47 protein-coding genes and 2 pseudogenes (2 of these 49 cut by a window edge) are annotated in these 57,671 nt (G+C 57.8%); 35 read left to right on the forward strand and 14 right to left on the reverse strand.

Going from position 1 to position 57,671, the window contains the following annotated elements; all coding sequences use genetic code 11:
- Both KHO30_RS11265 and KHO30_RS11270 read right to left on the reverse strand, forming a co-directional pair.
- Window positions 1-184, reverse strand: partial view of an acetyl-CoA acetyltransferase gene (locus KHO30_RS11265; protein ID WP_211701067.1) — the start only. Its footprint begins 965 nt before the window's first position; the window shows 184 of its 1,149 coding nt (coding positions 1-184); the start codon lies at window positions 182-184; its stop codon lies beyond the left edge, outside the window.
- Window positions 181-1,173 (reverse strand): SDR family oxidoreductase, encoded by a 993-nt coding sequence (locus tag KHO30_RS11270; RefSeq protein WP_211701068.1) that lies wholly within the window; start codon window positions 1,171-1,173, stop codon window positions 181-183. The genes KHO30_RS11265 and KHO30_RS11270 overlap by 4 nt, the downstream gene beginning before the upstream one ends.
- Before the next feature lie 183 nt (window positions 1,174-1,356).
- On the opposite strand from KHO30_RS11270, the gene KHO30_RS11275 reads away from it, so the two are divergent.
- From KHO30_RS11275 to KHO30_RS11350, 16 genes are all read left to right on the forward strand, one after another.
- Window positions 1,357-2,826 (forward strand): aldehyde dehydrogenase, encoded by a 1,470-nt coding sequence (locus KHO30_RS11275; RefSeq protein WP_211701069.1) that lies wholly within the window; start codon window positions 1,357-1,359, stop codon window positions 2,824-2,826.
- Between the two features lie 35 nt (window positions 2,827-2,861).
- Window positions 2,862-4,520 carry a hydantoinase B/oxoprolinase family protein gene (locus KHO30_RS11280; protein WP_211701070.1) on the forward strand — a complete coding sequence of 553 codons (1,659 nt, stop codon included), beginning with the start codon at window positions 2,862-2,864 and terminating at the stop codon, window positions 4,518-4,520.
- 11 nt (window positions 4,521-4,531) lie between these two features.
- Window positions 4,532-6,703, forward strand: coding sequence for a hydantoinase/oxoprolinase family protein (locus tag KHO30_RS11285; RefSeq protein ID WP_211701071.1), 2,172 nt, complete (start codon window positions 4,532-4,534; stop codon window positions 6,701-6,703).
- Window positions 6,687-8,300, forward strand: coding sequence for a thiamine pyrophosphate-binding protein (locus KHO30_RS11290; protein ID WP_211701072.1), 1,614 nt, complete (start codon window positions 6,687-6,689; stop codon window positions 8,298-8,300). Before KHO30_RS11285 ends, KHO30_RS11290 begins: the two co-directional genes overlap by 17 nt.
- 305 nt (window positions 8,301-8,605) lie before the next feature.
- Window positions 8,606-10,246, forward strand: coding sequence for an amino acid ABC transporter permease/ATP-binding protein (locus KHO30_RS39535; RefSeq protein ID WP_211701073.1), 1,641 nt, complete (start codon window positions 8,606-8,608; stop codon window positions 10,244-10,246).
- Between the two features lie 83 nt (window positions 10,247-10,329).
- Window positions 10,330-11,517 (forward strand): NAD(P)/FAD-dependent oxidoreductase, encoded by a 1,188-nt coding sequence (locus KHO30_RS11300; protein ID WP_211701074.1) that lies wholly within the window; start codon window positions 10,330-10,332, stop codon window positions 11,515-11,517.
- Window positions 11,518-11,519: 2 nt separating this feature from the next.
- The gene (locus KHO30_RS11305) at window positions 11,520-12,341 is read left to right on the forward strand and encodes a sugar phosphate isomerase/epimerase family protein (RefSeq protein ID WP_211701075.1); all 822 of its coding nucleotides are present in this window, start codon (window positions 11,520-11,522) and stop codon (window positions 12,339-12,341) included.
- Between the two features lie 25 nt (window positions 12,342-12,366).
- Window positions 12,367-12,828 carry a MaoC family dehydratase gene (locus KHO30_RS11310; protein WP_211701076.1) on the forward strand — a complete coding sequence of 154 codons (462 nt, stop codon included), beginning with the start codon at window positions 12,367-12,369 and terminating at the stop codon, window positions 12,826-12,828.
- Window positions 12,829-13,076: 248 nt separating this feature from the next.
- Window positions 13,077-13,919, forward strand: coding sequence for a transporter substrate-binding domain-containing protein (locus KHO30_RS11315; protein ID WP_211701077.1), 843 nt, complete (start codon window positions 13,077-13,079; stop codon window positions 13,917-13,919).
- Window positions 13,920-14,003: 84 nt separating this feature from the next.
- Entirely contained in the window at window positions 14,004-14,930 is a 927-nt protein-coding gene (locus KHO30_RS11320) for an SMP-30/gluconolactonase/LRE family protein (protein ID WP_244864013.1), read from the forward strand.
- Window positions 14,931-14,995: 65 nt separating this feature from the next.
- A complete protein-coding gene (locus KHO30_RS11325) occupies window positions 14,996-15,838 on the forward strand; it encodes a transporter substrate-binding domain-containing protein (protein WP_211701079.1) in 843 nt (280 codons plus the stop codon).
- 59 nt (window positions 15,839-15,897) lie between these two features.
- Window positions 15,898-16,674 carry an enoyl-CoA hydratase/isomerase family protein gene (locus tag KHO30_RS11330; protein WP_211701080.1) on the forward strand — a complete coding sequence of 259 codons (777 nt, stop codon included), beginning with the start codon at window positions 15,898-15,900 and terminating at the stop codon, window positions 16,672-16,674.
- Window positions 16,675-17,434: 760 nt separating this feature from the next.
- Window positions 17,435-18,607 carry a porin gene (locus tag KHO30_RS11335; RefSeq protein ID WP_211701081.1) on the forward strand — a complete coding sequence of 391 codons (1,173 nt, stop codon included), beginning with the start codon at window positions 17,435-17,437 and terminating at the stop codon, window positions 18,605-18,607.
- Between the two features lie 878 nt (window positions 18,608-19,485).
- On the forward strand, window positions 19,486-20,691 hold the full coding sequence (locus tag KHO30_RS11340) for an acyl-CoA dehydrogenase family protein (RefSeq protein ID WP_211701082.1): 1,206 nt from the start codon (window positions 19,486-19,488) through the stop codon (window positions 20,689-20,691).
- Between the two features lie 9 nt (window positions 20,692-20,700).
- On the forward strand, window positions 20,701-21,831 hold the full coding sequence (locus KHO30_RS11345) for an acyl-CoA dehydrogenase family protein (protein ID WP_211701083.1): 1,131 nt from the start codon (window positions 20,701-20,703) through the stop codon (window positions 21,829-21,831).
- A gap of 192 nt (window positions 21,832-22,023) precedes the next feature.
- The gene (locus KHO30_RS11350) at window positions 22,024-22,947 is read left to right on the forward strand and encodes a transporter substrate-binding domain-containing protein (RefSeq protein WP_211701084.1); all 924 of its coding nucleotides are present in this window, start codon (window positions 22,024-22,026) and stop codon (window positions 22,945-22,947) included.
- Window positions 22,948-23,508: 561 nt separating this feature from the next.
- Here the strand turns inward: KHO30_RS11350 and KHO30_RS11355 are convergent.
- A pseudogene (locus KHO30_RS11355) lies at window positions 23,509-23,659 on the reverse strand (transposase zinc-binding domain-containing protein); the annotation flags it as partial.
- A 948-nt stretch (window positions 23,660-24,607) separates the two neighbouring features.
- Between KHO30_RS11355 and KHO30_RS11360 the strand changes: the two are divergent.
- The 3 genes from KHO30_RS11360 to KHO30_RS11370 are packed head-to-tail and all read left to right on the forward strand — an operon-like array spanning window position 24,608 to window position 26,171.
- Window positions 24,608-25,072, forward strand: coding sequence for a hypothetical protein (locus KHO30_RS11360; protein WP_211701085.1), 465 nt, complete (start codon window positions 24,608-24,610; stop codon window positions 25,070-25,072).
- Between the two features lie 9 nt (window positions 25,073-25,081).
- Window positions 25,082-25,774, forward strand: coding sequence for a nucleotide-binding protein (locus KHO30_RS11365; protein ID WP_211701086.1), 693 nt, complete (start codon window positions 25,082-25,084; stop codon window positions 25,772-25,774).
- On the forward strand, window positions 25,767-26,171 hold the full coding sequence (locus KHO30_RS11370; protein ID WP_342345961.1) for a hypothetical protein: 405 nt from the start codon (window positions 25,767-25,769) through the stop codon (window positions 26,169-26,171). Before KHO30_RS11365 ends, KHO30_RS11370 begins: the two co-directional genes overlap by 8 nt.
- Before the next feature lie 267 nt (window positions 26,172-26,438).
- Here KHO30_RS11370 and KHO30_RS11375 read toward each other — a convergent pair whose 3' ends face one another.
- Window positions 26,439-26,666 (reverse strand): hypothetical protein, encoded by a 228-nt coding sequence (locus KHO30_RS11375; RefSeq protein WP_211701087.1) that lies wholly within the window; start codon window positions 26,664-26,666, stop codon window positions 26,439-26,441.
- A 71-nt stretch (window positions 26,667-26,737) separates the two neighbouring features.
- A complete protein-coding gene (locus KHO30_RS11380; RefSeq protein WP_211701088.1) occupies window positions 26,738-28,057 on the reverse strand; it encodes a hypothetical protein in 1,320 nt (439 codons plus the stop codon).
- Between the two features lie 1,282 nt (window positions 28,058-29,339).
- On the opposite strand from KHO30_RS11380, the gene KHO30_RS11385 reads away from it, so the two are divergent.
- Complete coding sequence (locus KHO30_RS11385) at window positions 29,340-30,101, forward strand: cysteine hydrolase family protein (protein ID WP_211701089.1); 762 nt, start codon at window positions 29,340-29,342, stop codon at window positions 30,099-30,101.
- 68 nt (window positions 30,102-30,169) lie between these two features.
- Here KHO30_RS11385 and KHO30_RS11390 read toward each other — a convergent pair whose 3' ends face one another.
- From KHO30_RS11390 to KHO30_RS11410, 5 genes are all read right to left on the reverse strand, one after another.
- A complete protein-coding gene (locus KHO30_RS11390) occupies window positions 30,170-31,045 on the reverse strand; it encodes a lipid A biosynthesis lauroyl acyltransferase (RefSeq protein ID WP_211701090.1) in 876 nt (291 codons plus the stop codon).
- Between the two features lie 14 nt (window positions 31,046-31,059).
- A complete protein-coding gene (locus KHO30_RS11395; protein WP_093633631.1) occupies window positions 31,060-31,401 on the reverse strand; it encodes a hypothetical protein in 342 nt (113 codons plus the stop codon).
- A 106-nt stretch (window positions 31,402-31,507) separates the two neighbouring features.
- Complete coding sequence (locus KHO30_RS11400; protein WP_211701091.1) at window positions 31,508-32,233, reverse strand: MlaA family lipoprotein; 726 nt, start codon at window positions 32,231-32,233, stop codon at window positions 31,508-31,510.
- Window positions 32,234-32,608: 375 nt separating this feature from the next.
- A complete protein-coding gene (locus KHO30_RS11405; protein WP_211701092.1) occupies window positions 32,609-33,964 on the reverse strand; it encodes a sensor histidine kinase in 1,356 nt (451 codons plus the stop codon).
- Window positions 33,951-34,634, reverse strand: coding sequence for a response regulator transcription factor (locus KHO30_RS11410; protein ID WP_093633662.1), 684 nt, complete (start codon window positions 34,632-34,634; stop codon window positions 33,951-33,953). The genes KHO30_RS11405 and KHO30_RS11410 overlap by 14 nt, the downstream gene beginning before the upstream one ends.
- A 160-nt stretch (window positions 34,635-34,794) precedes the next feature.
- Between KHO30_RS11410 and KHO30_RS11415 the strand changes: the two genes are divergently transcribed.
- The 6 genes from KHO30_RS11415 to KHO30_RS11440 all read left to right on the forward strand — a co-directional run bounded on the left by KHO30_RS11415 (window position 34,795) and on the right by KHO30_RS11440 (window position 43,270).
- Window positions 34,795-35,472, forward strand: coding sequence for a response regulator transcription factor (locus tag KHO30_RS11415; protein WP_211701093.1), 678 nt, complete (start codon window positions 34,795-34,797; stop codon window positions 35,470-35,472).
- A gap of 151 nt (window positions 35,473-35,623) precedes the next feature.
- Window positions 35,624-37,102 carry an efflux transporter outer membrane subunit gene (locus KHO30_RS11420; RefSeq protein ID WP_211701094.1) on the forward strand — a complete coding sequence of 493 codons (1,479 nt, stop codon included), beginning with the start codon at window positions 35,624-35,626 and terminating at the stop codon, window positions 37,100-37,102.
- Complete coding sequence (locus KHO30_RS11425; RefSeq protein ID WP_211701095.1) at window positions 37,099-38,310, forward strand: efflux RND transporter periplasmic adaptor subunit; 1,212 nt, start codon at window positions 37,099-37,101, stop codon at window positions 38,308-38,310. Before KHO30_RS11420 ends, KHO30_RS11425 begins: the two co-directional genes overlap by 4 nt.
- On the forward strand, window positions 38,307-41,420 hold the full coding sequence (locus KHO30_RS11430) for an efflux RND transporter permease subunit (protein WP_211701096.1): 3,114 nt from the start codon (window positions 38,307-38,309) through the stop codon (window positions 41,418-41,420). The genes KHO30_RS11425 and KHO30_RS11430 overlap by 4 nt, the downstream gene beginning before the upstream one ends.
- Window positions 41,421-41,698: 278 nt before the next feature.
- Entirely contained in the window at window positions 41,699-41,848 is a 150-nt protein-coding gene (locus KHO30_RS11435) for a hypothetical protein (protein ID WP_167378331.1), read from the forward strand.
- A gap of 333 nt (window positions 41,849-42,181) precedes the next feature.
- Complete coding sequence (locus KHO30_RS11440) at window positions 42,182-43,270, forward strand: hypothetical protein (protein WP_211701097.1); 1,089 nt, start codon at window positions 42,182-42,184, stop codon at window positions 43,268-43,270.
- A gap of 139 nt (window positions 43,271-43,409) precedes the next feature.
- On the opposite strand, the gene KHO30_RS11445 is transcribed toward KHO30_RS11440, so the two are convergent.
- From KHO30_RS11445 to KHO30_RS11460, 4 genes are all read right to left on the reverse strand, one after another.
- Complete coding sequence (locus tag KHO30_RS11445; RefSeq protein WP_211701098.1) at window positions 43,410-44,969, reverse strand: class I SAM-dependent methyltransferase; 1,560 nt, start codon at window positions 44,967-44,969, stop codon at window positions 43,410-43,412.
- Window positions 44,970-45,939: 970 nt separating this feature from the next.
- Entirely contained in the window at window positions 45,940-46,989 is a 1,050-nt protein-coding gene (locus KHO30_RS11450; RefSeq protein WP_372450110.1) for a diguanylate cyclase domain-containing protein, read from the reverse strand.
- A gap of 274 nt (window positions 46,990-47,263) precedes the next feature.
- Window positions 47,264-48,091 (reverse strand): SDR family oxidoreductase, encoded by an 828-nt coding sequence (locus KHO30_RS11455; protein ID WP_211701099.1) that lies wholly within the window; start codon window positions 48,089-48,091, stop codon window positions 47,264-47,266.
- A 353-nt stretch (window positions 48,092-48,444) separates the two neighbouring features.
- Complete coding sequence (locus tag KHO30_RS11460; RefSeq protein WP_093633616.1) at window positions 48,445-49,074, reverse strand: TetR/AcrR family transcriptional regulator C-terminal domain-containing protein; 630 nt, start codon at window positions 49,072-49,074, stop codon at window positions 48,445-48,447.
- Between the two features lie 278 nt (window positions 49,075-49,352).
- Between KHO30_RS11460 and KHO30_RS11465 the strand changes: the two genes are divergently transcribed.
- The 9 genes and pseudogenes from KHO30_RS11465 to KHO30_RS11500 form a co-directional block, all read left to right on the forward strand.
- Window positions 49,353-50,825 (forward strand): FAD-dependent monooxygenase, encoded by a 1,473-nt coding sequence (locus tag KHO30_RS11465; RefSeq protein WP_211701100.1) that lies wholly within the window; start codon window positions 49,353-49,355, stop codon window positions 50,823-50,825.
- 72 nt (window positions 50,826-50,897) lie between these two features.
- The gene (locus tag KHO30_RS11470) at window positions 50,898-51,572 is read left to right on the forward strand and encodes a Crp/Fnr family transcriptional regulator (RefSeq protein ID WP_143131660.1); all 675 of its coding nucleotides are present in this window, start codon (window positions 50,898-50,900) and stop codon (window positions 51,570-51,572) included.
- A 100-nt stretch (window positions 51,573-51,672) separates the two neighbouring features.
- Window positions 51,673-52,086, forward strand: coding sequence for a RidA family protein (locus KHO30_RS11475; protein WP_200622300.1), 414 nt, complete (start codon window positions 51,673-51,675; stop codon window positions 52,084-52,086).
- Window positions 52,087-52,136: 50 nt separating this feature from the next.
- Complete coding sequence (hppD, locus tag KHO30_RS11480; protein WP_244864014.1) at window positions 52,137-53,213, forward strand: 4-hydroxyphenylpyruvate dioxygenase; 1,077 nt, start codon at window positions 52,137-52,139, stop codon at window positions 53,211-53,213.
- A 71-nt stretch (window positions 53,214-53,284) separates the two neighbouring features.
- Window positions 53,285-53,677: a YybH family protein gene (locus tag KHO30_RS11485; protein WP_211701101.1), complete on the forward strand. Its 393-nt coding sequence runs from the start codon at window positions 53,285-53,287 to the stop codon at window positions 53,675-53,677.
- A gap of 480 nt (window positions 53,678-54,157) precedes the next feature.
- The gene (locus KHO30_RS11490) at window positions 54,158-55,702 is read left to right on the forward strand and encodes a DUF6351 family protein (protein ID WP_211701102.1); all 1,545 of its coding nucleotides are present in this window, start codon (window positions 54,158-54,160) and stop codon (window positions 55,700-55,702) included.
- A gap of 53 nt (window positions 55,703-55,755) precedes the next feature.
- A pseudogene (locus KHO30_RS39230) lies at window positions 55,756-55,878 on the forward strand (ABC transporter substrate-binding protein); the annotation flags it as partial.
- A 287-nt stretch (window positions 55,879-56,165) separates the two neighbouring features.
- Window positions 56,166-56,654: a MarR family winged helix-turn-helix transcriptional regulator gene (locus tag KHO30_RS11495; protein WP_167378328.1), complete on the forward strand. Its 489-nt coding sequence runs from the start codon at window positions 56,166-56,168 to the stop codon at window positions 56,652-56,654.
- 12 nt (window positions 56,655-56,666) lie between these two features.
- Window positions 56,667-57,671 carry the 5' portion of an FAD-dependent oxidoreductase gene (locus KHO30_RS11500; protein WP_211701103.1) on the forward strand. It continues 669 nt past the right edge of the window, so the window shows 1,005 of its 1,674 coding nt (coding positions 1-1,005); the start codon lies at window positions 56,667-56,669; its stop codon lies off the right edge, out of view.

The following is a 57,671-nucleotide window of genomic DNA, read 5'->3' on the forward strand; positions in this document are numbered from 1 at the left end:
CGACCTCCGTAGTGCGGAATCCCGCGGTGAAGAGTCCGTCGACATCGCGCAGGGTGAGGCCTGCATCATCCAGCGCGTTCAATGCGGCTTCACTGAGCAACTGCATCGAAGTCTTGCCCGGAACATGTCCGATTTCGTCGCTTTCCGCGACGCCCACCACTGCCGCGTATCCATTAGGCTTCATCGATTTTTCTCCGTCTTGATCCAGTAGCGTTTGCCGTCGCCAGTTTCCGTCCAGTCGCTGTCGGCGAGGCTGTCGACGTCACGGCCGAAAGGCATGGCTGCGCGTGGCGGTACATCCGCGGCCATATGTCTTTCGAAGGCGTCAGCCAATGCGTCGGGGGTCCACGGCGTGTTGCCCTCAAGGCGAGCAAGCGTGCGAGGTTGGTCGACGAGGGTGTAGCCGAATCCATAGGAGTGGAAAACCTGGCCGTTGACCGCTGCGGCGCGCTCGGACGCAAGAAACGATACCAGCGGTGCGACGTTGTCAGGATCTTTGGGGGTGCCTTTTGCGTGCTCGCTTGGCCACTTCCCGGTTTCCTCGAAGATGGCTCGCGACTCCGGCTTCGAATCGATCATCCGCGTCGTTCCGGTGGGAAGAACGACATTCGAGGTCACGTTGTATTTGGCCATGGCGTTGGCCGTCGAGTAGCTCAGTCCGATGATGCCGGCTTTGGCGGCAGCATAGTTCGGTTGGCCGGCGTCGCCATAGGCTGAACCCGATGCGAGCGAAATGATGCGGCCGTATTTCTGCTGACGCATCCACGCCGTGGCGGGGCGGAGAACATTGAACAGGCCCTTGAGGTGAACGGCGACCACGGTGTCCCATTCTTCCTCGGTCATATTGAAGATCATGCGGTCTCTGAGCACGCCCGCCGCGTGGACGACGATATCCAGTCCTCCAAACGTGTCGCGGGCCTGATCGATCATGCCTTGCGCATCGGCGTAGCTTGCGACCGAGCCGCCGTTGATGACGGCCTCGCCGCCAAGCGCCTTCACCGCGGCAAGCACTTCTTCTGCAGGTGCGGCATCCGTCCCTTCACCGCCGAGACCGGCGCCGAGATCGTTAATGACCACTCGTGCGCCACAGGCGGCGAGCGACAGCACGATTCCGCGTCCGATGCCGCGACCGCCGCCGGTCACCAGCGCGACTTTCCCTTCTAGCAATTTCATCTGCTCTCCTTCTGTCCGACCAAAAATAGGCAAATAGTATTCTATATAAGTCAAAACTCGGTGACCTGCAAAGTGTCCTGATCGGGGCAAAAATTTTTTCAGGTCCCCTTCCTTGACCCACTGTTTCTTGCGTCATACACTGATAATAGTATACCTATTTTAGAGGCGGAGAAAGGGGTGGTCATGACTGATACGCAGAGAGCGCCGTTGCCGATGTTTGTTGCAGGAGAGTGGGTCCTGGGAAGCGGGCCGACGATCCGGACGATTAATCCGGCTGACGGTTCTTACATAGCAGATATATCGACTGCAACGAAGATCGAGATCGATGCGGCGGTTGCATCGGCAAAGGCGGCGGTTCGTAGTGCTGGCTGGCGGCAGATGAAGGCGCACCACCGGGCAGCTTTCCTTTACAGGATGTCCGAGCTGATTGAGCAGGATAGCGAACGACTGGCCCGCGTGCAGATGAACGACAACGGCAAAACACTAGCTGAATGTCGGCGGCAGATCGCGAGCGCCGCCGGGACGTTCCGCTACTACGCCGCAGCGTGTGAAACCAGGGAGGGCAGCCTCCCTGCGCGCCGCAGTGATGCGGTCGCCATGGCGATCGCGGAACCGATCGGGGTGGTTGCGGCCATCACGCCATGGAACTCCCCGACGACCCTCGAAGCGCAAAAGCTCGCACCCATTCTCGCGGCGGGCAATGCCGTGGTGCTGAAGCCGTCAGAAGTTACGCCGCTGATGGCTTTGGAATATGCGCGCATCGGCGAGAAAGCTGGCTTGCCGAAGGGTGTGCTGAATGTCGTCGTGGGCACGGGCGCGGTCGGCGGTGTGCTGGTAGAGCACCCTGACGTCAACATGGTCAGCTTCACCGGTGGGTCCGCTACCGGAAGCAAAATCGCCGCTGCCTGCGGTGCTTTATTGAAACCCGTTTTGCTCGAGCTGGGAGGCAAGTCGCCGAACATTGTTTTCGCCGATGCCGACATGCGCGCGGCATTGGCGGGTGTCAGCGAAGGTATCTTCTCCGGCGCTGGCCAGTCGTGCGTGGCGGGGTCGCGAATCTTCGTCGAGAAATCAATCTACAAAGAGTTCGTGTCTTCTCTTGTCGAGATCGCCAAAAACTACCGCATCGGATTACCCCACCACGAGACAACGCAACTCGGTCCCCTCGTCAATTTCGAACATCGCGACAAGGTCGCCGCATATGTCGAATTAGGTCGACAGGAAGGCGGCAGGGTGTTGGTGGGCGGCGGCATCCCCACCAACCCCGATCTAAGCCATGGCGCCTACTTCGAACCGACGTTGCTGGAAGGCTTGTCGCCAAAGGCCCGGGTTTGCCAGGAAGAAATCTTCGGACCCGTTGGCGTGATCCTCCCGTTCGAAAGCGAGGATGAACTGATCGCGTTGGCTAATGACTCCGAGTTTGGACTCGCAGCCGGTCTCTGGACGTCCGACTACAAACGCGCGTGGCGCGTCGGCGAGCGCTTGGACGCGGGCACGGTCTGGCTCAACACCTACAAGGATCTCTCCATTTCCACCCCCTTCGGTGGTTACAAAAAGAGCGGCTTGGGTCAGGAAAAGGGGCTGCAGGGCCTTGATATGTACTCGCGGACCAAAAGTCTGCATTGGGCACTAGACAAGCCAAATTTGTCGTGAAACAGTGATACCAGTATCCTTAAATGAGGCATGACGTGATCAAAAAATCCGCGACCGTATTCGATCCCATCTCACTGGAGATCTATTGGAATCGTCTCATTTCGATCGCTGACGAATCGGCCGCAGCTTTGCTGCGGACGTCGTTTTCCACGATTGTTCGGGAATCCAACGATTTCGCCACAGCATTGATGGACGCGCGGGGCAATGCGCTTGCAGAAAACTCCGCGGGAATTCCGTCTTTCGTAGGAACACTACCGCGCACGCTGAGGCATTTCCTCGAGAAGTTTCCCGCCGACAGTTGGAAGCCGGGTGATTGTGTAATCACCAACGATCCCTGGATGGGCACCGGGCATTTGCCGGACGTCACCATGGTGATGCCGATCTATTACAGGGGCCAACTGGTGGCTTTCTCCGGGACCGTTGCGCATCTGCCGGATATTGGCGGTTCGCTTTGGGCGTCGGACTGTAAAGACCTTTTCGAAGAAGGCTTGCAGATCCCGCCGGTTAAATACTACGAAGCGGGCCGGCCGAACGAACTGGTCCTCGAGTTCATCGCCGGCAATGTGCGCGTACCGACCCAGGTGCTTGGCGATCTCGAAGCGCAGGTCATCGCGAACTCGCTGGCCGCGCGACGCGTGGCAGAGTTTCTCGATGACACTGGCGTGGACAATCTGGAAGGGTTGTCGGACGCGCTTCAGGATCGTGCCGAGCAGGCAATGCGCCGCGCGATCGAGAGAGTGCCTGATGGCACGTACCGCTCAGTCGTAATGGCCGATGGATTCGATGCTGACGAAACGCGAATCGAATGCGCGATCACGATCAATGGATCGAATCTGCACGTCGACTATGCAGGAACGTCGAAGCAGATCGATCGCGGCCTGAACTCCGTGATGAACTACACCTATGCCTATACGGTGTACCCGATCAAATGCGCGTTAGATGCGCTCACCCCGCGCAACGAAGGGTCATATCGATCGTTGTCGGTCGATGCACCGGTAGGTTCGATTCTGAACCCGCGCTATCCGGCCCCTTGCAGTGCCCGTCAACTGACAGGGCACCTGCTTGCAGGTGCTGTCTTCGGCGCACTCAGCCAGGCGATCCCCAACGCAGTAGTGGCGGAGTCCGGAAGCGCCCCTACGCTGCGCTCTGTTTATAGCGGGCTCGATCGCAAAGGCAATCGTTTCTCGCAGGTGTTCTTCGCCGCAGGTGGGATGGGCGCGAGCGCCGTACAGGATGGCCATCATTGCACTTCGTTCCCCACCAATACGGGTTCGGGCAGCATCGAGGCTTTCGAAGCAATCGCTCCGTTGATCGTTCGTCGGAAAGAGTTTGTGCCCAATTCGGGGGGCATCGGCAAATTCCGGGGCGGCTTGGGTCAGGAGGTCGAGATCGAGGTGGTATCGCCTGAAACGCTCCGCCTGTCTCTCCTGTCCGATCGGCAGAAGTATCCGCCGCAGGGTCTTTTTGGAGGTGGTAACGGCGCTCCGGTCCAGATCGTCACCGGTAGCGGTCGCAAGCCTCATCCTAAGTCCCGTACTTCGATTGATCCTGGTGAGCGCCTCATTCTCACCTTTGCAGGTGGCGCTGGATATGGCTCTCCTGGCGAGCGCGACCGCGAAGCAATCGAAAAAGATCTGAAGAATGGGTATGTCACGGCTGACGCAGTTCGCCGCGACTACGGCATTGAAATCTAACGAGGAGCACCATGTCGGACAATAAGCAATCCTCAAAGCTAGAGAAGAGCGCGGGTCGTGTGCGAATTGGTGTTGATGTAGGCGGAACTTTCACCGACTTTGTTCTCATCGATGACGAACGGAATTTCATCCATACCGGCAAACGTCTGACCACGCCCGGCGATCCTAGCCGCGCCATCATTGAAGGCGTAGAAAGACTGGTGACGGAAACCGAGACAGCCCTGGCGGCGGTCGATGCAGTGGTCCACGGCACAACCCTGGTCACGAATACGGTGATTGAGCGCAAGGGCGCGAAGGTGGGGCTGCTCACGACCAAAGGTTTCCGCGACAGTCTCGAAATGGGTAAGGAGACTCGCTACGATCTCTATGACCTTTTCTTCGAAAAGCCGGAGCCGTTGGTCCCGCGCTATTTGCGCGAAGAGGTGCGCGAGCGCCTGAACTCTGACGGCGAAGTACTGGAGCCACTGACAATCGAAGACGTCAAGGCGGCCGGTGAGCGTCTCCTCGCCGAAGGTTGCGAAGCGTTTGCGATCTGCTTCCTTCACTCGTACCGCAACGACATCCACGAGCAGCAGGCTCGAGACGTCCTGCGGACGATCGTCGGAGATCGGCCAATCTGCACTTCGGCGGAAGTGGCGCCGGAGATACGCGAGTTCGAACGCGGCAATACAGCATGCGCGAATGCTTATGTTCAACCGCTCATGCAAAGTTATCTCGAGCGACTGGAGCAGCAGTTGCGCGAGCGCGGGCTCAAAGGCTCGTTGCACGTCATGCTGTCTGGTGGCGGATTGACGACGATTCGCGCGGCCAGTGAATTCCCAATCAGACTCATCGAATCCGGTCCTGCAGCCGGTGCGATGGCCGCGACTTTCTACAGTGCGATCACCGGAGTCAAGGATCTGATCTCCTTTGACATGGGTGGTACGACGGCGAAGATGTGCATCATCGAAAATGGGCAGCCCGAGCACGCTCACGAGTTCGAAGCAGCACGCGTGCGTCGCTTCCGCAAAGGGTCGGGCTTGCCCCTGAAGGTGCCAGTGGTCGATCTGATTGAGATTGGTGCGGGCGGTGGCTCCATTGCCCGTGTCGATCAGATGGGTCTTCTCAAAGTGGGGCCGGACAGCGCCAGTTCGGAACCGGGTCCGGTCTGTTATCGCCGAGGCGGCACCGAGCCGACTGTGACCGATGCCGATCTTCTGCTCGGGTATCTCTCGCCGGATTACTTCCTGGGCGGAGAAATGACTCTGGATATCGAGCACGTTCGCAACGCATTGCGGGAGAAGGTCGCCGCGCAGTTGAACATGGATGTGGAAACGGCGGCGGCAGGCATCCACAGCATCGTCAATGAAAACATGGCTTCGGCGACCCGTATGTACATTGCGGAGAAGGGCAAGGACCCGCGTCGTTACAGCATGATTGCGTTTGGTGGTGCAGGTCCGGTCCACGCGTATGAACTCGCCCGTCTATTGAAACTGAAAAAACTGATTGTGCCGCTCGGCGCAGGTGTCATGTCCGCGCTCGGTTTCCTAGTCGCGCCGTTTGGGATTGACTACGTTCGCAGCTATATCTCGCGAGTGGATCAAATCGACTGGAACCATCTCAACCGCCTCTTTGCTGAAATGGAGCATGACGCTCGTGCATTGCTCGTTGAGGCGGGTGCCAAAGAATGCACGATTGTTCGGCAGGCCGATATGCGGTGCGTGGGCCAGGGTTTTGAAATCAAGGTCGATCTACCAGCCTGTACGCTAAGTGCAGACAACCTGCCACAGATCCGCGAAGCGTTCTACAACACCTACGAGCAACTGTTCGGTCGACGACCGGAAGACGTCCCAATCGAGGCATTGAGCTGGCGCCTGGCGGCAGTAGGCGAGGCGCCAAAAATCCGCCTTCGCTTTGACGGAATCCGCACAGGCGATGCGAAGATCGTCAAAGGGACGAGAAAGGCGCATTTCGCGGGTCATGGATACGTGAACTGCAATGTCTACGATCGCTATGCGCTGCGTCCTGGCACGAAGTTCGACGGGCCCGCAATCGTGGAAGAACGGGAGTCGACCGTGATCGTAGGGCCGGATGGTCAGGTGAGCGTGGACGAGCATCTGAATCTCATCGTGAATATCAATTACAACGACGTGGAAGAAGCCACGTCCGAACAAGGGAGCCTTCAGAATGGCAACGACCGTTGAAGTACTAGTCGAAGCTTTCCGCGACGCCGGTACGCCGTTTATCGTTGGCCATCCAGGGGGCGAGTCGGTGGAAATGATGCAGGCGGCCCGGGAACGCGACATGCGCTTCATTCTGATGAAGCAGGAAGTCGCGGGTGCCATGCTCGCCTCGACGTGGGGCGAAATCACTGGCTCGCCGGGAGTTTGCCTCTCTACTCGCGGTCCGGGTGCGACGAACATGGTCAACGGTGTGGCGTACGCCTATCTCGATCGCGCGCCGCTGATTGCAATCACCGACCAGTATTCGTCTCCGACTTACGAAACCGGGTTGCGTCAGCGAATCAATCATCAGGCCATTTATGCGCCAATTACGAAGTGGCAGACGTCGATCCAGGCGAAGACAGTCCGCCATCAGGTTCGACGCGCAATGCGCACTGTGTCGGGTCCGCCGCCTGGGCCTGTTCAGTTCGACATGCCGCAAAGCGAGACAACGAGAGAAGCGGGAACGTACGTCGCAGAGGCCGCGCTTCAACCCAACGTCAGTCACTTTCGCCCCGAGAAGGCGGATCTGAAAGACGCTCTGTCGATGCTTCGGGGAGCGCGAAAGCCGATTCTCCTGGTCGGTATGGGCGTCCTGTGGTCGCGGGCTTCGTCGCAGTTGGTGTCGCTTGCCGAGCGTCTCGGCGCGCCAGTTTTGACCACAGGAAAGTGCAAAGGCGTGATCCCTGAGGATCACGCTTTGCGGGCGGGTTGCATCATCGGTGGCCTGATCGAGCGTAAGCTCATCCAGCAATCGGATCTCATTATTACAGTGGGTTTGGACGCAGTAGAATTGCAACCCAAAGCTTGGCCATACACGATTCCAATTCTCAGCATCGCGGGAACGCCCGACTTTGATGCGTTGGTTCCGTCCACGCTGGAAGTCATCGGTGACTTGAAGCTGTTGCTGCAGTCATTCGCTGAGTGGGTGGAAGGCGGGAGTGACTGGGGAGTGAGCGCAGCGCGTATTTTCCGCGACGATGTCGTGAATGCCCTGAACACACCGGCGAAAGGTCTGTCTCCCCAGCGCGCCATGGAAGTTGCTCGTGCGGTTTTGCCACGTGACACGATTGCGACCTGTGACGCCGGCGCAAGCCGCCTACTGGTGGTTCAGAAGTGGGAGTCCTATGGTCCGCGCGAGTTTTTGACTTCGAACGGTCTCGGTTCCATGGGTTACGCGGTTCCTGGTGCACTGGGGGCACGCCTCGCTCATCCGTATCGGCCCATCGTGGCGTTCTCCGGCGATGGCGGTTTTCTGATGGCGGTCGCGGAACTGCAAACGTCGGTGCGCGAAAAGCTGCCAATTATTGTGATCGTGCTCGATGACGAGCAGATCGGTCTGATCCGGGTCAAACAGGAAATTAAGGGCTTGCCAGCATACGGCGTGCACACCGGGGGGATGAACTGGGAAAAGCTTGCGCAAGGCTTTGGTGCTGATGGCGTCGTGGTCGACAACGAGCGTGCGTTGGCCGATGCAATCTCCTTTGCTTTGAAACAGCCCGACAAAACCACATTGATTGCCGCCCGTATCGACCCGTCTGGTTATGTTGCGCAATTCAACGCGCTACGAGAACTGTAACTGTTGTTGGGTCTGTGTCGCACAGGCGCCCGCTGGGTAGGGTGCCTGATGTGTTATCAGATCAGGAGTATGGCGCGGGGATTTTGTCGATAGATTCTCTTGCTCAGTTGCTTCCTCAGGCGCCGCAAAGAGCGCTCGTTCGTCGTTCGAACGAATTCTTACTGGGACATAAGTTTCTTTTTTGAAACATAGAAGAGGCGATTAGAAATGTTTGACCTCACATACGGCTGTTGCTCGGAAATAGCCTTGACGTTCCCCCATTCTTTTAAGTGTGGCGATGCACGATTCACACAGAGAGGGGTAGCATGACTGAGATTTTCGGCTACGCATTCAACTCCTTCCTGCTTCAAGGAGCGTGGATCGCCATCAAAATTACGTTCTTCGCAATGGTGCTGGGTCTTGTTCTAGGACTTGTGCTCGCCCTCATGCGATTGTCCCGGTTCAAAGCTGTCAGCGGGATCGCGTGGTTCTACATCTGGCTGATGCGAGGTACGCCTATTCTGTTGCAGTTGGTGTTCGTCTTCGACGCATTGCCTCGCATGGGCATCAAGTTCGATCCCTTCACGACGGCTGTCATCGGTTTCACGCTGAACGAAGCGGCGTTCGCAGCGGAATATATGCGCGGCGGCATTCAGGCTGTTAACAGGAACCAGTCCGTCGCTGCGGCGTCGCTCGGCATGGGTTCTTTCCTAACGCTTCGCAGAATCATTCTTCCTCAAGCGATGAGGGCGATATTGCCCCAGATGAGCAACGCAACGATATCCATGCTGAAGGGGACCTCGCTTGCTTCTGTCATCTTCGTCAACGAGTTGACTTTCCGTGCGCAGCAGATCATCGCCACGAATTTTGACTTCTTCACCGTCTTTATCGCCGCAGCGATTTTGTATCTGGTGATGACGACGTTAGTTGCAGTCGTGCAAATCTTCCTCGAACGTCGGTTCAATCTGGATTTGCGTTCGGTGGGTGGTCAGACATCGGGTTTCGCCAGGTTGTTCGGGGGTTGGGTGTCGGCTCCTGCCGCGAGCAGTGAGGCGCCGGCGACCGCTGAGGCAGTGCAGGCCGAGAAAGAGCGGGCACCTAATGCTCCCGCTGTGGCGACGCCGATTCCCCTTGCCAAAATGCTCAAACCCATTGAGCCCAGGACGAAGAGCGACCCGACAGATCAACAGCCCTTCGTGGTTTGCCGGGATGTCTGTAAATCGTATGTGCAGCGCGGTCACCCCAGGCGCGAGGTTCTTCGCGGCGTAAATTTCGATGTTAAACGCGGCGAAGTGGTGACTTTGATGGGTGCCAGCGGTTCTGGGAAGTCCACCCTGTTGCGCCTGATCAATCACCTTGACGTACTCGACAGCGGTGAAATCACCGTCGAAGGAAAGCTCGTTGGTTACGAACGCAAGAATGGCGAGCTCCGGCCCGTTTCGAACCTGGCAGGAGCACGGGCGGCCGCACGGATCGGTATGGTATTCCAGCACTTCAATCTCTTCGACCACATGACGGCTTTACAGAACGTGATGGAAGCTCCGGTCAAGGTGTATGGCGTGGCGCCGGCTGTTGCGCGGCAACGGGCGATGGAGTTGTTGAGTAGTGTCGGTCTAGAGAATCATGCTCACCATTTTCCGCATCGCTTGTCTGGAGGGCAGCAGCAACGAGTCGCTATTGCCAGAGCCTTGGCGATTAATCCCAGCTTGATGCTCTTCGACGAGCCTACGTCGGCGCTGGATCCTGAACTCGTGGGCGAGGTGTTGTCGGTACTTCGGAAATTGGCCGAAGGTGGCATGACAATGATTGTCGTGACGCACGAGATGCGGTTTGCTCGTGAAGTTGCTGACCGTGTGGTGTTCATGGATGAGGGAGTGATCGTCGAGCAGGGAACACCCGATGAAGTCTTCGAGCGTCCCCAGAAGCGTCGAACTCAGCAATTCCTGCGGATGGTGGGCAATCACTAGTGTGTAACGCAGCAACGAGTGACTGCGAGTAGCGCAAGAGCTTCACTACCCTACAAAGGGGCCGCTTTGCGGCTGTTACGGAAATGAAGGCGAAAACCGATACGGCGGATGTAATCATCATCGGTGGTGGGATTGTGGGCTGCTCAACCGCTTACAATCTCGCCCGACGCGGTGCACGCGTGGTCGTACTTGAGAAGGAAGATGTTGCGCAGGAAGCCTCGGGCCGCAACAGAGGCAATGTCCGGTTGCAGCTTCGTAGTCGACTCGAACTTCCCATTGCAATGGAAGCGGTGAGACTTTGGGAAAGCGCGGACGAGGAGCTGGGTTTGCCAACTGAGTTCCGGAAGGTCGGCAATCTGCTCGTGACTTACCACGACAACATCGCCGAGGGCTTCGGCAAAGAGGCGGAACGTCATCGAGATCTTGGCCTGGATGCTCATGTGCTTTCGCTCGATCAGATCAGGGAACTGGTGCCGGGCATCTCGCAGGATATCGTCAGCGGGTTTCTGACAACGGATGACGGCCACGTCAATCCCCAGAAAGCAACGTGGGCGTTTGCAACAGCGGCGCGCCGACTCGGTGCCGACTTCCGGACCGGGACGCGGGCGAACGAACTGCTGGTCGAAAACGGCCATATCGTGGGTGTGAGGACCGAGGGGGGCGACATCAGTGCGCCCGTGGTTCTTAACGCCGGTGGCGTGCGTGCGCCGGAGCTGATGAAGCCGCTGGGCATCGACCTGCCGATCTCGCCGGCGAAGCATCAGATCCTTGTTACTGCGAGGATGCCACTTGTCACCAAACCCTATCTGCGTTGCGCCGGTCCGCGGGTTAGCTTTGGGCAAACAGCGGATGGCACGCTGTTGCTGGGTATGGGGCCTGCCCAGAGTGTCGGCTTCGATACGAGTATTTCACGCGCGCATATCGCAAACATCATGCGCGAGACGATCAGACTTGTGCCTCCTTTGGCAGCCGCGCGTGTTGTTCGAGCCTGGACCGGCTGGTTCGAGATGACACCAGATGATCATCCGATCATTGAGCCTGTAGAGTCGGTGCCGGGCCTGTATGTATCAGCTGGGTTCTCCGGCCATGGATTCGCACTCGGGCCCGCCATTGGACGCCTCATGGCCAGCCTTATCCTTGACGGCACGCCGACTCACCCGATTGACGGGTTCGCGCTGTCGCGCTTCCAGGGCGAGAAGGCGAAGGTCGAGCACGAGCCTGATAGTCTCGTTGCGCGTCTGGGCCGGCTAACTGCAGAAGGACTGCACTGAAGATGAAAATATCCGTCTCTACAGTCGCATTTCCAGGCGCGGAGCTCGCTCAATTGCCGAAGCTCGCAGCGAAGGCCGGGGCGGAAGGCATCGCGATCAGTTGTTCTGATCAGGGTCCGCTTCGATTGGACGCGTCTGACTCCGAGTTGCACGAGTTCAGGGCGCGCTGCGAAGATGCTGGCATTGCCGTCTCGGCCGTGTACGGGTATGCAGGCCGGGGCATTCTGGCTGATGAGGCCGCTACTCTGGCAAAGGATATTGACGTCGCTACACGCTGCATCGACATCGCCGTTCAGTTGAATTGTAGGGTGTCGCGACTGTTCGCATGGAAAGGTAGACCGTCGAGCGATCTGATAGATCGATTCGTTGAGAGGGCCCAGCCCATTGCTCACCACGCGTTGACAGCAGGCGTAAGTCTTGGAATCCCAACCCATCATGACCTGGCATTCGATCCAGAGTCGTGCCGAAGGCTGATCGAGGGGTTCGGCAGAAATAGCGCTGCAATCATCTTCAACGGTCAGAGTATGGAGATGGATGGAATCGACCCAGTCGCGGCGCTCAGAAAGATGAGTGACATCGTCAGTCAATCAGAAATCAAAGATTGGCGAAGAGACGGCGACCAGATTGTTCCGGTTGTAATGGGAACGGGTGATGCCACGGTGTTTCCCATTGTCGAGGAACTTCTTGCTCTCAATTGCGGAGACTGGCTGACTCTCCACCATCTTCGGCAACATCACCCGGAACTACCCCCGCTCGACTCTGGGATGAGCGCTGCAATTCGAAAGACGATAAGAGAGTTCAACGCGAAGGCGACTCATGTCTAACCGCACGCATGATGGAACAGAACACATGAAAGTCACATCAGTTGAACAGCTCGAGGAATGGGTGGGCAAGGATCTCGGCGTTGGCCAATGGCTGACAATGACGCAGGAACGAATCAATGCCTTCGCCGACGCGACGGGGGATCATCAGTGGATTCATACGGACCCTGAGCGCTGTCGGGCCGAGGGGCGTCGAACTACGATCGCCCACGGCTACCTGACACTGTCCTTGATTACGTTGCTTCGCGAGGGAATGGACGGTGTGGAAATAGCGATTGATGCAAAGATGGGGATTAACTACGGATCAGACCGTCTTCGATTTATCAATCCAGTTTATGAAGGCGACAAGATTCGACTGAAAACCTCGCTCACAGCGTTGGATAAAGTCGGCGAGAATGTTTGGCAAGTCAAATACAAACACGTAGTAGAAATTGACGGCGAGGACAAACCGGCTCTAATTACGGAAGCATTGAACCGGATTTACTTCTAGTCAGTGTTGGGGCGAGGACCTCAGAAATCGAGCGACGATGGCTGTTGTCAGGCAGTTCCTATCAAGTAGTACCGCCGGTCGGGTCGTAGCAGCGGACTTCGGGGCGCAAATCGCCTGGTGATTATGGGTTTCCTCTAAAGCGGCATGGAAGGTCTGGAAATTCGGTGGGATAGTCGGCGCGGTGATTTATATGGTTAGGTATACAGATCAAATGCGGAAATTAATTGTTGCTACGGAGAATGGAATTGATGCGCACTTATCTGATGATCCTGTTCTCGATATTGGTCGCCTCGGCCACCGCCAATGCCCGCGCTACTCAATGCGAGCCCGGAAAAGTCGCAGAAAAGTACCCAGAGTATGCGGGTAAGATCGTGAAGATCGCGGCGTCACCAGCTCAACCGCCATTTGCCTACTCCGATCCTGACAACCTGGAGCGAATGACCGGGCTGGAGGTCGAGATGATCGAGAGTGCCATGTCGTGCGCGGGATTGAAGTACGAATTCTTTAAGGGAGTGTGGTCGGCCTTGCTCCCGGCGCTCTATGCCAACCAAGCGGATGTGATGATTGGCGCGGTCAACTACCGGCCTGAGCGGGCAGCGCACGCAGACTTCATCCTGTATATGCGTGCCGGGCAAAGTATCGTGGTTCGGCAAGGCAACCCCAAAAACCTAAGCGGGATGACCGGCCTTTGCGGACAAACGGGGTCGTCTAATGCCAATGGCGCACCGGCACAAGCGATTCAAATTCAAAGCAAGGTCTGTGCAGAAAATGGCAAGCGCCCGATCGATTTTCTTCCCGCCGTAGATACCGACGCAGCATATCGACAACTGCTCAACGGTCGGGTGGACTTCGTTGTAGACGATGCGGTCGCAGCTGCGACGCGCGTCAAGAAGGACAAAGATCTGATGGTCGCCCGAACCGAGACCTCAAGCATTCTTAGCGGGATTGCTGTGGGCAAAGGGAATGGCCAAATGCTCCAGATAGTGGCCGATGGTTTGAAAGTACAGGAACAAAATGGAACTCTGGCCAAGCTGATGAAAAAGTATGGAGTTTCGTCCGATCTGGTCATCCCGATAGAAACGCGACAGTGAAAGTCCGAGTCTCTAGGTCCGGGTAATGCGTTTCCACTCGATAGTTTGCAGGTAACTTAGACGACGGCTGGCAGCGAGGAAAGAATGTCGCTCCAAGTGCAGTGTGTCCAGAGTGCGAATGCGGTGGTCGGAGAGAGTCCCGTGTGGGACTCTCTTCGGCAGGCCCTATGGTGGGTAGATATTAGACAAAGGCGCATCTTGCTTTACAGTCCGACGCTTGGGCAGATTGGGCAGTGGTGGATGCCATCCCAAGTATTCTCTTTGAACATCACCACCTGTAATCGGCTTCTGGTAGCACTTGAAGATGGGATCTACTTATTTTGTCCCGACAATGGCGAGCTCAGGCGTCACGGTACTCTTGTGCATGGTCCATGCACAACGCGCTTTAATGACGGGAAGGTGGACCCGGCAGGTCGGCTTTGGATCGGCACTAGAGACCTGGAAGGATCAACCCCTACCGGAGTACTTTATCGGGTCCATTCCGACGGGAGTTTTGAGCCGCAACTGACAGGTGTCAAAGGTTCAAACGGGCTCGGATGGAACGCAGACGGGTCGAAATTCTTCTATACGGACAGTCGGACGAAGGTGATCTGGTCTTTTGACTACGTTGTGGAAACCGGAGAATTATCCCGGCAACAGTTTTTTGCGAATCTGGAGGGTGAGCGCGGTTCGCCAGATGGTCTTTCAGTGGACAAGGATGGCTGCGTATGGTCGGTTCTTTTCGGCGGCTCATGTGTGATTCGCTTCGATTCCAACGGCGAGGAAGTCGAGCGGGTGCCGGTTCCCGTCCCTTACCCTACGAGTTGTGCCTTCGGTGGTTCTGACATGAAGACACTGTTCGTCACATCCGAGTCGTTCGCTTTGCCGGCCGATGTACTGATCGCCGCACCATTGTCGGGCGCACTCTTCGCAATAGAAACGGAAAGTGTGGGTGTTCCCGTTCAACCCTTTGCCGAAAACCGATGCCGGGCAGGGAAATTATCTGCCCCTGTCGTTATTGACATAGGGTGACCCGCCATTTTGGTTTGCTTGACTGAGCATAGGTTTATATCAATAGACATTCTTCGGAGTTCGAGATGCTGCGTTCGATCATTCCATTCTTTGTCGTCATTTTCGCGTTCGCATTTGTAGTGCCGGCGAGTGCAGCATGCGACCCTGGTGCTGCAGGTTCACGTTACCCCCTGTACGCCCAGAAGGTCGTCAAGATTGCAGCGTCTCCGACACAGCCGCCATTTGCATTCGTTGATGCAGGAAATCCGAATGAACTGGTTGGCCTTGAAGTCGACATGATTAAGGAAGTCATGCGATGCGCAGGGCTGCGCTACGAGTTTATCGAGGGGGCTTGGGCCGGACTCATGCCAGCCGTGTTTGCGGGATCCGCCGACGTGATGATCGGCGACGTGAATTATCGTGAGGACCGGTCACAAAGAGCCGACTTTATCTTGTACCTGCTCGCCGCCCAAAGCGTCGTCGTTCAGAAAGGTAACCCGCGAGGTGTTACCAAGGATGCTGACCTTTGTGGAACCTCAGGCACGGCGACAATGGGTAGTTCGTCGGCACATAAAATCGAACAGCTCAACCAGACGTGCGTAGCAAACGGGAAGCCCTTGATTGTCTTTCAACCCGCGGCAGACGCGGATGCGGCCTACAGACTCGTTGCCAATGGACGTACCGACTTTGCCATGGACGAGGCGGCTTCCGTCTCAGCACGTCTACGTACTAAACCAGACTATCAGCTTGCCTACTCGGTCTCGACGGGACTTAAGGGCGGCTTCATCGTTGCCAAGGGAAACAAGGAGATGCTGGATATCGTCTATGACGGGTTGAAGGCCGAAGAGAAGAACGGGACATTGTTGAGGCTATTGACGAAGTATGGACTCCCGGAAAACCTGTTGATCCCCGTCGAAGTTCAGCGCTAACGTCCGCGATGAAGTGACTCGCTGTAGTTTTCAACGGTATGTCTTCCTGGAGTCGGACTATGTCCATCGATTTTGCTATTGAGGGAAACGGAGTTGCCACCATTACGATCAACCGGGTCGAGAAGCTGAATGCATTGGACGACGCGCACTATCGTGCATTGTCGGACGCCTGGATACAGGTCCGCGACGACCACCGGATTCGTTGCGCGGTTGTGACAGGCGCTGGCCAGAAATCCTTTTGCGCCGGTGCGGATCTGAGGACTGAGGTTGCGAAGAAACCCGTCCAAAGTGATCCCTGGTTGGCACAAGGACACCCCGTACTCAACAGGGGTCTGGAAATCTGGAAACCTGTCATCGCGGCGGTTAACGGATATTGCATTGGAGGAGGTTGCACGTTGCTTCTCGCGACGGACTTGCGAGTCGCTGCCGAGCACGCCCAGTTTGGATTGGCGGAAGTGAAGCATGGCTTGATCGCAGGGTATGGAGGGACTCAGCGGATCATGCGTCAGTTGCCTCATGCTATTGCCATGGAGATGCTGCTGACTGGCGACCGGATAACGGCCGATCAAGCTCTGCGTTGGGGCCTCGTCAACAAGGTCGTCCCACAGTCGGAGTTGCTGCCAACCGCTTACGAGTACGCCGACCGAATTTCCAGAAACGCGCCGCTCGCCGTACAGGCGACCAAAGAACTCGCGTTGCGATCGCGAGATCTCGAACTTGCCGACGGCTTGCGAATGGAACAACTTTTTAGCCAGTTGCTTCAATCTACAGAAGACGTGCGCGAGGGACAGTCTGCGTTCGTCGAACGGCGACCCCCGCGATTCAGGGGCCGTTAGGAGGAAGCAAATGGTATCGCCATGACGACACTCGTCGCGGAACGTCCCGGTATCTCGCAGGCCGCTGTCAGCCATTTAGAGCGGGCGTCGGGCATCTGCGGTCGCGATTTGCCACTCAGCATCGACCACTCCATCGCGCTACATCAACGTGCGCCGTCGCGCCCCGCTGATGACCGACTACGCTCCGAGCGCAGACGACCCAGGCCGATACGCAAGCTCCGCCACGGAGTTCGCCGGTCGTCTCCTACGCAGTTGAAGGTGCCAGTGGATTGCACTGTTGACATCGCACGCCTTGGCGCACGGGCGGGCCTAGTGCAAGAACCATACGGGCGTTTGAGACGGGCGTGAGGAAGAAAGTTTACGTTGGGTACTAGACAAACCCTAATTGGCGTGAAAAAGTGATACCAGTATACTGAATTAAGGTTTTGACGAAAGTGAGGAATGCCGCGCTAGAGGAGTCGGTCAGATGTGCCGGTTGCCCTCGGTTAGGCAATTGCACCCATGATTTCGCGGCCGGATCAAAGAACGCGAGAAAGCGCAAACAGCATTAGACCCTTTGGTGTCGCGGTGCTGGGTCGAGTTTGCGTTACAGGACCTCTTTTGCCGAGGACTGGAAATTTTCTTGAAATTTTATTGAACAGAAGATTAGTTGTACTACAAGTAAGCCGCTTCCGCGAGCTGTGAGAAGCGGCTCGTGATGTCGTTTCTATCAGAAATCTTAGTAAAAAAACCTAACCTCACTCTGGTCTGGAGATTGTCGATGAACAAGAAAGTAACAATTGCACTCGCTACGTCGACGTTAGTCGCATCCGGAAGCGCACTAGCACAAAGCAGTGTGACGCTATACGGTGTGATCGATACCGGCATCCTGTACATGAACAACGCAAGTCAGCACGATAGCCTGGTCGAGATGAAAACCAGTACTCAGGGAAATCGCTGGGGCGTGCGCGGGGAAGAGGACCTGGGCGATGGTCTGAAGGCGCTATTCACGCTCGAAAACGGCTTTAACTCGGGGACTGGTAAATTCAATCAAGGTGGACGGGAGTTCGGTCGTGGTGCATTTGTAGGGCTTTCAAGTAACACCTGGGGCACCGTAAAGCTCGGTCGACAGAACGAGCCATTGACCGACATGGTCTCCGGACTGACAGCGGACGCGTACTTTGCGTCGTCCATGGGTACGCCAGGTGACGTTGATAACTACGACCTTAGCGGGCGTGTGTCGAACGCTGTGAAGTATGTGTCGCCAAGTTACGCAGGGCTCCGCTTCGAAGGCCTGTACGCGTTCGGCAACAACGCCGGTACGGCAGGGCAAGGGCAGACCTGGAGCGCCGCAATGTCATACGGAAACGGTCCGCTGGCATTTGCAGCAGGTTATCTGTACGCAACCAATCCGAGCGCAGGTCGTTCGGCGTCGACGGCTTCGAACTGGGGATCGACTGCGTCGCTCGATAACTTCTTCGATGGACCTATCAATACTGGATATACGACTGCTAGCGCGATTGCGATGGCGCGGCTCGCAGCTCGTTACCAAACTGGGGCCTACGAGATTGGGGTCTCCTACAGCAATGCACAATACAAACATGACGGGTATTCACTGTTCCATACCACTCAACGCTATGATGTGGGAAGTGGCTATTTCAAATATTCACTGAATCCAGTTATCCAGCTCGGTCTGGGTTACAGCTATGAGCGTGCCTCCGGGGATACCGGAGCGACATATCATCAGGTCGGTGTGGCTGCGGACTATATCTTCTCAAAGCGTACCGACGTTTACTTGCTGGGTGCATACCAGCACGCAAGCGGTACTCAGGCGGTCTATAACTCAGCCGGTCAGTTGGTGCGTCAAACGGCACAGGCTTCAATCGGGTCCCTCGGATTCGCTGGTACGAGCACGCAAGAACTCGTTCTCCTCAGTCTTCGTCACAAGTTTTAAATTGCCTCGCCGGCCGTGAATAACTTGTCAATTCACCCGGACTGTTCGAAGGGCAGGCGGACTGATACATCATATTTAACTTTGCGCGGGAAAATTTGCCGGAAGTCGCCTTGGTAGGGGTTCTGCGCGAAGAGTCTTCACCTGGTTAATGCCAAGATGGTCCAAATTGCCCACGCCAATTCAATTTTTTGTGGTTTTGAAAACGGCTCCACGTTACTGCAGGATGTTGTGCAGTGATCTTTCACCCGCTTAACCGGCGGGTTTTTTTCGCCAGAATTTCTTCGAAGCAGGGAGCGAGGCCGGCTTTACGATATGTGAAGACGTGTTTAGTGCGGTACATGGATACGCGTGTTTTGGACGCGTACACTGAAATCAAGTTCAAAGTTTACTGGACCTGACGATTGATCTTTAGTGACGAATTTCAAGCGTGGAGCATCCTATTTGACAGCAGGTTGCATCCGTTTTCTCGACCAGTGGCAGTGCGCTGCGCATCGAAGCAGACGAATAGCAAGCTGCGCCGAGCGTCGAGATTGCTTTCAGTTTTGCATATAGCTTTCCTAGATCTATATCAGCGTCAAGAAGGCGTGTTGTCGCTGAGAGCGACGATGTTCTACGTTACTTTATGAGGTATCGAAATGTCTGCCGTTTCCGAGAATTTGAGCTTAGTCAAAATACTCCGTGTGGTGCATACAAAGGTAACACCCGGCAAGCCACAGGCAACGTTCTATCAGACCTTGCTTACTGGTCCGGCCACAGGCCTGTGGTCACATTGCGACGACCGGCCCGATGTGACGTCAATCGCCATTCTTGGATACAACTGAGGTTCGGCAACGTTCGGTATCTCGATCGCTTACCTCGTTGATTGAACAGGAGAGCAGATGTTTATCCGATCCGTGCGAGGCAACGCCGGTCTCGACGATTTTCGTAAAGAAGTCCGTGAGTTCTGTAAGGAGCAAGTTCCACCGGTCGTATGGCGGAAGCAACAGCGATCTCAACACCTGGAGCGTCACGAATATGACGACTGGCTGAAACGTCTCGGCGCAAAAGGATGGTTGACGGGGAGATGGCCAAAGGAGCACGGGGGATTGGCCTGGACACCCGAACAGTTTCTTGCTTTTGAAGAAGAGCTCGGACGAGTCGGGGCACCTCCTCTCATAACGTTTGGGTTTGCACTCGCTGGACCGGTGATATACACCTTTGGATCGCCGGAGCAGAAGGCTAAGTACTTGAGCGACATTGTCAGGAATAATACCTGGTGGTGCCAGGGGTATTCTGAGCCTGGCGCGGGTTCCGACCTCGCAAGTCTCAAAACGCGTGCGGTACGTGTCAATGACCACTACATCGTAAACGGCCAGAAGATATGGACCTCCTATGCGCATTGGGCGGACATGATGTTCGCGCTAGTTCGGACCAATCCGGATGTAAAAAAGCAGGAAGGAATTTCCTTTTTGCTTATCGACATGAAGACGCCGGGTATTACCATTCGACCCATCAAGGGAATTACTCTCGGACATCACTTGAATGAGGTTTTTTTTGAGAATGTCAGAGTGCCTGTCGGGAACCTTGTCGGCGAAGAGAACAAGGGTTGGACCTATGCGAAATTCCTGCTTGCGAACGAACGAATTCATAGCGTGAGTATTTCAAAATTTGAAGCATATCTTGAGAAGATACGTCGAGTTCTGTTGGAGACAAAGGAAGGCGGTCGTTCACTTTCCGAAGACCCCATTTTTCAAAGACGTATGGCTGAGTTGGAAGTGGGTCTGGCAACAGTGAAAGCATTGATGGCCGACCAACTCGCGGCGGCCAGAACCGGCTCTCCTCCGATGATGGGCGCGGCGGCGCTCAAGTTACGCGGTACACAGCTTCAGCAAAGCATCCTTCAGACAGGGATCGACATTCTCGGACGATACGGTCTACCGTATCAGGTCGATGCATTATATGCAGACTGGCAAGGGGACCTTATTGGCCCAAAGGAAAGCGCGGCATTGATCTATGAGCATTTGTATCGTCGTGCGGCTTCGGTGTACAGCGGCTCAAACGAAGTTCAGAAGAACATTATCGCCAAAGGTGCTCTGGGTCTTTAGGGAGTCGACATGCAACGGTTTACCAGCGAGGAGCGGCAACTTCTCGACGATAGCATTCAAGGATATCTGGTCGATAACTACAGCTTTGAACATTGGAGGGCAATAGGGCAGGCTGAAGGTCATGGCTATGACGCTGATGCGTGGCGCACCTATGCGGAACTTGGATGGCTTGGAATTGCGATTCCGGAGTCGTTTGGTGGCAGCGGAGGGGGAGCAACGGAACTTGCCATTTTGATGGCCGCGGCCGGCCGGCATATGGTTCGCGAGCCGCTGCTGGGTACGATCGCAATCGGAGCCGCATCCATCGAACTCGCGGGAACGGAGGAGCAGCGTCGAGAGATTCTTCCGCAGATAGCTTCCGGACGAATGATTTTGGCGTTTTGCCATATGGAGCCGGAGGCAGGTTACGCGAGAGACTATGTTCGCACGGTCGCAAGACAAGTAGACGGCGGCTTTATTATTGATGGCGCCAAAAGCTTTGCACTAGGCGCCCATATCGCAGATTTGCTGATTGTGTCGACTCGAATGGGTTCGGAGGATGGGCCAATGGCTCTGTTCCTGGTTCCAGGCGATTCCACTGGAGTCAGACGCGTGCAAGCCACTTGTCTCGATGGACGACTGGGCGCCACAACGCAGTTCTCGAGCGTACAAGTTAACGTGAATGCTCAACTTGGGGCCGTCGATGACGCCCGAAGTATTGTCGCGAAGTTGATCGACAGAGGCGCAATTTTTGTGTGTGCGGAGGCATGTGGTGCGATGTCGGTAGCCACACATGCGACAGTTGAGTATCTGAAAGTTCGCGAACAGTTTGGTCAACCGCTTTCCCGGTTCCAGGTTTTACAGCACAGGCTTGTTGAAATGAGCGTGGCATGCGAAGAGGCCAGAGCCGTTGTTCATGCTGCGTTGGAGGCGCTCGACGATGATGCACCCCACGCCGGGCGTGCGATCTGGATGGCTAAAGTACAGACCGCGCACGCCTCGCGTTATGTTGCAGCGAATAGCATCCAGTTGCATGGAGGCATGGGGATGACCGATGAGTTAGCGATTGGACATTTTTATAAACGACTAGCCGTCTGTGAATCGCTCTTCGGCGACGCCGATTGGTATTTGGCCCAGTTGGGTTCGTCCTCGCCCAACTAGCCGGCCCGGGCAACGGGCGATCAGACGATGCAGCGATATTCAGGTGTGCCAGAACGAGCGGCGTAGTACTTCCCGAGGTCTGGCTCACGTGGAGCTTGGATGTCTCGCGCCCGCGCAATTTTCAGTTAGCGCTGACTTGGCAGGCGTTGCAAGTTTTGGGTGTAACGCAAGTATGGCTTACTGGGAATCAACGTGAGAAATTTCTCGAATTGTCTGTGTTTTCTTACTCCGTTTGGTATCACGCTGAAAGGCAAGATCTTCATATCAATGCTGAAAAAGTGCAGCGTTCGAAGATTGTTGGTCGCAGGCATTGCAGCTGGCATATCGATGCATGTTTTTGCGCAATGTGAGCCGGAGAAAGTCGGGCAAAAGTATCCGCTATATTCATCGAGGATTGTGCAGATTGCGACTCCAACAACTACCGTGCCATTTGCGTATTCGGATCCTGAAAATCTGAACCAGATGACCGGGATCGAGGTCGAGATGATCCAGTTCGTCATGCGTTGTGCGGGGTTGAAATACCAGTTTGTTAAAGGTCCGTTTTCGTCACTAATACAAAGCGTTATGTCAGGCTCGACCGACGTCATGATAGGCAACGTGAACTACATGCCGGAACGCGCCAGGAGGGTAGATTTCATCGCGTATTTGCGAAGCGCTCAGACGGTCATTGTCCACAAAGGCAATCCAAAGAAACTGACTTCCACGCAAACCCTTTGCGGAGCAACGGCTGCGACCACAGTCGGCGGCGTTGGCAACGCCGAAATTCTCAAGTTAAGCGACGAATGTATTCAATCGGGAAGACGGCCCATCACTTATATCCCAGCCGTCGATCAGGAGAGTGCTGTTCAACAGGTAGCGAATGGACGTATCGATTTCGGCATGGATGGATCAATATCCGCAAAGAGACGGGTAGCAGCGCATGCTGACGATCTCGATGTTGGCTTTACAATTTTGACTGACCTCGTAATCGGGCCCGTTGTGCGCAAGGACAATCCGGAAATGAGGCGCGTGGTATTTGAGGGAATGACGATGATGGAGCGATCAGGAGCGTTGAAACAACTTCTCGATAAATATCAACTCACGAATTTCGCACGGCCAGTGGAGCTGAAACGATAGACTTTCGCGCCGTTTTGACTTCGCTGAATAGGGCGGGTTGAAAAGATTGCTTTCTTGAGTGCGAGGGCGAGTGGTGGAGCGGAACGCAGAGCTTCCGCCGCGTAGTCGCTGAGGCCGGTTTACGGCAAGAACACTTTGAGGCCATAGGCGTTGAACGGATGGCTCGGCTCTTGCTGTTCTCTCAGCGCGGGCGACAGTCCTGCCCGTTTAGGGGGCGCACGAATCGCGACTGGCTGACCCGGTGCCGTGCCCGCCCGTTTCGCTATGGTTCGGCCCGCGACTTGCCCAATGTCGTTTGTCTGCCGTCAATGACGATGAAGAGCATCACCATTGCTCGCTTGAGTTACACAAACGGCGCTTTATGATACGAAGCTTCCCACACTTGGATCTGTGACAACATCGGAAGTCCGGTTTCGGCTCCGATATGGAGGCCGCGATAACACCGGTTATCGCGGCAAAACTTAGCGGGACCTCCCTATGCAGGGCAGCAGGGACTAGGGTCTTGCCTCAAGTGCAGAACGCTGGATCCGCGAATGACGCCTCTTCTTGAGGGATGTTCACTGTCTTGTTGCAATAGGCAATCGTCGCTGTTCGCGGTGGGTAACGTGAAGACCACGTGGTAGTACTCCACGGTCAGCACGGACTGGCGCACATCGAGCCACTGGCGCTCAGCGCTCGCCTGACATTTCGGGAAATCGCGGTTAAGGCAGGTAATGGAATGCCCTCCATTCTTTGGAAGCGGTCCTTGGCGCAACATGGTCGCCGACTAGTTGAAGTAGGCTGCGTTCAGCCTTGCGACGCCATTGCAGGCGGCGAGCTATTTCGGCGGCACGAGTGCAGTTTTCGATGTTCGCGTTGCTGATCTGATCGATCAAATCACCGAAATATTCAACTGGATTTCGATTGCCGTAAGAGCGCTTCTTGACAAGCGCAAGGTCATCTAGACCGCGACCATGTTTGTCCAGTGGAAGCGCGTTGCACATGGCGCCCAAAACCGGCGGTAGCCTATCCTGCCATCCCTCGTTTTTATGTTTGTTTCTTGATCGAGTGTTAGTCCTGTGCACGCGATGTACAAGTCGTGTGTGACAAAAAGTCAGTCCCGTGTAATCGCCATGCGTAGCGCGTGCAACACGGTGATACAAAGATGCGAGTCGCATGAGCGCGGCCAATTGGTCCTGGGTGCATTCGGTGTAACGGCATGGAAGGGGCCGTCAGTGCGCGAGATACGCAAAATGCATCTGAAACATTATCCCACGCAGATCAGGTGGCACTCGCGTGCATCGCGCTGTTGCATGCCAATGAGCTTTTGTGCGAGTCGGGTGAGCATGCGTGGAGGCTAGCATGCTAGAGGCGGTCCAAGAGGAGTGAACATCACATTCACATGCCTGTAGCCTGATGGGTGCGCACGCTCTACCTGCATGTTGCTCGACGAATACGTGATTTTCTGTGTCGTTAACGTCTGTCCGCGTGCGTGGCAAAGCGTGTTGAATTCCATGTGCATCGAGGGGAATTCGATGCGACAGAAAAATATTTTCTGTTCCTTTATGCTCCTCTGCATTCCGGTGTATTCCACCAGTCTCGGTAACCGGCCCGAACTGGTATTGACGATGAGTAAATGCCTACGCAAGATGCGTGTGAAGGTGTTGCATCGGAGCGAATCATGCCGGTTGTTCGGAGTTTCACGCGAGGGCAATGGGAGGCACTTGGACGCAGACTGGGTGCGCTCCCTGAAAAGAGCAAAGATGAACAGCACCTCAAGGTGGGAGACGGTGTTAAATCTATTCGGACGCAAATTGGAGCGGCGAGGGAGAAGGGCTACACGCTGAATGAATTGATAGAGCAGGCAGCGCAGGAAGGCATCGACGTGAACCTCAATTCCCTGAGATATGCGATGCGCCGCGCCGAGGGAAAGGGGCGAATTCGCAGGGAAAGCAAGGACGCAGTACGCGATCACCCCGCAGGGCCGGCAAGGAGCAGGAAACCTACTCAGAAGAATGCGGTACGCGATAAGCCGCTACGTGCCGGAACACAACAGAAAGGGGATGGGGGAGTAACCAGGTCGGGGCTCACGCAGGTACAGGGCTACCTCGGATTTCCGATCAGTCCGGATACCGAAAATCTGTAGGGGTATGAGATGGCGACGAAAAATCCCCCCATCTATATGGTCGGTGGCAGCAAGGGCGGTGTTGGCAAGAGCTTCGTTACGCTGGCCCTGGTTGACTACCTGCGACGCTTGGATGTCAATGTCGTGCTGGTCGAGACGGATACTTCCAACCCCGATGTCATGAAGGCCATTCACGACGAAATCGAATGCGCATCCTGTGATCTGGACGACGTAAGTGGCTGGATCGATTTCGTTAATTTTTGCGATCTGCACCGGGGCTCTGCGGTCATCGTTAACACGGCGGCGCGGAGCCAGGCGGGTGTTACGCAGTACGGCGGAACGCTCGCCAGTGCGCTGGACGATCTGGCGCGGCGTCTTGTCGTGCTGTGGGTCATCAACCGGCAACGCGATAGCCTGGAGCTGCTCCTCAGGTTTGGTGCGACGTTCCCGAATGCGGTCACACACGTTGTGCGCAACGGATATTTCGGCGCACCGGAAAAGTTCGCCCTGTACCGGGAATCAAATCTGCGCAAGGCCATTGAGGCGCAGGGTCAGTCGCTGGATTTCCCTGATCTTGCGGATCGCGTTGCCGACGAACTTCGTAGCCAGCGCCTGTCGATACGCAAGGCAGCGGAAATGATGCATATCGGGGAGCGTGCTGAATTGCTGCGCTGGCGCGCATTGTTTACCACGATGTTTGCCAGGATGGCGGCCGATGCGTAACCGGCAGACGAGACTACCGGATGCAATCGGCCGTCTGTTTCTCGACGTCACTGGTGAATTACCCGACGAGGCCAGTCTCCTGCGTATGCGCCGGGTTTCCGGCGTGCTGAATCTCCGGGACAACGATGCGCTGTGGTCGATGATCGCTGTGCTTGAATACTATGCGCGGCTTTACGAGGGAATGCCCGACCGCATCCGGCGCGCGGGTGACGGCAGTTTCGACACGGTGCGCCGGGAAGCGGAGGCGGCGACCGATGCCCTGATGCGCCAGCATCGTGATGCGCTCGCGCGCTGCAAGGCAACGATGCAGGTGGCCGAAGACATGACTTGGGAACACGAAATGAGGTACCAGGCCGCGCTGGCGAAACTCAATGAAGCATTGATCCGTGTTGGCTGACCGGATGGCGAACCGGGTCGTGGGGATCGCATGCAATCGTGTAGGTGTAGGGATTGGCTTCGCATGGGTCACAGGCCTCAGCCAGATATTCGAAGCGGCCCGTCTCATCCTGGATTTTGCCGTTCGCGATCTCTATCGAGTTTGAGGTTTGTAGCCTGTTGCCATTAGGACCGTTCAGAATTTCGATGGTTTCGTAACTTGCATCGACTGCCTACTCGTCACTGCCGGGTGTGACGATTACCTTCGCATACGGCTGGTTATGGTGCGTCATATGGAAGCCGCCTTCGTCGGGTGGCAGTGTTCTGACGAGTTGTGCAGGCTATACTCCCTGCGGGATTTTTTCGGATCGACCAGGTATGAAACCGAGGCATTGACTGGCCAGCATTTCGGCAGGTCTCGCGTCACCCGGACATTAAGCACCACGGCAACCGCGGCCATTGTTTGAGTATCCACCGTGCCCGTCGTGTCGACGATCCCAACTTTCGTTGCCAACATAAATGCCTCCTGTTCGTCTAGTTCAGATCACGCGAAGAGCCATGTCGGGCAGAAATCTACCAGGTCTTCGGTTACCCAGCATTGCCGTTCCTAGTAAAAAGCGATCGAAAGTCTATGGGGCGTTTGATCGTCTCATCGGGGAACACCAGCGCGTATCGGGATTCGAGTTCGTGCGCCGTTTCGGCTGCCTTGCACCATTGACGCGCGAGCTCAATGTCCAAGGTGGCCTTGTGACGAAGACTTCTGGCAGTTTCGGCACCGTAGAACGAGGCGACCCTGGCCACAGGCGTGAACATGGTGTCCCGCGCTCGTTGCGCTCGCTGCGCCCAAAATTCCTTGCCGTCGAGCGCGCGCCAATATGCATGTCCAACGATGCATCGATACGATTCGCGACGTAACCGTAAGCGCGCAAGTCGAAAGTCTTCGGGCGCAGCACTTTTTTGCTCGGCCGCGAACTGACGCATCAGGAACTGATATGCATATAGTTCGTTTATGAGAATGTTGATTGTGTTTTCAACTTGATTCGGGTCAAACTCAATAAGATCCCGAACTGCTTTTCGTGCGCTCTCAAATGTGAGAAATTGCATGTAAATGACGTTCCTCAATGCTTCATGCCACGGGTCGCGGGCATCACCGATCGCTGCGGGCGGATTGATCATGGTCAGGTTACGCAACGAGTCCTTCATGGCTTTGAAGTAGGTGTAAAAGGCCGTTACATTGGTAACTACCTTGACATCGAGGACGCGTAGATCGACCGCGTTGTGTTCGAATATGGGAGTGTAGTTCTCTGTCGCAGCGTAATGACTGAATGCACGACGGACGCGATCGATAGTCGCAGGATTGGGCGGTCCATTCGTACCAAGATCGGCGTTAAAAGCCTCGACATATCGGCGGGTTAGGTCGCTAATCGCGCAGACCCTACATATTGTGCCTATTTCACAGGCGAACAGATCTACGATGCCCAATCGCGCGCTTCCCGACTGATATGCCCAGCCCACAATGCCACACCCGAGGGCAATGACGGCGCCGACAAATGGAGCAATGGCGACAATGGAGTCGCCGAAAAGTCGCACCCAAAGCCACGTAGAATGCGCTGTTGAAATTTCCTTTTGCCAATCGTCCGAGATGGCGTGCCAATAACCGAAGACGATGGCGAAGACGGTTGCGAACGCGATCACATAGAGTGTCGCAGAGAACATGAACCGTAAGTCTGCTACATGCTGGGACGTACCGAGTCGGTTGAGCGTCGCGGCAGATCCGTCCTCGCGAAGACGCTTGAGAAGCAATAGGGGAGACATAGGTGCTGGAAAGCGTAATGTCGCGCCCCCCTTAGGAGACGCCGCCGTCATGCTTGCTGCGCGATTGCGCTCCGGCGTCGGATAGTCTGCCATTTTGCACCTCACGGCTGCGACGAGAGTGCTTCTCGCCGGAGAGAACAACGACTTTATCCAAACGGCTTTCGCTGAATGGATCGCGAACCTTGCCAGGTATCCATTTCGATAATTCGGAGATATCAGCGCGGCAGTCGAAGCGGGGTAAGTGCCTTTGCTCGCCAGGCAAGTGTCGTTTCCTGTCGCGCCAGGCCCACGATGTAAAGTCTAGATTTGGTGCCTATCCGCGGCCATATGTCGTTCGGCATAGTTGTTGGGTATCTCGGACCAAACTGACGGTCATTCCGGAGGAGCGTGACCGGTCATATCGGCGCAACGTGACCGATGACCGGCATGGCCGGTCACGCTGCGAAATCGGCGGTCACGCGGCTGCGACGGTAACGTTTCTGGGGACCGTCGGCGCAACGTCAGGACTGTTCGGGGCCCCGTCAAGATTCGGGCTTTTTCGTACGCTAGTACAACGTCCCGCAGTCTTGAGGTCTATTCAACGCCTGCCCATGCCCATGCCCATGCCCATGGGCAGGCGAGTGGCGGTTGCACCTTAATAGTCGTTGTTGGGGTCAGGGAAGCTCGAACGTTGGTTCAGGGTTGATCGCATTGAAAAAAGCGGACCCGACGGTATCGATGACGGTATCAACCTCCGAGGTTTTTTTTGATGCGTGCCTCTCACGATTTGTTTGGCGGCGTTGGTTTTCCAATGCGCCTATCTAAAGTCGTCGAGTGCCAGGAAGAAATGCCGGTATCGGCGGCCGCAACGGGACCCGAGCGAGGCTCAGCGTTGGTTTTGCGGCAGGTGGTTGTCAATCGAGTGGGTATTGCGCTGAAAATTGGATCGCTGGCAAAGGCCGTCGGCCGCGGGACCGCAGGACGGTAACGTGTCGTGTCTGGTGGTATTTCTGGTGGTATATTTTTCTGCGTAGAACCGTAGATGCTTGTTGGTGAGGGATGGTGCGGTAGTATTCGAGTCCGGTCCCCGCACCAAGTTGTATTCCGTCCGATTCCCGGAAATTCCTTGAACCCTCGATGCAGCAATGCTTCGAGGGTTTTTTGTTCCGGCATGTCTCGCAGGGGCAAACATGCGGAATTCAGTTGGTTGCATCGATCACCAAGGCTGACGGATACAGGTGTCGCTGCAACATATTTGGCCGTCGCTTTGACGCATGCCCGTGTTAACCGATATATGCACAATGGCAGCCACGATCAAGTGTCCCGCATGGACGACGTGAATACGTACCGCCGTCGTGACGGGGCGATACGTTCAACCTGAATCGAGGACCCCGGCATGCATGAGCCAATTCCTGCGCAGGAGGCGTTTGAGAGCCTGTCATCGACGATTCCAGACATCGACTTCACGGATTGCACCGCCACGGCTCTAGTCGTGGTCGATGTTCAGTACAGCGACGCTGCGCCCAACCGTGGCTGGGTCAAGGCATGCGAAGCGATAGAGCCCGGTTCGATGCATTACTACCTCGACAGGCTCGAGCGCACGACCATTCCTGCAATTCGCACGTTGCTCGATGCCTTTCGTCGAATGGGAAGACCGGTCATTCACCTTGCAATTGGGTCGGCGTATCGAGATATGCGCGATTGCCCGATACGGTTTCGCGAATGGCCGGGCATGCTGGAAAGGGCCAGCGGCGTCGAGAACTTATGGTGGACGGGAAATCCGGACTATGCGTTCCGCGAGGAGGTCGCCCCTCTGGATGGAGAGACTGTGATTCGCAAGACCACGCAAGGTGCGTTTAACGGTAGTGAAATACAGAACGTCCTGGATCGTATGGGGATCAAAAATCTGGTATTCACTGGCGTGGTGACGAGTTGCTGTGTCGAGACGACAGCACGGGATGCTGCCGACCGGGGTTTCGGCTGCGCGCTGGTTTCAGACGCGTGCGCCGATTGCGATCCGGTCATGCATGATGCCGCGCTGTCTAACTTCGGGCTTTACTTCGGCAAGATTGTGCCCACTGCGGATGACCTCGTCAGGACGTTGACCGAAAAAGGGGCGCATGTAGCTGATAACTGGAATCGCTCACACCGACGCTAATAACTGGCGCATTCGTGGGTGGCGCGGCGTGTTTCTGGTCGTTCACCGCCGCTGTCGCAAGCAAAATGTCAGTAGACTGCGGGCATACCTGCCGGGCGGTGTTTGAAGCGCCTGTGGACCCAGTAGTACTGGTCGGGAAAGCGCAGGATTTGCGTTTCAAGAAACGCGTTCATTGTGCATGCGTCAAGCGCTTCGCTGTCTGTGGGAAAGTTTTCGAGCGGATCGAAGATCGTCAGCTTATAGCCGCGAAATGCGGGCAATACCTCAGTCACAAAGGGCACCACGCGTGCACCGCCCAATTTGGCGAGGCGTGACACGGAAGTGAGCGTGCAGGCCGGCACACCGAAGAGCGGCGCGAACACCGAACCCGTTGTTCCGTGGTCCATGTCCGCCGCCAGCATCACGGGAACGCCTGAGCGCAGCAGCCGGACAACTTGTTTCGCACTTGCGCTGCGCTCAATCATAGCTGCTCCGAACCGTCCCCGTTGACGCCGTGCGAGTTCGCAGACACGCGTGTTCGACATGCGCGTGTATAGCGCGGCGACCGGCAGGCGCGACGAATACAGCATGCAACCTACTTCGATTCCGACGAAGTGAAAGCCCATGAATATTGTGGGCGGTGCGTGCGGATCGTGCAGATCGATGTGACTGTCCATCTCGACCAGTCGCTCGATCGTGCGCAAACTGCCGAACCATTGAAAGCCGCGCTCCAGATAGCTGCGCACAACATGCTGTAAATGGGCGAGCGCGAGTTCTTCGCGCTCGCGCTCGGTCTTCAGCGGAAAGCACAGGCGCAGATTGACGAGCACCACGTGCCTGCGGTGGCTCGGCAGCTTGTACAGCGCGGCGCCAAGCGCATTGCCTGCTCTTGCAACTAGCGCGTACGGCAGAACCGACAGTAACCGCAGCAAACCGAGCAGCAACCAATAACCGAGACTTTTCATGCTTACACCTGTTGTCAATGGATACATTGATGACCACGCAGTTCGAGGTGCAACTGGACCAGCCACGCAAAGGGGCAGTCATCGGCAATCGATGCCACAAGATCGTGCTTCCCGATCAGTTGAACCTTATGCGCGAGCCTCGCTGCGTCGAACGCTTGCCGCGCACGCCAGCGCAGCGCCAGCATGATCACGGCACCGAGCAGAAAAATGCTGCCCTGGTAAGGCAATGTAGGCGTGCCGTCGTCGAGCAGGCCGAGCAGCGATGCGAAACTGACGCACGGAACGATCGCGATAGCTGTCGAAATCGAAAAGAGCACGAGGTTGGCGCGCACTGCGGTCGCAGTACCGGCTTTCATGGACACGCTCCCACAGTCAGATGAACTCGGCCTTCATGATGGACGCGCATGGCTTACCAGACACTTAACGGTGAGCTGCGCAAACTGTCATGCGTCGGCCATGCAGCTATTGAGGTGAGGGATCTGGGTAGTCCGGTAACTTGTCGGCGTCGGCGGATCTCGTCGAGAGCATGTGGCGCCTCTGCAGGTAGAGGTCGCGAGTGAACGAATAGGGATCGATCGCGGCCTGTGAAAGCAGGTCCGAGGCGCTTAGAAGATCGGCGCGTTTGCTGACAATACGAGTGCCGGTCACCGACGCCTGAACGGCGACTGGCGCGGCCACGAACGGGTTGAGCAGAACGCTTACCGCGACGTCGCTGACATCCCGCACGCTGCTCGGGCCGAACAACGGCATCACCAGGTATGGCCCAATCGGTACGCCATAGTGCGCAAGCGTCAGGCCGAAGTCCTGATGGTGCTTGGGCAAACCCGCAGGCGTCGCCCAGTCGATCAGGCCACCAATCCCCAAGGTGGAGTTGAACGCAAAGCGCACTACATCCTCGCTCGCGTCTGTCGCTTTCAGTTGCAGCAGGTCATTGGCAAAGTTGCCGATATCGCCGAGATTGGAAAAGAAATTCCGGACTGCCGTCTGTACTGGCGTCGGCGTCACCTTCTGATAGGCGGTTGCTACTGGTTTGACCGCGTATCTGTCGACCTTGTCGTTGAACGAGTAGATGGTCCGGTTCATCGGTTCAAGCGGGTCGCCTGCGGTGCGCCCGGGCCCCGTTGCGCATCCCGATGAAAGAAGCACCGTGGTGGCGAGCGCCAGAGTATTCAGATCGCGCCTTTTCATCGGGGGACTCCCGGTACAAAAATGACAAAAGAGGTACTAGCCATACGGCGCTGCGGCCGTGGCGAAGGTCAGTCGATGGCATGGTGTGACCGGAACACTTACCGGCCACTTACTGGCCGCCTGGCGATTACATTGCAGTCCCTTACCGCCAACACAGCATGAATCGTTCTGATTGAAGCAGACGGCGCGATTCGGACGGCAAATGTCCGGTAGGTCGCCCAGCTGCACGATGCGGCTGGCCATGGAGTCCTGGCGTGATGACCGATCAGGTCAAAACGATCTTTTGATACAAACAGATAGCAATGTCAGCAACAAGCAATCGTCGCAACGAAGATTGCGATATCGATGATCGCTGGAAATGGATAAGCCTTTTCACTACTCGGTCGGTTTGTACAACAGGATTTCACATCCGGGTGTCGTGTCCTTGAAACGGATCGACATGCCGTGCATGCCCGCCACCGCCAGCACAAGGCTCAGGCCGAGCCCGCTGCCGGGCGTGTGACGGCTCGCTTCACCGCGATAAAAGCGCCGTAGCACCGCTTGCTGTTCGGCGGGCGCGATACCTGGCCCGTCGTCGGAAACGGTGATGCCTGCGCCGGTCTTGTTGCGGAACACTGTGATCCGCACATGGCCGCCGCGCGGTGCGAACTTGATGGCGTTTTCCACCAGGTTCGCCAATGCCTCGAATAACAGGTTCGGATCGCCCTGGATCTCAAGCGGCCCCGATACCGTTCGCTGCAATTCGAAGGCGATTTGCTTGTCTTCGGCAGTCGGATCGTAGAATTCGAAGACGTCGTCGGCGACAGCGGCCAGATCGACCGTTGCGAAACCCGCACGGCGCACGCCGCTTTCGATTTCCGAAATGCGCAGCAGCGCGTTGAAGGTGCGCAGCAGCCCGCTGGTCTCGATGATGGTTTCATCGATCGCCGCGCGATACTCCGCTTCGGTTTTGGCGCGCCGCTGCGCACGTTCGAGTCCGCCGAGCATCCGGGTGAGCGGCGTGCGCAGATCGTGCGCGATCGCATCGCACACACCCTTGACTTCGTTCATGAGCCGTTCGATTTCGTCGAGCATGCCGTTCACGACGCCTACCAACCGATCCACGTCGTCCCGTTTCGAATGCATCGGCAAACGCCTGCTGAGATTGCCGGCGACGATTTCTTCGATCGAGGCGGTCACCGCGTCGAGCCGCCGCATCGCCGAAATGCCGATCAGACTCGCGCCGACCAGGCCGATCACGAGCGTGATCATGGCGGTGGAAAGCAGCGCGTGCAGCAGTTCCTCGTCGAAGTGGTCGAGTTCGCGGGTGTTCTGGCATTGCAACGCGATGCGGCTATCCGGCACGCGCGCGGCAATGCATCGGCCGGGCGGGTGGCCGGGCAGCTTCGCGAGCCGCATGGAAAACGGTTGGTCGAACACGGGGATAGCCGGTTGATCTCCCGCGTAGCCGCCGGCAAGATGTTTTCCGGCAGCGTCGAACAGACCGAACGGGCGCTGGTGGCGCGGATCGAACTGGTTTTGATGTTCGAATCGCGCCACCAGTTCGTCCGGCTCTTCGCGTGTCAACTGTGCGTGCTCGCGCATCAGCCAGTCGTCGATGCGTTCCTGTTCGAAGCCGGTGATCTCGCGGTACAGGTAACCGAACAACAGTATCGCGATCACGCCGAACAGCATCAGGAACAGCGTGGCGAGGCGAAAGCCGGTGGTGCGATGCAGGTCAGTCAGGCGCATGGAGCATGTACCCCGAACCGCGCACGGTATCGATCATCGGAGCCGTCCCGTCCGGGTCGAGCTTCTTTCTCAGGCGACTGATATGCACGTCGATCACATTGGTCCGCTCGTCGAGCCGGTAATCCCACACCGCCTCGAACAGCATGGTGCGGCTCACCACCTGGCCCTCATGCTGCATCAGGTATTCGAGCAGCCGGTATTCGCGCGGCAAGAGCGACACCGGACGGCCGGCGCAGCTCACTTCGCGCTTTAGCGGGTCGAGACGCAATGGACCGACCTGATATTCCTGCACACCGGGCGCCGCTTCGCGCCGGCGCATCAGCGCGTCGAGCCGTGCGGTCAGCTCGATGAATTCGAACGGCTTGGTCAGATAGTCGTCGCCGCCGGCGCGCAAGCCGCGCACGCGTTCGTCGACCGCGGACAGGGCGCTCAGAATCAATACCGGCGTGACCACGCCGGCGCTGCGCAACGCCGCCAGCATGCCGAGCCCTTCGAGGCCACCCGGCAACATGCGATCGAGCACGATGGCGTCATAACTGTTGGCGACCGCGAGCATCAAACCGTCACGGCCCGTGCTCGCGGCCTGCACCTTGCAGCCGTGATCGGTGAGCGCTTCAACGATCTCCGCGAGGGTTTGCTCGTCGTCCTCGACGACCAATACATTCGACATGCCTTTTTCCAGAAGTGCGCGCGTGTCGAACGCACGCGAACCGCGCCGTTTACACTACGCTCGTACCTGCGATGTTCGCAGTATGCCGCGTGAAGCCGCACAGGCGTTTCGCGCCAACATGAAAAATTTTTAATGTAAGTCCTCATTGTCTGATTAGCGCATGCGAGTCCTTCTGATCGAAGACGATACGCGCGCCAGCCATTTCCTGACGCGCGGGTTGAGCGAGAGCGGTCTCATTGTCGACGCGGTGGCCGACGGTGCGACCGGGCTCGCGTACGCGCGCGAGGGCATCTACGACGTGATTGTGACTGATCGGCTTTTGCCGGCGCTCGATGGCATCGCTCTCGTGCAGCAATTGCGCGCAGGCGGCGATACCACGCCGGTGCTGATGCTGTCCGCGGTCGGCGGGTTGAACGAGCGCGTGGAGGGCATCCGCGCCGGTTGCGACGACTATCTTGTGAAGCCGTATGCCTTCGTCGAAGTGCTGGCGAGAATCGAGGCGCTCGCACGGCGCGCGGATCGCAGCAGGATGAGCGAGAGGCTCGAATGCGCGGATCTGATGCTCGACACGCGGGCGCGAACCGCGACGCGCGGCGGCCGCGATCTACGCCTGCAGCACCGCGAATTCCTGTTGCTCGAATGTCTGGCGCGACGCGAAGGGCAGGTCGTCACGCGCAGCATGCTGCTCGAGGCGGCGTGGAATTACGATTTCGAACCGCGTGGCAATATCATCGATATGCACATGCATCGCTTGCGGGCGAAGGTGGATCGCGATTTTCCGGTGGCGCTGATTCATACCGTGGTGGGTGCGGGTTATGTGCTGAACCCGGCACCTTAGCAGGTGCTTTGCGGCGACCTGGACGGCCTCGTGGATACGCGCTCCGACGGCGTGTTGCGGCGCATTAAATTTTTTTCATTATTGGGCGAAAGCGCCGACAGGACCCGCTGACTACTCTGGCGACATTCCCATGTTGCCGGAGTGTTCTCCAATGTCAGGGCTGTCCCGTCCTGCGCCTTTTTCGCGCGTCGTCAGTCCTCGTGCGCCTCATCGGGCCCTGCGTGCTGCTGCATGTGCCGCTTGCGCACTCAGCGTCGCGGTTCTGGCCGGGTGCTCGCTCGTGCCGGCCTATCAGCGGCCGGTTGCGCCGCTCGCGCAGCGCTTCGACGGCGCGGCGAATGCTTCGCTCGCCGATACCGTTCCTGTAAAGAGCGGCTGGTGGCGCGAATATCACGACCCCGCGCTCGATGCGCTGGTCGATCGCAGTCTGCAAAACAACTTCACGCTGGTGTCTGCCATCGCGAGCGTAGAGCAGGCGCGCGGCAACGCCGAAAAGGCCGGGGCGCCGCAGTATCCGTCGCTGACGCTCGGCGCCACTTTCGACCGCGCTCACCAAGGCCGTGGCTCGACCACCAAAACCCAAAGCCTGTTCGCCGAAGCAAGTTACGAGGTAGATTTCTGGGGCTTCAACGCCGCCAACGCCAGCGCGGCCGACCTGCTTGCGCGCGCGTCCGAATTCGATCGCGATACGGTGGCGTTGACGCTGACCGCGTCGGTGGCGGACACGTATTTCCAGGTGCAGGGCCTGCGCCGCCGTCTGGCGATCGCACGGTCCATCTCGGACGATGCCGCGCACATTCTGCAATTGTTGCTCGCGCAACAGGAGGCGGGCGTCGCGACCGAGCTGCAGGTGCAGCAGCAGCGCAATGCGCTCGCCACCTTCCAGGCGGCGGTGCCGGCGCTGCAACAGCAACTGGACACCAACATGCATGCGCTCGCCGTGCTGGTGGGCACCGCGCCTGAGCAGTTCACGGTCAACGACACCGCGCTCGCCGGTATCGCCATTCCCCAGCCGCGTCCGAATCTGCCGGCCGGCCTGCTGGAAACACGCCCCGACATCCGCTCGAAAGAAGCACAGTTGCAGTCGGCCAATGAGAGCGTCGGCGCGGCGCGCGCGGCCTTTCTGCCGAACATCGTGCTGACCGCCGACGGTGGGCTCAGCAGCAAGTCCCTTTCGCATTTCCTGTCGAGTCCGTTTGCGAGCCTCGCCACGTCACTGGCCGCGCCGCTGTTCGACGGCGGCGCGTTGCGCGGCCAGTTGCACGCAAGCCAGGCCGCCGAAGCCAAGGGCGTCGCCGATTACCGGCAGGCCGTGATTACTGCGCTGCAGGACGTCGAAGACTCGCTCTCGGCGGCGCAACAGCAGCAGCTCGCGGAGGCCGCCGACCAGACCGCCGCCGACGCTGCCCGCAAAGCCGCCACGCTCGCGCAAGCCCAATACGAGCTGGGTACCGTCGATTTTCTGACCGTACTCGACGCCCAACGCACGCTCTATCAAGCCGAAGACACGCTGGTGCAGGCGCGGCTCGCGCGCCTGCAAGCTTCGGTGAGCCTGTTTCGCGCGTTCGGCGGCGGCTTCGGCGTGACCGATAGCAGCACCGCTTCCACTTCTACGCCTTCCCGCTCATGAATCCTGCTGATAGTCCGAATTACGAGGCGCCTCGCGCGCGCCGTCGCGCGCCGCTCGTGGTGGCGTTCGCTGTCCTTGTGGTGATTCTTGTCGCGTGGTTATGGCCGAGGCATCCGGCCGTGAAGCCCGCAGCTGCGGTGCCGGTCAACGCCGGTCATCCGGTGAACCGGGATTTTCCGATTCGCGTGGCTGCGGTGGGTACGGTCCTCGCGCTCAATACCGTGGACGTCAAAGTGCGTGTGGATGGCCAGTTGCAGCGCGTGGCCTTCACTGAAGGGCAGGACGTGAAGGCAGGGCAGTTGCTCGCCCAACTCGACCAGGGTCCGCTCACTGCGCAATTGCATCAAGCGGAAGCGGCGCAACGCAAGGACCAGGCCTCGCTCGATAACGCGAAGCTCGATCTCGCCCGTTACTCGAAGCTCGTCGGCATTGGCGCGGCGACCACCCAGGCCGTGGACACCGCGAGGGCGCAAGTCGAAGCGCTCGCCGCTACTGTAGCGGCAGACGCAGCACTGGTGCAGAGCGATCGCCTGCAACTAAGCTTCACCACGCTATTCGCGCCTTTCACCGGCCGCGTCGGCGCACGCGAGGCCGACATCGGCGCGATCGTGCATCCCACCGACACGACAGGTATCGTCACCGTCACGCAAATGGAGCCGATTACCGTGCTGTTCTCCGTGCCGCAGGACGTGCTCCCCGACTTGCTCGCCAATCAGGCGGGCGCACCGTTGGCGGTGAACGTCACCACGCGTTCCGGCAGCACCGCGCTTGCCGACGGTACGCTCGTGTTCATCGACAGCACGGTCGACCCCACCACTGGTCAGATCAAACTCAAGGCCTCCTTCACCAACAAGGATCGCAAGCTATGGCCGGGCGAACTGGTGAATGCGCGCGTGCTGTTGCGCACCGATACGCAGCGGGTTGCCGTGCCGAGCCGAGCGGTGGTGAACACGCAGAATGGTACGCAGTTATACGTGATCAACGGGAATGGCACGGCGCAGATGCGTCCGGTGAAAATCGGCGTGACGGTCGACGGAATGACGGAAATTCACAGCGGTGTCGCGCCCGCGGATCTCGTTGTATTCGATGGACAAAGCCGTTTGAACCCAGGTGTGCGTGTGGCGGCCACCACGGTGCCGGCGGTGGCCCAGGCACCGGTCAACGCAGACTCGGCGGCCAGTCAGGCTAACCAGGACAATCCGTCATGAGCCTGATGGGACGGTTCATCGAACGGCGCATTGCGACCAGTTTTCTTGCCATCGCGGTGCTGCTGGCGGGTGCGGTGGCGTACTTCATGCTGCCGGTCGCGCCCTTGCCACAAGTCGATTTCCCGACCATCCAGGTCGTGGCGAAGTTGCCAGGTGCGAGCGCCGAGACCATGGCGACTTCGGTAGCGACGCCGCTCGAACGACAACTCTCGCTGATCGCGGGTATCACGCAGATGACGTCGTCAAGCTCGCTGGGTACCACCAACATCGCCGTGCAGTTCGATCTGTCGCGCGACATCAACGGCGCGGCGCAGGATGTGCAGACGGCGATCAATGCGGCGGGCGGCACCCTACCGAAGAATCTGCCGAATCCGCCGACCTATGAAAAGGTCAACCCGGCGGACTTCACCTTGCTGTCACTCGCGCTAACGTCGCCATCGCTCACGCTTACGCAACTCGACAGCTACGCAGAGGACTATCTGGCGCAGCAGATCTCGCAGTTGCCAGGCGTGGGTCTCGTCGATTTCCACGGCGAGCAGCGGCCCGCCGTGCGTATTCAGCTCGATCCCGACAAGCTCACCGCACGCGGCCTCACGCTGGAAGACGTGCGCTCGATCGTCGGCTTGCAGACGGTGAATGCACCCAAGGGCAGCCTGAACGGGCCGGATCGCTCGGTGATTTTCAATGCCACCGACCAGATCACGACCGCCTCGGCGTATCGCGATCTGGTGGTCGCGTACAAGAACGGCGCGCCGATTCGCCTATCCGATCTCGGCACCGTTCTGAACGCCGCCGAAGACAACCAGCAGGCCGCATGGCTTCAGCACGAACGCGCGATCATCCTCGATATTCACAAGCAGCCTGGCTACAACGTCGTGCAGACGATCGCCAACATCAAGGCAAAGCTGCCAGCACTCGAAGCGACGCTGCCCGCCGCCGCGCATTTGAATGTAGTGGGCGATCGCACGCAAACCATCAATGCGTCGGTGCACGACGTGCAGTTCACGCTGATGCTGACGGTCGCACTCGTCGTGATGGTCATCTTCTCGTTTCTGCGCAACGTGTGGGCGACGATTATCCCGAGCCTGACGATTCCTTTGTCGCTGGTCGCTACGTTCGGCGTGATGTATCTGCTCGGCTATAGCCTAGACAATCTGTCGCTGATGGGGTTGACCATCGCGGTGGGCTTCGTGGTGGACGATGCGATCGTCGTGATCGAGAACGTGATGCGGCATGTCGAGGAAGGCGTGCCGCGCATGAAAGCCGCGCTGCTCGGCGTGATGGAAGTGCGTTTTACCATTATCTCGATGACGATCTCGCTGATCGCGGTGTTCATTCCGATCCTGTTGATGGGCGGCATTGTCGGACGCCTGTTCCGCGAATTCGCGGTGACAGTGAGCGCGGCGATCCTGATGTCGGCGCTGGTCTCGTTGACCGTCACGCCGATGCTATGCGGCTGGCTGATCCGTTTGCCTGAGCCGGATGACACGGGGTGGATGCGCAAGCTTGAAGCCCGGCTCGAAAGAGGCTTTGTCGCGGTGGAGCGGCGTTACGAGCGAGGTCTCGACTGGGTGTTGAATTGGCCGAAACTGATGCTTGGCGTGACGATCGCGACCATCGCCGCGACTATCGCGCTGTTTGTCGTGATCCCGAAGGGCTTCTTCCCGCAGGAAGACTCCGGGTTGATCATGGGTGTCGCGCAGGCCGCGCCAGACATCTCCCCGCGCGCTATGTCTCTGAAAATGCAGCAACTGGGCAATATCATCGAAGCCGATCCCGCCGTCGACAACGTCTACTACTGGATGGGCGCGAATCCGACCGTGAGCCAGGGCCGCGTGATGATCAACCTGAAGGCGTTTGGCCAACGCAAGGACAGCGCCGCGCAGGTGCTCAATCGTCTGAAGCCGCAGTTAGCGAAGGTGATGGGCATTTCATTGTCGATGCAGGTCCGCCAGGATATTCAGGTAGGTGGCCGTATCAGCGCCGCGCAGTATCAGTACACGCTGCAGGACCCCGATATCAGTGAACTCAATCATTGGGCTGGCGTGCTGACCGACAAGCTGTCGAAGCTGCCGCAACTCGCAGACGTCACTTCGGATCAGCAAGCTGCCGCGACCAGCGCGACGCTCGTGATCGACCGCAGTACCGCCTCGCGCTTCGGCATTACCGCGCAAGCCATCGACGACACGCTGTACGACGCATTCGGCCAACGGCAGATTGCCACGCTGTTCACGCAGCTGAATCAGTACCACGTCGTCGAGGAAGTCGATCCGAGCTTCCAGTTGACCACCGATGCGCTCGCGCACCTCTATGTTCGTTCGCCGCTGACGAACGAACTGGTGCCACTCAACACGCTGGCGAAAATCGAAAACAACGTGTCGCCGATTTCGGTGAATCACCAGGGGCTGTTCCCGGCTGTGACGATCTCGTTCAATCTGGCGCCGGGGCAATCGCTCGGCAATGCCGTGACCGCGATTCATCAGGCCGAAAGCGCGGCAGGCAAACCCGACAGCTTGACGGGGTCGTTTCAGGGCACAGCGCAGGCGTTTCAGGCCTCTCTTGCCAGTGAACCGTATCTGATCGCGGCCGCGCTCGTCGTGGTGTATCTGATCCTCGGCATCCTGTACGAAAGCGCGATTCACCCGCTCACCATTATTTCGACGCTGCCCTCGGCGGGTGTGGGCGCATTGCTCGCGCTAATGCTGTGCGGCCAGGATCTCTCCATCATGGGGATGATTGGCATCATCCTGCTGATCGGTATTGTGAAGAAGAACGCGATCATGATGATCGACTTCGCGCTCGTGGCCGAGCGTGAGCATGGCTTATCGCCACAGGAAGCGATCCGTCAGGCATGCGTGCTGCGCTTCCGGCCAATTATGATGACGACGCTTGCCGCGCTGTTCGGCGCACTGCCGCTTGCGCTTGGGTCTGGCGCGGGCGCGGAACTGCGTGTCCCGCTGGGCATCGCGATTGTCGGCGGCCTGATCGTTTCGCAGATGCTGACGCTCTTCACGACGCCGGTTGTGCACCTGTGGTTCGACCGTTTGTCGCATTGGCTGGCGGAGCGGCGCGCGAAAGGCGATATGTTCGAGCGCGAATCGATAGGTTGAGCGCGGTCGGCAGCGTAACTGCCAGTGCTCGACTGCTGGCGCGCTCTTCCATGCTCAGCGTGCCATCCCGGCACGCATTTCAATTCTGTTGGACCGCCGCCGATCCGGCGTGACGGTCCCTACCTTCAGGCTGAACTCCCGGGGGGCGTTAATGCACTTTGTTTGCGACCTCCTTGGCGAGCAGGCGTTGCGCCTGTTGATCGCCCTTTCCTGCTTCCTGCGCGGTCTGAACTGACGTCTCGCTTGCTTCGGCCAACAAAGCACGTGCGGCGCTGCTGATGTTGACCGTATACGACGACGCTGACGAAGCGGACGTGCTGGTGCTCGACCCCGTAGCCGACGAAGCGCTCGTGCTCGATGCCGGCGCGCTCGACGCTGAACCCGATGTCGACGCGGCGGATGAGGCCGGCGCTTGTGCGGTGCTTTGACCGACTGCCTGAATGGACATCCAAATCTCCCAGTAGAAAAACGTGTGTACTGCGTTCTGTCTATCGGCCTCGATTCGAAGTGCTTGAGCAGTATATTTTTTCGAAATTTCCATCTTCTTAAGGATCTCATAAGGAGAATTAAGAAAAGGCCAAAAGAGAGTGTTGATAGAGACGTCCCTTTCTTAAGGTTGGCATAAGGTTTCTCATCGCATTGCGAGCCGTCACCATTCAGTCATCCGCGCATGTTTTTATCTATTACGTTTAATCACCGGCTACCTCGCAAATGTCGGTATCCCTGCCTTCCACCCCGTATAAATGTTTCAGGAGATAAACATGCCGAGCGTTCGATCTGTTCACGCAGTAAGCCGCATTTTTAGCCGCACCGCGCTCGCGTTCACCGCTCTCTGTTTCGCGGCCGGGAGTGCCGACGCGCAAACCTCGGCGAAGCCGATCGTCACTCCGGGTTTTAGCCTGACTGTGTTCGCAGCGGGTTCCGGCGGGTTGATGAGCGCACCGGATTCACTGGCCGTACTCGATGGTCACGTTTGGGTCGGCTATGCGAACAACGGCGCCCCCGACGGCTCGAATGGCGCGATGAGCGCGATTGTTGAATACTCGTCAGACGGCAGTGTCGTGAAGACTTACCAGGTCGCGGGACACAACGATGGCCTGAAGGTCAATCCGTACACGCGAGAGATCTGGGCGATGCAGAATGAGGATGCGAATCCAAACCTCGTCATCATCAATCCCTCAACCGGCCAGGTATCCAAACCGTATTCCTTTGGCAAGACGCTGCACGGCGGCGGTTACGACGACATCGTGTTCAAGGACGGCCAGGCCTACTTCAGCGCGTCCAATCCCACCCTTAACAGTAGCGGCAAGAATATGGGGCCCGCGATTGTCCGCGTTGTGCACCTTGATGCAAACACCTACACGATCGACGTCACTCCGGTAATGCGCGGCACACTGGACGCCAGCAACATTCCGTTTGGCACGGTGGCAACCCTCAACCTGACCGATCCGGATTCGATGACGTTGACGCCGTCGGGTGATGTGCTGCTCGATGATCAGGGAGATGGTCAGCTTGTCTTGTTGCGCTTGTCGGGCGATGAGCCGCGAGTGCAATATCTTCCGCTTCTCGGCAACGTGCAGGTTGACGACACGGTATTCGCCACTGCGCGACGGGGCTATCTGCTCGTGTCCGATACGAAGGCGAACGTGGTGTACAAGATTAGTGCCAATGTCTGGCAGCGCGACGCGGCGTTCTCCGCATCAACGGGCGTGGCCGCTACGAGTAGCACGCCGACGGTGCCGGCTTATGTAGGCCAACTTGATTTGCGTAGCGGGGCAGTCCTTCCTCTGGTGACCAATCTGGCCAGTCCGCACGGCATGGCCTTTGTACCGACAGACGACCAGCAGTAACGGCCGTGTGTTGATTGCCGGATGATGTGGTCGCCGCAAGCAATTCCGCGGCGATCGCGTTGGCCGAACGCCCGGTTGTCCGCTGGAGCGGACGCGGTCATGGAGCTAGCGCGATCCGCTTGCCGACCGTATCGCTTCCTCAAGCGATTCCCAGTGCCTGCAATATCGGTAGGTGTATTTCAGCAAAGCGATTCGCTTTCGCAATCAGATCGTCGCGGGTGTTCAGCGGGCTAACGGCAACACCTTCCATGGCATGAGCCGGCGTGAGGCTCGTGTGTAAAGCAGCTTCGGCGAATTCGGCCCACTGTGCGGGTTCCGTTAAATGACGTCGCCTCGCCAACAGGAAGAGCTGCGGCACACGGGGAATCAAAACACCCGATCCGGACACCGGACTGACCAGGAATTGTACGTCCCCATGCTGGAGCGCCTGCTCGCAAATGGCGGCGTTCAGCCTGTCCGCTGACGGACGAGCGAGGTCAACGTGCGCCTCGTCTTGCACATTCAGCAACACCCCGGCGCCTACTAACAATGTTACGGCCTGGACGATGAAGGGGAGCGTAATGCCGCGCCCGCGGACGCTGTTTTCGATATCGGCGAGGCGTGCGGGTTGATGGCTGGCAAGCGCATCGAGGATTGGACCATATGAGCTTTCCGGTAGCGTTGTGTCTCCCAGCGCACCGCGTATCTTCAGCAGGACGGAAGCCCTCGGCAGCGCCAGCATGACGCGATGCGCGCGCAGCGCCGTCTGCTGCGCATCCTCACCGAGTGTTTGGCTCCCTTTGACCCAGTAATCTCGCCGCATCGACCGGTTGATGCAAAAGTCCCGTACGGTCTCACGTAAAGCGGTATCTGGAACGCCCGCCAACAAGGCGCGTTGAGCTGGGTTGAGATTGATCTCGTCAACGTGATCGCGATAGTCAGCAGAGCAGCCATAAGTCAAACCGCTCGCGGCAAGCGATGATGTGACCTGCGAGAAAGTCATGGGCTGCCAGTCACGATTGAAATATTCGTGCGCGAGGTAGTGCGTGTTCTCCTTGAACAATGCGTCGACACGTTCAGCCAACTGCGGGTTGACCACTGCGTAGCCGGGCTGCGTCGCAACCACGGACTTCACGAAGTCCAACGCCGCAGCAATGTGCGTCTGGACTTGGGTTTCGGCGGGTACGCCGCCGTGTTCATTCAACCGCGCGCTCACCTGGAAATGACAGTTCATCAATTCGCGCACCGGCAACATCGTGGCCCACCCGGGCTGGGTGTTATAGCTCATATACACGACGCCGCCGTCATTGAGTTTGCGTCGAATGAAATCGGCAATAAGCGCGCGATTTTCGTCGGAAATCCAGCTCCAGATACCATGCATGCCGATGAAATCAAATTTCGGCAATTCGTCTCGCCTACAGAATTCTGCGAAGCTTTCAGCGAACAAGCTTGCCTGGGATCCGGCGCACTGTGTCAGTTGCCGGGCAAAGCTCGCATGAGACGGGTTGAAGTCAGTACCGAACCATCTTGTAGTTGACCCGGCTGCGTGGATATTCACGCTGACGCCGTGGCCGAATCCTAGCTCGCAGGCGGTACGCAGGGTCGGAGGGGCGATTCCCGACTGTAGCAACGGAAGTCTAAGACGTAGCGGATCCAGTTCGTCGCAATAGCCGTATGTGTACGCAATACCATCAATGCTGCCGGCTTCCCACTCACTCACGTTCTAGCTCTCGTTTTCTTGAAGGATCGCCGTGCTGGAACGACGGCTTCGCAACCCACTTGCAGCAGAGGCCGGGCGATATGGTCAACGTCGCAGCGTGCGGATCGCCTTGCCGTCGGATCGGCTTGATGCGAAGCCTCTCATAGCGCTGACCCCTTTGTCTATCCTCAGTCCGAAGACAGACATTCCCAAGCATTTCCCCGCTCCGACAGCAGGTCCTTCAGGTTCTCATAAGGTAGCGTCCCTTACATTCGTGCGCCGACGGCGATGCCGCACAACTGCTGGTCGGCTGATCCGGGATGAGGTTCGAGTCTTTGGTCATTCGACACACCTCGTTATCCAATCGAGATTCGTCCTTCGACATGAATAGTTCCGACTCCCAGCCCCAATCCGATGTGTGGTCCGATTGGCTGTTGCATATACGGCACGGAGATGATCCAGCGCACGAACAAGCCCTCCATGTCGAACTCAAACACCATGTGGACCGCGTTCTGGCCGGCGCGAGGCTTGCCCCTGGCATGGCGACCGGTTGCTGTTGACCAGTGGCAGCACCCAACACACGCAAGCGCAAGGCGCTGCTCGCGCTGCTTGGCGTGGCCGTCGTCGTGTCGGCAGCGGGTTGCTAGGGTTGAACGATATCTTCTGGCTCTCGTCGATGATTTTCATTGTGATCATTCCACTGGTCTAGCTCACCAAGCCCGGCAAGGGCGGCGGTGGGGCAGCGGCGGGTGCGCACTGAGGCCCCGGTAGTCTGCCACTGGCATCCGCGATAGCGCTCCACGCAAGGGCGACGCGTTCGACGTGCTCGGTGGCTTCGACCTGGTCCGCGAGCAGAAGGAACGCAGGTGGGCCGTCACGCTGAACCGTGCAGAGCAAGCCGATCCGAGGCCATTCACGCGGAAACCGTTTGGCGCAACGCGGGATAGAGAGGGTAGAGGGGTCCGGGTGGCGGTATCTTTACCGCACGCACTCACATGCGCTCCATCTTCCGCATCCGCTTTGCCTCATACATAGCTTGATCGGCCCGATCAATGAGTGTTGTCATCTCGACGCCATCGTCGGGAAGAACAGCAGCGCCGACACTGACATCGAGGTCGAGCGCGCGCCCCTCGAACTCGAACGGCTCACGAACCTGCTCGACCATACGCATGCCCAGCCTCTCGGCATCTGCCTTGGAGTGGATACCGGGCAGGATGACGGCGAACTCGTCGCCACCCACGCGCGCCACCGTGTCCGAGCACCGCGCTGTCTTGTTCATGCGTAGCGCCGCCTCCCTGATTGCCGCGTCGCCCGCGCGATGGCCATAGCGGTCGTTGATGGGCTTCAGGTCGTTGAGGTCCAGATTGAGAATGCCGAGCGTCGCTGAAGCTCGTTGAGCTTGCTGAATCGCTTGCCGTAGCCGGTCGTAGAACAACGCGCGGTTCGGCAACCCCGTCAGCGCATCGCGCGTAGCCAGATAATAAAGCTCGCTGGTTGCGTGCCTCGCTGCGTGAAACATCGCGGCAGCGATCAGTTCGGACATCAGTTCGAGCGCGCGAATATTTTCGTCGGTGAACGCGTTAGCCGCTGCGCCCACGACCTTTAGCACGCCGACCGTCGTATCGACATGCCTGAGTGGCGTGACGATCATCGAGCGCAGGCCCACTCGCCGACACGCCTCACGGTCGACGCGCGGATCGATTTCCGAGTCCGCACATCGCAGGATGTCGCCGGTTTCCACGCATAGACCGGACAGACTGCCGCTGCGTTTGAGCCGCAAACCCAGCAGCGAGGAAGCAATGCCCGAACTCGCGCGGTAGACCATTTCATCGCCTTCAGCAAGCTCGACCACCGCGCCATCGGCCTGCGTCAGTTGCTGGACACGCTCGGTGACAAAACTCATGACACCGCCAAGATCCAGTCCGAGCTTGGCAATCTCCGTCTGTGCCCGCACGATCGCCAGAAGCGTTTCGTTGTCGGGTACAACGTCGTTGAAGGGTGTCTGCAAGGGTCTCTCCGAGGGCAAATTGTTCGCAGACATTCTACGGGACAAATATTCCATGGCCGACCTGCGAATGGCTTATGGATGTGGATCATCCGGCCGCCGCACCCTCAGCCCAGCGGGCAACCACGTAGTAAAGCAGGCGCATCGGCGTAGGAACGAGTGCGGTCCGGGATTTCCTGACGTTATTTTCAGCAAAGCCTTACAGGCCCGCCGTGGGAACGAAACTTCATCAGGCCCAAGCAACGTAGTTGAGAGCCATTCAAGAATGCCGTCGTTTCGTCTCAACTCGATGCGCAGTTGAGCCCAGGCGTTAGCCGGCATTGCCTTGAGCGGCTTTCGAAACGCTTTCCCATTGCCGCCACGTGGCGAGCCGATCCGCGTAGGCATGTTCTGCGATCTGGAGGGCAGTGTCGCCAAGCAACAGACGCAACGGCGGGGTCTGTGCGTCGACAACCGCGAGAATCGCCTCGGCTGTGGCCTCGGCGTTACCGAGGGCGCGTGAGCCATGGGCTGCCGCTAGCTTCTCGCGCAAGCCGCTGTACGCGTCCAGCTTCGTTGCGTGATGAGCGGATGTGCCGCGCCAGTCGGTGTCGTAGCCGCCGGGTTCGATGAGCGTTACCTTGATGCCGAAGTCCGCGACTTCCTTGGCAAGCGCATCGCACAAACCTTCGACCGCCCATTTGGATGCAACGTAGACGCCTGCCGTGGGGAAAGTGATCACGCCGGCAAGACTGGATACTGCGAGCACGTGACCGCCACCTTGTGAACGTAGTAACGGCAACGCGGCCTGAATGACCCACAGCGAACCGAAGAAATTCGTCTCGAACTGCGCGCGTGCCGCCGCTTCATCTGTTTCCTCGATAGTGCCAAACAGGCCATAACCCGCATTGCTCAGCACCACGTCCAGGCGACCAAAGTGACGATGCGCCTGTTCGACCGCGGCGAACACGGCGCCGCGATCCGTGACGTCGAGTGCGAGTGGAAGAATCGCGTCGCCGTACGATTCGACGAGATCATTGAGGTTCGCAATGTCCCGCACTGTGGCGGCGACACTGTCACCGCGTGCGAGAGCGGCCTCGGCCCAGACGCGGCCGAATCCGCGTGAGGTACCTGTGATGAACCAGACTTTCTTACTCATATGCATTAGTTCCGAAAGAGGCCGGATCACCAGCCTGGTTTTAACCGATACCGCTGCCATCGTTAATCTAACAGTGGTAGGTTGGTATTCTAGGCTAACAGTGTTAGTCGTCAAGGGAAATTGTGAAGAGAGTGAGGCTCGATGCCGAATGGCGGTGGCGGTGACGCCTGCGCGGACAGTTCCGGCAGGCAGCGCACGCAAGTGGGGGAGAACAACAGGATGGCGCCGCGTGGTCTGGGGAGTCGTCAGACCAGCGGGTAGGGAGGGCAGGGAGCTTTACTGCTAACCTGGCAGGCGCGCGAATTCGGCGCTGACGTCGGCTTCGTTATCGACGATCCGGAGTTGTTAGTCTATCAAGACTCGGCGATCCTGCTTTTGAACCCCCGGATCAGCAGGTCGAGACCCAATGCGAAGCGCTGGTCGAAGTTGTGATTGAAGATGTCGTCGGCCGCCTCGTATGCGTGGGGATAGCCTGTGTTCGCTAACGCCATGAACGCGGCCCGGCGCGCATCCATGTCGATGTCGTTGTCTGTGCCAAGCGCCTGTTCTTCCATCACGAATCCGAGCACGTAGTAGAGCACGCTGAACGAACCCCATGAGGACAGCCGGGTGTTTGCGCCGGCCTCGGCCAGCGTGGCCATCATCGCGTTGCCGACCCGCATGACATTTTCGGCCACGCCATAACTGCCGGCGAACACGCGCGCGCCGTCCCGATGCTTCAACATCGCGCGGCGGATTTCGACCGCGATATGGCGTAACCGCTCTTCCCACTGGTGATGACGCGGCGCCTTACGCGCGACGTTCTCCATAAGCATGTCGGCCATGCCGTCCATCAGTTCCTGCTTGTTCGCAAAGTGCCAGTACAGCGAGGCTGCCTTGATATCGAGCGCCTGCGCAAGCTTGCGCATCGTTACACCCTCGATTCCAAGCTCATCGAGGAGGTCCATCGCAACCTGGATGACCTGTTCTTTCTGTATTGCCATGGGGGCCTTTTTTTGAATGTTGAGGGTATCGAGACTTGCTGCCGCTATTGAGTGTGCGTGGAGATTCGACATTCTAAGCTAACAGTGTTAGTAGCCACTGACGGTTATCGCAGGCGCGCGGTTGCAAAGAAGCAGTTGGGGGCTCGGTGAAGTAAGCAATGGCACGCATTGCACGAACCCAGGACCCGGCATACGGCGCCTACCGACGACAGTTCCAGTTTACTATCTAACACCGTTAGATTAAAGTTCACGTATTCACTTTGAGGAATACCGTTGATATGAATACGTCGTTCGAAGTCGTGGTGGTGGGAGGCGGACCGGTCGGTCTGTGGTTGGCGTGCGAATTGCGGCTTGCGGGGCTAAGCGTCGTCGTGCTCGAAAGGCGCACGAAACGCGTCGAGCAATCACGTGCATTGACCATCCACGGTCGTACGCTGGAGGTGTTGTCGCTGCGAGGAATCGAGGATCGTTTCATTGCGACTGGCAAGCCGATCACGGCGGGCCACTATGCGGTTCTCGACACAAGGCTTGATTTCAATATTTTCGACAGCCGCTTTCCCTACACGCTCTTTATTCCGCAGAAAGCAACCGAAGAGATCATCGAGCAGCGGGCGCTGGAACTAGGCGTTGATATCCGCAGAGGCGCTGTTGTCGAAGGCATGACAGTCGATTCAGGCTCGGTCAGCGTTCGTGGGGCGGGACCCGAAGGTGCTTTCGAGCTGACCGGCGCCTATGTCGTAGGAACCGATGGTGCTCGCAGCATTGTCAGACGAGAGGCGGGTATCGATTTCGTGGGACATCCGGCGACAGCGATGGCATTGATGGGGGACGTCGTGCTGGATGCGCCGCCCAGCGTACCCCTGTTTTCCGAATTCAATGAACGGGGCAGCGTGATGGTCGCGCCATTGGGTGACGGTCGCCACTATCGCATCGTTCTCAATGAGGCCGTGGATCGCGGCGTGACGCGCGACGACCCCGTGACGTTCGAGGAACTGACCAGCGTGACGAGGATGATCGCCGGAACGGACTTTTCAGCCCGGGACCCACTGTGGCTTTCGCGGTTCGACAACGAGACCCGGCTCGCTTCTCACTATCGCCGGGGGCGAATTTTTCTCGCCGGCGATGCAGCGCATATTCACCTGCCGGCAGGCGGGCAGGGCATGAACGTCGGCATCCAGGACGCAATGAATCTCGGCTGGAAACTGGCGGCAGTCGTTAAAGGAGAGGCACCCGAATACCTGCTCGATACCTATGAGCAGGAACGCAGGCCGGTGGGTGCCTATCTTCACGATACGACGATGGCGCAAGGCTACTTGATCACCGGCTTCTCACCTCATGGACGCGCTTTGCGAGGCGTATTCAATGACATGCTCAAGAACCCCGAGATCAACGCTTATTTTGCACGGCAGGTTTCTGGCTTCGGTGTGCGCTATCCCGAAGCGCTGCCTGGTTGTGCTGGATCGAGTTCGTCCCTGCTGGGAAACCGGATCCGCGATACTGAACTTCAGTTGAAGGATGAAGACCGGACGAATTTGTATTCGCTTCTCAGCGCGGGAAAATGGGTTCATCTCGCATTTGACGCTGGCGAGCAAGTGGCGATACCAGAATGGCTTCCGACAGACGCGGTAATTTTTGAGGAAGTGAGGGGCGTCGAGCATGCTTCGATGTTCTCTGGGTTGAAAGCGATACTGATACGCCCGGACGGGTATGTTGCCCAGAGTGCAGAGGAACGTCACGTCGACGCTGCTTAGCACGCAATCGAGTAGCACTTATGTTCATGCCACAATACACGCGTCAACACGCCCACATGAGAGGAGTCAGGTTTGAGCAAGAGCGCCGCGGCGACCACCGAGACATGGCATATGGATGACGCCACGGCGGGCGTGTGGATTCGTGCAGCCCATCTCGGCCGGAAGATAAAGGTCGAGAAGGGCAACATGATTTATCGTCAAGGCGAGCTTGGTTTCACCTTTTACTTTCTGCTTTCCGGTCGTATCCAGGTTTCGATCTTTCAGAGTGACGGCGCCGAGTTCATGCTTGAAATGATGGGGCCGTGGTCGATGTTCGGCGAAAGCCCCGCTATGGATGGCTTCCCGCGCATCGCCACAGCTATCGCAGCCGAAGACTCGGAACTGATCGAGTTCGACATCAGGGTTATCACCGGGGCAATTCCGTCCTGTCCAGAACTTGCCATCTCACTGATGCGCATCGTTGCGCTCAAACAGCGGATTCTGGCGTCCCGCATCCAATACCTCGCGCTTCCAAAGCCGGAGATGCGAATCGGGGAGTTGTTGGGACGGATGGCCGAGCTGTACGGCGAGAAGCGCGAGGACGGCACGCTGATATCGATCCCTCTGACTCATGAGCAGATCGCCGCCATGACGGGGGCGACCCGGGTCACCGTCACCCGTGCACTGAAGCGCTTGACGACGCTCGGCGCAATTGAACTCCGGCAACGTCGTATCTGGGTGCTCGACTCGTCCAAACTTCTCGGTTGATTTGGTATCACGCTATACAGACGGCAGCTTAGCTGGTCACCTAAAGTGGTCACGTTGGAATCAATTTTCCCGTACTACACCAGTTGATTGAAGGACTGCCATGAGCAAAATCGAGCGCCTGCGTCTTCCTGACGATGACGCAACCTTCGGAAGCAATCGCATTTTCGACCTGTTCCAGTACTCGCCGGCCGTGACGGCTAACGGGCTGCTCTTCATCGCTGGCCAAATCGGCTCGCGTGCCGACGGGTCGATTCCGGAAGATCCGAAGGAACAGATCGACGTTGCATTCAAGCGTATCGAAGCCGTGCTCAAGCATATGGGCCTCGATTTCACAGATGTCGTCGAGCTCGTTTCCTATCACGTCGATGTCGGCTCGCAACTCTCCACGTTCCGCGAAGTCAAGGAGCAATACATTCGCTCAGACTTCCCGGCATGGACCATTCTCGGTATTGCCGCGCTGGCTCGCCCTGAGCTTATCGTGGAGATCAAGGTCGTCGCTGCAACCCGCAAGTAAGTTCCACTTTCGCCGGCCGCGGCCTGATTGTCGAATGAGAGCGTGCTCCCTTGGGCCCGATCTACGACATATATTTTGGATTGCTACTTAGTATTATGGCCACTCGAGTGAAAACTAACGGATTCGCGTTCGTCGAGTTCGTCTCATCCCAGCCGATGGAACTCGTCGAACTCTTCGAGAACCTTGGCTTTCGCCTTCGCGGCAAGTCGAAGAGCGACATGCTCCTGATGACTCAAGGCGCAGCCGTGTTCATTGTTAACGGGAATCCGAACGCGTTCGAATCCCGGCATGGTGCGTCGGTGCGTGCGATTGGGATTCGCGTCAACGACGCGAAGGTAGCGCACGAGCAGGCGTTGTCCGGCGGTGCTGCTAGCGCATCCGCGGAACAGGAGGGCGAGTTTGTCCTCGATACGCCGACGATTCTCGGTATCGGAGATAGTCTCGTGTACTTCGTCGACCGCGACTTCCGCGAAATCTTCTTGCTTCCAGTCGAAGCCAGAAACACGCAGGAGGGTGACGCCAATATCCTGGCCGTCGACCATACGTCGAATATTGTGCACCCCAAGAATCTTGATTTGTGGGCCAACTTCTACCGCGACACGTTTGGGTTCGCTGAGAAGCAGTATCTCGAAGTCAAAGGCCATATGTCCGGAATGCGCGCGCGCTCAATGGTGAGCCCGTGCGGTCGTGTATCGATTCCGGTGGCTGCCGCCGCTCATGACCAACCCGGCGTGCTCAACCAGAACGATGAATTCATCCGCGACTACGGTGGCGAGGGAATTCAACACATCGCGCTGCAGACGTCCAACATCGAAGACACGATTCAAAAGCTCAGTGCTGCCGGCATCGAGTTCATGGCTGCGCCATCGCAGAGCTATTACGACGGAATAGATGGGCGTCTTCCGGGGCACGGTCTTGACATCGAGCACCTGGCTGAACGCGGCATCCTGGTCGACGGCAAGGGTCCGCAGAAGATTCTGCTCCAGCGTTTCACGAAGCGTCAGATAGGGCCGGTCTTCTTCGAAATAATTGAGCGCCGCGGAGAAGACGGATTCGGCGAAGGCAATTTCAAGGCCCTGTTCGAATCGCAGGAGAAAGATCAGCAACAACGCGGCTCACTTAATTGACCACCGCGTAGCAGAGAACCCACGGTCCCTGCTGCGGACCCTTTCACTGACCACCCTGAAGGAATGAAGCCATGACAGAACAGAACATTCGGGACCATCTCCTTTCCCGATATAACGGATGGATGACCGCAATAGCGGAGAAGAACATCGATGCGATAGCGTCAATTTACGCGAGTGACGCCGTTTATATGCAACCGGGACAGCCGCGGCATGTTGGCAAGGACGCGGTTATCGCCGTATGGCGTACCTATCTCATGCGCCCTGACTTCAAGGCGCTCTACAGCCCAACGCTGACCGTATCCGCGAGTCTCGACATCGCGTATGACGTCGGTAGCTACGTCGTCAGCTTGACGCGGGAGGGTGAGCCGGTGGAAATCCGTGGGAAGTACGTGGTGATATGGAAGATGGAGAAGGGCGATTGGGTCGTTGCCGTCGATATCGATAACACCGACCACCCGTTGTGAGTGTTGTCGCGCAGCACATGAACGAACAGGTCGTCGCCTCAGGCGACAAAAAGGGATCGGGAAAAAATCCTGGCGGGCCGCCTGCGCTTGAAAGATCCCTGCCTGCGCCGTATATGTTGCGTCAATTAGATGCATGAACGCATATTATGCATACGGTAGGTACGTGTGCATGAGCATTATTCGGCTAAGCCTAATTTCCTTTCCACACTCTACCCGCCGGGTAACCCCATATCTCACCAACCAAGCGGGTTAACCCCGCTTGGCGTCAAGCCAAAACGATCCTAACGTTACACACATTGATTGAACGACCGGACGGTTTATTAATGTCCGGCCCGCTCAATCAGGCGGATGTGTTCCTTCAGATTACCCATCTACTTCCCGTTGCCGGGCAGCGATCCTGCTCGTCCCGACGAAAGCGAAGAACCCGACTCTCCGGCCGCGACGGCAATAAATACGACACCTATATCTGGAGATACCAACGTGAAGAGCTGGATTGAATGCAATGCCAGGCGACTCGTTGTCGCACTGGCGGTGGGAGGGTGCGTCCTCGCACTTTCGGGGTGTGGCAGTTCGGACAATGTCGCGTCGCCGGCGCCAGTCGACTATGCAGCGCTGTGCACGAAAATAAACGGCCAGCAGTTCAATGGCATTACGGTGACGGCAACTTCACGCATTGCTGCCGCAGGTGGCAACCCGGGTTATTGCAAGGTCAGCGCAACGGGAGCCGCCAGTACCACACTCGACATCGAGGTCGATCTTCCCGACAACTGGTCGAAGCGGCTGCTCCAGCAAGGTGGCGGTGGTTTCGACGGAAGCATCCCCACGGTCGAAGCAACATCCGCACAATTCCCGCTCATCAAGCCATTGGCCCGTGGGATCGCCTACACCGCTTCGAATGGCGGAAACCGCACCGGTAATCCGGCGGATCTGCTGACGAATGCAACGGCGGAGAAGGACTACGCGTATGCATCGACGGGAATCACGGTTCATTTCGCCAAGGCAGTGATTGCCGCCTTTTACGGTGCCGCGCCGAAATATACGTACTTCAGCGGCGCGTCGAACGGTGGCCGCGAGGCCTATCTTGCCGCCCAGAATCAGCCGGGGGACTACGACGGCATTATCGCCGGCGACGAGACCATGAATATGGGAACCCAGGTAACGGCGATGCTCAATATTGCAACGCTTGCCGGTTCCGCTGCGATGCCCTCAAGTGCTCAGTGGACAGCAGCGTATTCCGCGGCAGTCGCGCAATGCGGGAATGCCAACGGCGTGATTCTGAATCCTGCTGCCTGTACCTTTGATCCGTCGACCCTGCAGTGTGGTGCATCCGGTGCGCCCGCGGCAACCTGTCTTTCGCCGGCGCAGTTGCAAACCGTGCAGCGGATAGTCGCGCCAGTGTCGACAAGCGGCGGCCAGTTACTGTTTTCTGGGAACAACTGGGCGGACTTCGGCTCCATGTTCGGCGTCGGCTCGTATGGCGGGCTGGGTGGCGGCTTCGCGGCGATTGCCACGGGCAATGCGAATTGGCTGCTGCCCGCAACGGTATCAGGCAGTCTGCAAGCGAACTTCAACGTCGACACTTCGTATCCGGTCATTGCCGCAGGGCTGCAAAACGTCGGAGCGGATCACAACCTGCAGGCCATTGCGCAATATCTGATGGCAGGCAAAAAACTGATTTCGTTCAACGGCGCAGCCGACCCGTTGATTTCACCACGCGACCATCTGCGTAACTGGCAAACCGTCGTGCAGCTTGCCGGGTCCGCTGGAGGCAATGCGCGCTTCTATCTCGAACCAGGAGTGGGCCACGTACTCGGCGGCAACGGTCCTGATCAGACAGACTATCTCGGCGCGATGATCGCGTGGGTCGAACAGGGTACCGCTCCAGGGCAACTGGTACTGACGAAATTCGATTCCAACGGCAATGTGACGTCGTCCCTGCCGGACTGCCCGTACCCAACCGTGCCGCACTATTCGGGCTCCGGCAGCGTGAGTGCCGCGGCCAGCTACACCTGTGCCGCAAGCTAGACACGCGTGAATACCTGCCAATAGCGAATAACGATTTCCTGCGCGTTTGCGGCAAGGACTTGCCCCTGTCTCATGGCGTCATGAACACGACTAAAGCGGATCACAATGGTCTTGATCGGCGCGCGAGGGTAATCGTCGAGATCGTCGACGGAAAGTGGAAGTTGCGCAACGACTAACCGTGCTGCGCCTGGAGTGAACTGGTGTCGAGCACGCGGCACCAGCTCAACCCATGTTGGACACAATGCCTACCTGCGAGAACAGTCAGACTGCACTAGATGTGTGCGCGCATACAACTGACGTCCTTTCCGCGAATATCTGCGAAAATCCAACCTGAACAGTCCCCACGCATCGAAGGTGTGCCGGCAGGCACGCCTTCCCGCTGCCCTCACGCGGCAGGCCGTGGCGAGGAATCTGTCAACACGGGGTATCGCAATGCAAATATTCGTCGGAAATGGACAGGCGCATGAAAGGTAGTGCAACCGGCATCGGGCGCAAACTCGAACTCCTGTATGGACTGGTTGCCTCGCGGGTATTTCACCACGCGTCGACGATGTTAAGCGGCGACGTGACCTTCGCGCGCGTCATCTCCCTGTTTCACCTCCATCATCACGATTCGCAGACCATTGCTGAACTGGCCGAGGCAACTGGCCTGAGTCATGCTGCGGCTAGTCGTATGGTCGACGGGCTGTATAGGGAAGGCGTGGTGGATCGTCAGGAGGCGGCCGAGGATCGCAGGCAGAAGTGTGTTGAATTGACGCCTGATGGCCTGAAAAGAATAGAAGCCATGCGCCAGGTAACAACCGAGGCCTATGCTGAGATGATGGCGCGAGTGCCAAAGGAATTGCGCATCAGGCTCGACGAGATCCTGATGGAACTCGAGCCGTACGTGATCCCTTCTGAGCCCGAGCCGGAAGGCCGTCCGCGTAAACCCCGATCGCGTCGCCAAAGCTGAGGAAACGCAACCATGAGCGATAAATCGTCAGGCGGATTTGGAGACCTGGTGTCAGGCGGCAGCCGCCACCACCAGATTTTTCCAATACTGAATGAAAGACAGTTTGCACTATTGGAGAGGTACGGTGAGCGCCGCAGGCTGAACACGGGCGACGTGCTGTTCTCCGAAGGTGACCGGCACATTCCCATGTTCGCGATCGTCTCAGGGACGATCGAGGCGACGAGAGGCTCCGGAGACGCTCTCCACGTGCTGGGTTCGCACGGTCCAGGCTGCTTCACCGGTGAGGTCGGAACACTTGCCGGCCGCGCCGCGGTGGCATCGGCGCGCGCCACCAGTGATTGCGAAGTCATCGTAATCGACGAGGAATCGCTGCGCGCGCTCGTCATCGCAGAAGCCGAATTGAGCGAAACGATCATGCGTGCGTTCATTCTGCGCCGGGTCGCTTTTATTCAGGACCAGAGCGGAGGTATTCTGGTCATTGGCAGTGCGGCGTCCGCGGCCACGTTCCGGCTTCGGCATTTTCTGAGCCGCAACGGTCAGCCATCGGCCTACTTCGATATCGTCGACCATCAGGAGGCGCAAGCGCTTCTCGAACGCAATGGCGCGACGGAAGCGGATATTCCGGTGGTCATCACGCGGCAAGGTCACGTTCTGAAGAGCCCGACCCACCGCGCCGTGGCCGATGCAGTTGGTCTCAGTCCCGACAAGCTGAATGGCGAGCGGTTCGACGTTGTCGTGGTAGGCGCCGGACCGGCAGGTCTTGCGGCCGCGGTATACGCGGCCTCCGAAGGCTTGAAGGTCGCGGTTCTCGACACCAAGGCGCCGGGTGGCCAGGCGGGTACCAGTTCGAAGATAGAAAATTACTTCGGGTTCCCAACGGGTATCTCGGGTCAAGCGCTTGCCGGGCGCGGCCTGTCGCAATGCCGAAAATTCGGCGCTGAGGTCGGCGTACCCATTGAAGCGCTCGGCATCGATTGCCAGGACGCACCGCCTTTTCACATTCGGCTCAACTACGAC

The sequence above is a fragment of the Paraburkholderia aspalathi genome (assembly GCF_905220735.1).
Lineage (GTDB): Bacteria > Pseudomonadota > Gammaproteobacteria > Burkholderiales > Burkholderiaceae > Paraburkholderia > Paraburkholderia aspalathi.

Coding starts and splice junctions, on each gene's coding strand:
- KHO30_RS11270 (WP_211701068.1), bottom strand. CDS start 1,173: ATGAAATTGCTAGAAGGGAAAGTCGCGCTGGTGACCGGCGGCGGTCGC.
- KHO30_RS11275 (WP_211701069.1), top strand. CDS start 1,357: ATGACTGATACGCAGAGAGCGCCGTTGCCGATGTTTGTTGCAGGAGAG.
- KHO30_RS11285 (WP_211701071.1), top strand. CDS start 4,532: ATGTCGGACAATAAGCAATCCTCAAAGCTAGAGAAGAGCGCGGGTCGT.
- KHO30_RS11290 (WP_211701072.1), top strand. CDS start 6,687: ATGGCAACGACCGTTGAAGTACTAGTCGAAGCTTTCCGCGACGCCGGT.
- KHO30_RS39535 (WP_211701073.1), top strand. CDS start 8,606: ATGACTGAGATTTTCGGCTACGCATTCAACTCCTTCCTGCTTCAAGGA.
- KHO30_RS11300 (WP_211701074.1), top strand. CDS start 10,330: ATGAAGGCGAAAACCGATACGGCGGATGTAATCATCATCGGTGGTGGG.
- KHO30_RS11305 (WP_211701075.1), top strand. CDS start 11,520: ATGAAAATATCCGTCTCTACAGTCGCATTTCCAGGCGCGGAGCTCGCT.
- KHO30_RS11310 (WP_211701076.1), top strand. CDS start 12,367: ATGAAAGTCACATCAGTTGAACAGCTCGAGGAATGGGTGGGCAAGGAT.
- KHO30_RS11315 (WP_211701077.1), top strand. CDS start 13,077: ATGCGCACTTATCTGATGATCCTGTTCTCGATATTGGTCGCCTCGGCC.
- KHO30_RS11320 (WP_244864013.1), top strand. CDS start 14,004: ATGTCGCTCCAAGTGCAGTGTGTCCAGAGTGCGAATGCGGTGGTCGGA.
- KHO30_RS11325 (WP_211701079.1), top strand. CDS start 14,996: ATGCTGCGTTCGATCATTCCATTCTTTGTCGTCATTTTCGCGTTCGCA.
- KHO30_RS11330 (WP_211701080.1), top strand. CDS start 15,898: ATGTCCATCGATTTTGCTATTGAGGGAAACGGAGTTGCCACCATTACG.
- KHO30_RS11335 (WP_211701081.1), top strand. CDS start 17,435: ATGAACAAGAAAGTAACAATTGCACTCGCTACGTCGACGTTAGTCGCA.
- KHO30_RS11340 (WP_211701082.1), top strand. CDS start 19,486: ATGTTTATCCGATCCGTGCGAGGCAACGCCGGTCTCGACGATTTTCGT.
- KHO30_RS11345 (WP_211701083.1), top strand. CDS start 20,701: ATGCAACGGTTTACCAGCGAGGAGCGGCAACTTCTCGACGATAGCATT.
- KHO30_RS11360 (WP_211701085.1), top strand. CDS start 24,608: ATGCCGGTTGTTCGGAGTTTCACGCGAGGGCAATGGGAGGCACTTGGA.
- KHO30_RS11365 (WP_211701086.1), top strand. CDS start 25,082: ATGGCGACGAAAAATCCCCCCATCTATATGGTCGGTGGCAGCAAGGGC.
- KHO30_RS11370 (WP_342345961.1), top strand. CDS start 25,767: ATGCGTAACCGGCAGACGAGACTACCGGATGCAATCGGCCGTCTGTTT.
- KHO30_RS11375 (WP_211701087.1), bottom strand. CDS start 26,666: ATGTTGGCAACGAAAGTTGGGATCGTCGACACGACGGGCACGGTGGAT.
- KHO30_RS11380 (WP_211701088.1), bottom strand. CDS start 28,057: ATGGCAGACTATCCGACGCCGGAGCGCAATCGCGCAGCAAGCATGACG.
- KHO30_RS11385 (WP_211701089.1), top strand. CDS start 29,340: ATGCATGAGCCAATTCCTGCGCAGGAGGCGTTTGAGAGCCTGTCATCG.
- KHO30_RS11390 (WP_211701090.1), bottom strand. CDS start 31,045: ATGAAAAGTCTCGGTTATTGGTTGCTGCTCGGTTTGCTGCGGTTACTG.
- KHO30_RS11395 (WP_093633631.1), bottom strand. CDS start 31,401: ATGAAAGCCGGTACTGCGACCGCAGTGCGCGCCAACCTCGTGCTCTTT.
- KHO30_RS11400 (WP_211701091.1), bottom strand. CDS start 32,233: ATGAAAAGGCGCGATCTGAATACTCTGGCGCTCGCCACCACGGTGCTT.
- KHO30_RS11405 (WP_211701092.1), bottom strand. CDS start 33,964: ATGCGCCTGACTGACCTGCATCGCACCACCGGCTTTCGCCTCGCCACG.
- KHO30_RS11410 (WP_093633662.1), bottom strand. CDS start 34,634: ATGTCGAATGTATTGGTCGTCGAGGACGACGAGCAAACCCTCGCGGAG.
- KHO30_RS11415 (WP_211701093.1), top strand. CDS start 34,795: ATGCGAGTCCTTCTGATCGAAGACGATACGCGCGCCAGCCATTTCCTG.
- KHO30_RS11420 (WP_211701094.1), top strand. CDS start 35,624: ATGTCAGGGCTGTCCCGTCCTGCGCCTTTTTCGCGCGTCGTCAGTCCT.
- KHO30_RS11425 (WP_211701095.1), top strand. CDS start 37,099: ATGAATCCTGCTGATAGTCCGAATTACGAGGCGCCTCGCGCGCGCCGT.
- KHO30_RS11430 (WP_211701096.1), top strand. CDS start 38,307: ATGAGCCTGATGGGACGGTTCATCGAACGGCGCATTGCGACCAGTTTT.
- KHO30_RS11435 (WP_167378331.1), top strand. CDS start 41,699: ATGTTGACCGTATACGACGACGCTGACGAAGCGGACGTGCTGGTGCTC.
- KHO30_RS11440 (WP_211701097.1), top strand. CDS start 42,182: ATGCCGAGCGTTCGATCTGTTCACGCAGTAAGCCGCATTTTTAGCCGC.
- KHO30_RS11450 (WP_372450110.1), bottom strand. CDS start 46,989: ATGTCTGCGAACAATTTGCCCTCGGAGAGACCCTTGCAGACACCCTTC.
- KHO30_RS11455 (WP_211701099.1), bottom strand. CDS start 48,091: ATGAGTAAGAAAGTCTGGTTCATCACAGGTACCTCACGCGGATTCGGC.
- KHO30_RS11460 (WP_093633616.1), bottom strand. CDS start 49,074: ATGGCAATACAGAAAGAACAGGTCATCCAGGTTGCGATGGACCTCCTC.
- KHO30_RS11465 (WP_211701100.1), top strand. CDS start 49,353: ATGAATACGTCGTTCGAAGTCGTGGTGGTGGGAGGCGGACCGGTCGGT.
- KHO30_RS11475 (WP_200622300.1), top strand. CDS start 51,673: ATGAGCAAAATCGAGCGCCTGCGTCTTCCTGACGATGACGCAACCTTC.
- KHO30_RS11485 (WP_211701101.1), top strand. CDS start 53,285: ATGACAGAACAGAACATTCGGGACCATCTCCTTTCCCGATATAACGGA.
- KHO30_RS11495 (WP_167378328.1), top strand. CDS start 56,166: ATGAAAGGTAGTGCAACCGGCATCGGGCGCAAACTCGAACTCCTGTAT.